A 56,216-nucleotide genomic window follows, 5' to 3' on the forward strand; every position below is an offset into this window, starting at 1 on the left:
GGCGGCTTGATCGCCTTCAAGACGGGAACGTCGTTCGGCTATCGCGATGCCTGGTCGGTAGGGTTCGACGGGCTGAGGACGGTGGGGGTGTGGATCGGCCGGCCGGACGGTCAGCCGGTGCCGGGCATGATCGGTCGGGAAAAGGCAGCGCCGCTGCTATTCGATGCGTTCGCACGCATCGCGGCCCGTCCCGCATCCCTGCCTGCGCCCCCGCGTGAGGCGCTGGTGGCCCGGAACGGCGAACTGCCGCCGCCGCTGCGGCGTTTTCAGGGAAATGAGGTCCACACTGGGCCTGCGGGAGCCCCGCAATTCGCCTTCCCGCCATCGGGAGCGACGCTCGACATCGAGCCGTCGGATCCGGTGCCGGTGAAGGTGCGCGGTGGCGAGGGGCTGACGGTGTTCGTCGACGGCGTGCCGACGGGCAGGACCGATGCTGCCGGGATCTATTTCTGGCAGCCAGCGGGCGAGGGGTTCGTCCGGCTGACGGTAATGGACGCTGCCGGTTTGTCCGACAGCGTATCCATTCGGCTGCGAAGCAGTCGCTAGCGGCTCAGCGGCCGGCGACGGCGGCGCGAGCGATGTCCTGGCGGACGAGGCCACGACGGGCGAGGGCGGCGTCGGACAGACGCGACAGGGCTTCATAGCGCTGCGCGATGCGGCGGCCTTCGCCGACGGCGTCGAAGAAGGCAACGACGGCCTCGACGGCGCGCGAGAAGAAGTCGGGAGAGGTATGGCGGGAAAGCGACACGGTGCTCATGGGAGCCTCCAATCAAAGGCATTCTGTATGCCAGCGAATATAAGCCATCTGGTGCGGTGCAAAAGGCGATATGCTGCATGGCAGCACTGAGCGAGTTGCATGCCGCAACGTGATGCGCGTTGGCCAAAGAGCGGCCGATAACGACGAAAATGACCTTTAAAATGAAGATGATGGTATTATACTGGTGATTTGTCGCTTTGCCATGCGTCTTTCGCGTAGGGCGCATGATCGATCGTCATGCGTCGGGCGCGCCCTTCTGCGACGGGCCGGATGCCCCTGAAGTTCCGCGGAGAGGGCGTTTCGATTCATTCAGCCGCCCATGTTGTCCCCAGGCCGGGCGGAGACTTTCTGCAAAGGGGGTAGACCGTTGCGAATGGAAGCGCTATATGCCCGTCCGTTCGCCGCAACGGCTTGCCAAAGCCGACTGCCGATCTTGAAGAGCCGGGCAAAAAGCTCGTGTTTTCAAAATCTTCGGTGGGGGATAGTTTAACGGTAGAACTGCGGACTCTGACTCCGTTAGTCCAGGTTCGAATCCTGGTCCCCCAGCCACCTATTTTTTCTCAATTTCAATGACTTGTGCGCTTAGCAGGCTAAGCCGCACCATTCATCAGCCGGCATGAAAGCGCATTGTAAGCGCTCAAGAGCGCTGCATGCCAATATCGGGCGCCTTGACTGCCGCCGTGGCGCATCCAGCGCGTGGCCTGCCCCCTGAAAAGTGGTCCTCCCGGAAGTAGGCTTTCGAGCCCTCGGAGGAGCCTGCCGGCACCGGGACGTTACGGACGGGTGGAGGAAGGTCCGTTCAGCGAGCGCCTGCGCGACAACAGCGCCGCCAAGCGCCTGATCGCCCGCCGCGCTATCGGCCTGTTCCGGCCGGGCGATTCTCCGTTCGTCGACACCGGCACCACGACGCTGTGCTTCGCAGAACAACTGAGCGTCGCGCGCGATCTCACCATCATGACCAATTCGGTGCGGATCGCCGCCCTCGCCGCGCGGGGCGAAGGCAGCAAGGTGTTCCTGGTGGGCGGCCGTCACCGCGAGGCCGGAGCGGAGAACGTCGGGCCGATCGCCGTCGAGCGGCTCAAGCGCTTCCACGCGCTCCATGCCGTACTCACGGTCGGTGCCATCGATGCGGATGGTATCGATGATTTCCACGAGGAGGAGGCCAAGGTCGCCCGGGCGATGATCCGGCAGGCGCGCGGCGTCACCATCCCGGCCGACCGCTTCAAGTTCGACGGGGCCGGCCTGTTCAGGATCGCCCCGCTCTCCGACATCGACCGGATCGTCGCCGACGCCCCACCCCCCCGAGGCGGCGGCCGAGCGGATCCTCGCCCATGGGGTGGAGGTGATCCTCGTCGGCGAGGCGGTGCCCTGAACGTGCCGTCGAGACGGCCTCGTAAAGTGGCCCCGTCATTTTCCCCGGAAGCGGTCCTTTTTAATGGAGCCATTCAGGGGAAATCTGCCCTCGACCCGCGGGATGCGGGCCCGCTCGGTGCGGGATTGTGAAGGAGGACAGTATGAGCCAGTCGAGCCCCGACTACTCGAAAGGCGCCGCTTACATGAACGGCATCTATGTGCCGATCTCCGAGGCCAAGATTCCGGTCGGCGACTGGGGCTTCACCCATTCGGACGTCACCTATGACGTGGTTCACGTGACCGATGGCGGTTTCTTCCGGCTGGAAGACCATCTCGACCGCTTCCACCGTTCGCTGGAAGGCTACCGCCTCGATCCGGGTGTGACCCGCGACGAGATGCGCACCATCCTCGGCAAGGTGGTGGCGCTGTCCGGCCTGAAGGACGCCTTCGTCGCGATGATCTCCACCCGCGGCATCCCGCGCGTCTACGGCTCGCGCGACCCGGCCGATTGCGACAACACCTTCATCGCCTATGCGGTGCCGTGGGTCGACGTGATCAAGCCGGACGTGCAGGAGCGTGGCGCCCACCTGCTGGTCGCGCAGGTGCCGCGCATCTCGCAGAACTCGCTCGACCCGACGCTGAAGAACTACATGTGGCGCGATTTCACCCGCGGCATGTTCGAGGCGAAGGACAAGGGCTTCGACACCGCCATCCTGCTCGACAGCGAGGGCTACCTGACCGAGGGCGCCGGCTTCAACGTCTTCATCGTCAAGGACAACAAGGTCATCACCCCGGATCGCGGCGCGCTGCGCGGCATCACCCGCCTCGCCGTGCTCGACCTCTGCCCCGAACTCGGCCTCGAGCCGGTCGTCGGGCCGATCACCTTCGAGGACCTGATGGACGCCGACGAGGTGTTCACCACCACCACCGCCGGCGGCGTCATGCCCTGCGCGCGGGTGAACGACCGCATCTATGGCAATGACCGGCCCGGCCCGATCAGCGCCAAGCTGAAGGACACCTACTGGCGCAAGCACAAGGAAGGCTGGCACATGACGCCGGTCAACTACGCCGACGCCGACAATCCCTTCAAGGTCGCGGCCTGACACCGCATCTCACACGACAGCTCAAGGGCGGCGCTCAGATCGCCCTGAGGGGGAAACGCACAAGGCAAGGGCCCCGCAAGGACCAATCGCACCACTTTCAAAAACCAGAGGGCGTGGCCATGACCAAATCGACGTTCAGTTCTTCCGACGCTGCGGCCCCGTCCGCTTCGCCGGTCAGTCGCCGTACCGTGCTGAAGACGCTGGCAGCGGGGACCGCCGGGGCGCTCGCCGCCCCCTATATCCGGCCCGCCTACGCGGCGCCGGCGCAGCTCCGCGCGCTGATGTGGGAAGTCTACGCGGTTCCCGACATCGTCGGGGCCTTCGAGGAGAAGCACAAGATCAAGTTCTCGCCGACCTTCTTCGACGGCAATTCCGAGGCCTACAACAAGCTGCGCATCGGCGGCACCCGGGACTTCGACCTCGTGCAGGCCGACGGCTTCTGGCCGGGCCTCTACTTCCGCGAGAAGCTGATCCGCGACATCGACTACGCCAAGATCCCCAACACCGCCAATGTCTATCCGGTGTTCAAGCCGGACCGCTTCAAGCTGCTGACCGACGAGGCGAGCGGCAAGCATTTCGGCGTCACCTGGTGCTGGGGCAGCTACGGCACGACCTACAATGCCGGAGAGGTGCCGAAGGAGAAGGTCCAGACCATCGAGGTGCTGTTCGATCCGGCTTTCAGCGGCCGGCTCGCCACCAGCGCCCGCTTCGAGGAGAACATCGCCCTTACCGGTATCCTCGCCGCCACCCGCCTCGGCACCAAGGACAAGCCGCGTCCCGACGGCAAGTCGTTCAATCCCTATGTCCTTACCGACGAGGAGCTGGCCGAGGTCGAGAAGCTGCTGATCCAGCAGAAGCCGCTGCTGCTCACCCGCTACCAGGACAACACCACGCTGCAGCAGTTGCTGGAGAGCGGGGCGATCGTCGCGGCGCCGGAATTCGCGCAGGTCTACCGCGTGCTGGTGCAGAAGAAGGACAAGGGCGAAATCTCGGCCGACTTCTCGCACCAGCTGGTGCCGAAGGAGGGCGGGCTCGGCTGGGTCGATACCTGGCTGGTCACCACCGGCGTCACCGATCCGGCGACGCTCGACATCTGCCACGACTTCATGAACACCTTCCTGGCGCCGGAGAACATCAAGAAGATCTCGCTGATCGCCGGCTCCTCCGCGACCGTCGACCTGCGTTCGATCTCCACGCCCGAGGAGCAGAAGCTCTACCTGATGGACCGCACCGAGGAGCTGTCGTCGATGTACATGTTCGACCAGCCGTCCTCGACCGAGAAGTGGGAGCGCGTCTGGTCGCGCGTACAGGCTGCCTGACGACACCCGAAGTCATCGCCCGGGCCGTGGCGGCCCGGGCCTTGCTTCCGTCCGTTCGCAGCGAGGAGTGCGGCGTGGCCTACATACATCTCGACGGCGTTTCCAAGCAGTATGGAAGCGTCTGGGCGGTCGATCGCGTCAACATGGCGATCGAGAAACATGAGTTCGTCTCCCTGCTCGGCCCGAGCGGCTCGGGCAAGACGACGCTGCTGCGCATCATCGCCGGGCTGGAGCGCCCGACGACGGGGCGCGTGCTGATCGACGGCGAGGACGTTACCGAGCTGCCGCCGCACAAGCGCGGCGTCGCCATGGTGTTCCAGGAGTTCCTGCTGTTCCCGCACCGCACGGTGTACGAGAACCTCGCCTTCCCGCTGCGCATGCTGAAGCTGCCCAAAGGCGAGATCGAGGCGCGCGTCGAATGGGTGGTGGGTATCCTCGCTCTGCGGGGGCTGGAGAAGCGCTATCCCAACCAGCTTTCCGGCGGCCAGCAGCAGCGCGTGGCGCTCGGGCGCGGCCTCGTCGGCCGGCCGAAGGTGCTGCTGCTCGACGAGCCGCTCGCCAATCTCGACCGCGAGCTGCGCCAGGAGATGGAAGTCGAGATCCGCAAGCACCAGACGGATCTCGGCATCCCCTTCATCTATGTGACGCACAACCAGGAAGAGGCGCTCTCGATGAGCGACCGCATCGCCGTGGTGCGCGGCGGGCGCATCGAGGATTTCGCCTCGCGCACCGACATCTACGACCGTCCGAAGACCGCCTTCATCGCCCAGTTCGTCGGGCGCTCCAACCGCTTCACCGGCACCGCCGCGACGGCCGGTGGCACGATATCGCTCAGCGGCGACGGGGTGCGGATCGAGACGGCGACCCGGCCGGGGATCGCCGATGGTGAGCGCGTCGCCGCCTATGTGAAAAACGAGAAGGTCCGGCTGCGGCCCGCGTCGGCGGGTGGGGCGGGCGCTGCCAACACACTGGCGGCGACGGTGCGCTACGTCATCCTGCGCGGCGCCTATGCGGAATATGTGCTGGGCTGGAGCGGCGGCGAACTGGTCGCCAGCCGGCCGCGCAGCGAGGCGGAGTTCACCGAGGGCGCGGAAGTGGTGGCCTGCTGGGACGCGGCCGATGTCGACCTGTTCCCGGCGCCGGAGGACGGCCGATGAAACCGCGCGTCGCCCCGGCCATCTTCCTCGGCATCCCCACCGTGTTCCTGGTGGGGCTGTTCGTGCTGCCGCTGCTCTCCATGCTGGTGTTGAGCGTCTGGCGGACCGAGAACTACCACATCATCCGCGACTTCAGTTTCCACAATTACGAGGTGCTGGCGACCGAAGGCGCCTATATAACCTTCCTGGTGCGCTCGCTGGTGATGGCGAGCGCGGTGTCGCTGATCTGCACGCTGCTCGCCTGGCCGATCGCCTATGGCATCACACTCTATGGCGGGCGCTACAAGCTCCTGTTCTCGCTGGCCTTCGCCGTGCCGTTTCTCACCGGCGAGGTGCTGCGCATCATCGCGCTGCAGGGCCTGCTCGGCCCGCTCGGGCTGCTCAACGGCGTGCTGCTGTCGCTCGGCGCCGCGCCGCTGCGCGTGATCATGTACACCAATGTCGCCAGCGCCATCGGCCTCGTCTATCTCTACCTGCCGATCGTGGTGACGGTGATCTACCTGTCGCTGCTCAATTTCGACCAGCGGCTGATCGATGCCGCGACGATCTTCGGGGCGAGCCCGGCGCGCGCCTTCTTCGAGGTCACCTGGCCGCTCAACCTGTTCGGCACGCTGATCGGCTTCGCGCTGTGCTTCATTCCCTGCCTGTCGGCGACGCTGGCGCCGCGCTTCCTCGGCGGCCCGAACGGCACGCTCTACGGCATGGCGATGGCGCAGCAATTCGGCGAGAGCGGCACCTGGGCGCTCGGCGCCGCCATGGGCGTCGTTCTGTTCGCGGTGTCGGTGCTGCTGGTGGTCGGGGTGGCCCGGCTGATCGACCTGCGCCGCACCGGCTTCACCGGCTTCGGGAGGGGATGAGCATGTCCATGAAGCTCGGCAAATGGAAACCGGGAAAGATCGCCCTTTTGGCGACGGTCGCCGTCTCCTACCTGTTCCTCTACCTGCCGGTCGTCCATATCGGCCTCGCCAGCTTCGCGCGGAATTCCAACTTTCCGTACCCGCCGAAATGGTCGCTCGACATCATGGCGCGGCTGTTCTCCAACTCGCTGTACCAGACCGCGCTCGGCAACAGCCTGATCATCGGCATCTTCGCCGCGCTGCTGTCCACCGCGCTGGCCGGGCTCGCCACCATCGGGCTGATGCGCCATGCCGGACGCCGCGCGCCGCTCTATCTCGCCTTGTTCATCGCCCCGCTTTTCGTCGCGGAGGTGCTGCTCGGCATCTCCTCGCTAATCTTCAACGGCCTGTTCCTTGGGCTGCAGGGCAACATGATCTCGGCGATCCTAGCGAACACGGTGCATTGCTTCAGCTATGCGCTGCTCATCATCGCCACCCAGCTCTACCGCTATGACTGGCGGCTCGACGACGCGGCGATGGTGTTCGGGGCGAGCCCGGCGCGCACCTTCTTCGAGGTGACGCTGCCCTTGATCTGGCCCGGTCTGCTCGGCGCCTTCATCGTCACCTTCATCATGGCATTCAACAATCTGGAGATCTCCTTCTACCTGCTCGGCGCGACGCCGACCTTGCCCTCGGCTGCCTGGGGCGCGCTCCGCTACGGGGTGAAGCCGGAGCTTTATGCGCTGGCGACCTGTGTGAACCTGATCGTCTTCGCGCTGCTCGCCATCATGTTCGTGCTGATGAGGACCGGTCTCCTCACCTTCGGCCACCGGCCGGAGCGCGAGCGCAGCGCCGTGTAGCGTGGGTGCAAGCCGGGTGGTGCGGAACTTGCGTTCTCCCGATCGGTCAGATCGCGGAGGCATTGTGAGGCTGCTGGATTCGCTCGCGCTCGATATCGACAGGGTTGCCGATGCCCCGTTGCACCGGCAACTCTATCGCCGGCTCGTCGAGGAGATCACCGCCGGCTCGCTACGGCCGGGCGAGAAGCTGCCGTCGACGCGCGACTTCGCCGGGCTGCTCGGCGTGTCGCGCAACACGGTGCTGCTCGCCTTCGACCATCTGATTTCCGAGGGCTATCTGCAGCCGATGACCGGCTCCGGCACTTATGTCGCCCGGGACCTGCCCGAACAGCTGCCCGCCAAGGCGCCGGCGCGCATCAACCCCGCCATCGAGGCGGCCGGGCATCTCAGCCGCTCCCTGGCCCCGGACACGGCGATCACCCATGCGCCGTCCACCTTGCGCCACATGCGCCGGCCGGTGCCGTTCCGCGCCAACTTCCCGGCGGTCGACATGTTCCCGGTCCGGCAATGGGCGAGCCTCGCGGCCAACCTTTATCGCGAGCTCGATCCCGGCGCCGCCGGCGAACTGCTCGGGGAGGGCGATCCGCAAGGCTACGAGCCGCTGCGCATCGCCATCGCCGAACATGTCGCGCTCAGCCGGGGCCTCACCTGCACGCCGCGCAACATCGTCATCTTCGCGGGTGCGCAGCATGCGGTGGATCTCGCCTGCCGCATCCTGCTCACCCCGGGCGAGCATGTCTGGTGCGAGGACCCGGGCTATGACGGCATCTATGCCTCAGCGACTGCGGCCGGGGCCATTCCGGTCGCCGTGCCGGTCGACGGGGAGGGGATCGAGGTGGAGCAGGGCATCGCACGCGCCCCCGATGCCCGGCTCGTCTATGTCTCGCCCTCCAAGCAGTTCCCGCTCGGCATGGAACTGAGCCTCGAACGGCGCCACGCTTTGCTGCAATGGGCGAGCGCCGCCGGCGCCTGGGTGCTGGAGGACGATTACGACACCGAGTTCCGCTATGCCGGCCGGCCGATGCCGGCGCTGCACGCGCTGGATCGCGAAGGGCGGGTGCTCTATTTCGGCACCTTCAGCAAGATGCTGTTCCCCGGCCTGCGTCTCGGCTTCGCCGTGCTGCCGGATGCGCTGGTGGAGGCGTTCGTCTCGGCGCGCGCCATCGTCGGGCGCTATTCGCCGATGCTCGAACAGGCGCTCGTCGCCCGCTTCATGGAGGACGGCCATCTCGCGACGCATGTGCGCCGCATGCGGCGGCTCTATGCACGGCGGCAGGACTATCTGCTGCAAGCGATCGAACGACGGCTGTCCGGCTGGATGACCGCCGCGCCGACCAATACCGGTATGGAGATCATCGCAAGCCTCGCCGAGGGGCTGAGCGGGCGCCTGGTGGCGGAGGCGGCAGCCCGCCGGGGGCTGGAGATACTGCCGATTGCGGCGCTCGCGCGCGAAGCGGAGGTCGATCACCTGATCACGCTCGGCTTCAGCGCCTTCGGCGAAGCGCAGATGGATGAGGGGATCGACATCCTGCACGACATCTTCGTCGCGATGGAGCGTGGCGATACCCCAATGCCCAACGCGGGCTGAGCTGGCTGGAGGACGACCGGTTCCCATCCTACGACCACCTCCGAGCCAGCTCCGTCTTCCCAGACGTTCGGCCCGGATACACGCTCCCAAGGGAGAGCCATGGTCGTGCTTTGCCGGGCGCCGGCGCGTTGGTCGTCTATCATCGTATCGTCCTCCTCCCGAAGACGACGGAATCAGGATTTCATCGCCGCAGCAACGACGATGCTTTTGTCGGAATCGCCACGCGACGGAACTGAGCCTGCGCTGGCGACGTCTCAGTTCCCACGTGGCAAGGTTCTGAGCCAGCTGACTAATGCCGACAAATCGCCATCCGTGAGTTGCGCATATGCCTTTGTTTGCATGGGAGCCGCGAGCGGACGGCCGTCCGGCGTGACACCGCGGACAAGAGAGCGACGAATATCGTCGTCACTCCAGTCGGCGAGGCCGCGCGGAGTGATGTCGGGTGCAACGACCGTTCCCCAGGGACCTTCGAAAACGGCGCCGCCATGCCCAAGTCCGGCCGCGAGGTCGGGCTCGCCATCGGCGCGCGGAGTGGAATGGCAGCTGAGACACCGCGCCACCGTTCCAAGATACCGGCCGTGCTCGACCTCGCCGGTACCGGCTGCCGGTCCGGCCATGGCGGCCGCGGAGGCCTTCGGCGCAATCGTATAGAAGGGAGCGGCCGTTGGATTTTGCGCCGGCTTAAGCGTACGCAGATAGGCGACGATAGCGTCGCGGTCCGCATCGGTCAGCGCGGCGTAGAAGTCATATGGCATGGCCGTCGACATCTGGGACCCATCCGGCCGCACCCCGTGAGTGATGGCATGGCCGATCTGCTCATCGGTCCATGTGCCGATGCCGGTGTCCGGATCCGGCGTGATGTTCGAGCCCTGCACCTTGTAGGCCGACGTCTCGATGGTTCGCCCGCCGGCAAAGGGTTGGTTGCCCGGTCCGGGCGTGGTGTGGCAGCGCCCGCAGATCGCCACGGCGTTGACGAGATAGGCGCCGCGGGCGGGCACAGAATCCTCCGCACGGATTGTTATCGGCGCTAGCGATACCGCAACGACCACAGCGATGCCCAAGGCCCTCATCACGCGCTCCCCCAATCTTGTTTGTTATCGCTCCAGCATATCCTCGCCCGCGCCGGTCTCCCAGTGTTCGGGCAGGACGACGAGGTTGCGCGGTCCGGCGCCGACGGGAACATGCGCAACGACATGAGCGCGGCTGACGTCGACGATCGTCACCTCGTCGTCGGCCCAGGCGACCGCGGCAGCACGCTGGCTTGAGAGCGCGACGATCCCTTCCGGATAGGAGCCGATCTTCGGCCGCGCCAGAATGGCATGCGTGGTGGCATCGATGACCGCCATCGTGCCGCTCTGCTGATTGGCGACCGCCACGCGCGCGCCATCGGGCGTGACCGCGACACCGTAGGGCATCAGCCCGACCTTGAAGCGCGCGGTTTCCTCCAACCGCGCCGTATCGATCATCGACAGGTCGCCGCTCTGGACATTGGCGACGTAGAGCTGTCCGCGATCGGGCGAGAGAGCCAGCGCGAAAGGTGCCCGGCCCGTCGGCACGGTCGCCGCACGGGTCATCGTGGCGAGATCGACAACGCTTACCTGGTTACTCTCGCGATCCGCGACATAGGCCCGTCGCCCGACCGCATCGACCACCAACCCGGCCGGTGCCTTTCCGACGGCTATCCGTCCGGTCTCGTGACCACTGGCGGCATCGACGCGGATAACGGCATCCGAGCTCCAGTCGCTGACAATCAGGGTACGGCCGGCCTCCGTGACGGCGATGCCGAACGGTTCGCGGCCAACGCGGAAGCTCGTCTCCAACCGGCGCGTGCCGATATCTATGCGTGAGATGAGGCCGAGATCGGGGTGGGTGACATAGAGCGTGCGTCCGTCCGGCGCGGCCGCGAGACCGGCGGGCACGCGTGGCACGGAAATTTCCGCCACAACAATGGCCTTGCCGACGTCGATCAGCGTCACCACGCCAGCCTGCTGCGAGACGACGGCGATCAGTGGGTCCGCCAACACCCCCCGTACCGGAAGCAGGCCAGCCGCGAGGCCAAGCGCGGCAAGAAAGCGCTTCCGTCCAACGGATATGGACCTCACGACCCGCCGGCCTTGCTCTTGAGCCCGTCGAGTCCCTGTCGGATGAAATCGCCCATCGCGGCGATGGCTGCGGCATCGTCGAGCCCCTCGGGCGGCTCGTTGGTGGTGTCGGCCCGATAGAAGCGGGCGTCCCACACCACCTCGCTGCCGCCGCCGGACGGTTTCACCTGGATGCTGGCGGTGTAGAAGCTCACCGGCAACGCCTCGGTGTTCTCCTTGCCGAGACGATAGGAGAGCCGCCGCTCGTTCGGGTCGACCTCGTCCAGCCCCTCGGTGATGTCGCCCTTTTCCAGCGTGAGGATGCGCTCGGCTCCTGCTGCATCGCCGCCGGTGAAGCTCACCCTCCTTACCAGCGGATGCCATTCGCCGATCGCACCGAAGGAGGCGAGCACTGCCCAGACCTTCTCCGGCGCTGCCTCGATCGTTATGCGCTCCTCGGCGCGCTGCGGCGTAGGACCATGGGCGGCCAATGGTGCGAGACAGGTAGGGAGGAGAGCGGCAGCGAGCAACAATCTGCGGAACATGTTGGTTTCCTTGTTCAGCTAGGAAGTCGGTCCGGCCGGCGACCGGCAAGGGCACCGAGGCCGAACAGCGTCGTCAGGGCAATGAGCGCGAGGGCGGCCGGGATGCCGGCCATGTCGACCCGGACCTCGACGAGGTGGGCACGCGTGTCGGCTTCCACCGCCTTCCACAGCGCGGCGGGATCGCGCAACGCCGCGAAGCCAAGGCCGGTCTGTGCGGCGAGGCGACGTAAACCGTCCTCCCGCATGGCGCTCAGATGCTCGGTGCCGGTCGCCGGTTCACCGCCCCACGGGGCATTGCGCGGGTTCCAGCCGGCCCGCGAGGGGGCATCGGCCGGCGGCGGGCCGCTGCGGTTCTCCTGCGGCACGTCCTGTTCGGCGTAGAAGCCGATCTCGCGGCCGTCCTCGTTGTATTTCGGGATCGGCGACGGCTCGGCCGCGCCGACACCCACCAGCAGCCCGGCAACGGCGCCCGGCTCGCCCTCATAGGCGGGCAGTTCCCCGCCGGCCAACGGTGGTGCCTCCTGGCCGTCGGTGAGGAAGACGAGATCGGCCTTCAGGCTACCGGCGATGGCGAGCGCCGCATGCACGCCGCGCGCGATGTAACTGTCGCCTTCCCACGCCATCCGCCAGTCGAGCGCGTCGATGGCGCCGTCGATGGCGGCGAAGTTCTCGCAGACCTCGGCGGGCTCGAACAGAAGGAAGCTGCGCCGTTCGGTGAAGATGCCGAGTCCGAGGCGCGACTGACACGGCAGATCCGCCAGTAGGTTGCGTGCGGCGCGCTTCGCGATGGCGAGCCGCGAGACCGGTTCACCGCCTTGCAGATAGTCACGGACATTCATGCTGCCGGTGATGTCGATCACCACCAGCAGATCGCGGGCCTGCCGGGTTAGCGTCAATCGCGGCAAAGCGAGCGCCGCCGCCAGCGCCAGCAGTGCCACGACGAGCAGCCAGAACCGCCAGTCGCGGATGAGGCGCGCGCGCATCACGGCAATCCTCGCGGCACGCCCGGCAGGTCGGTCCACAGGCGCTTGGCGGCTTCCGGTGGGATTTCCTCGCCCGAGGTCTCGATCTGCGGGAAATCGCGCACCAGCCGCATGGCGACGTCGAGATTGTATTTCGCGTCCCAGAAGCCGGGATCCAGCATCAGGGCGCGCCGGTAGCCCTCCTTCGCCAGCCGCACCAGCAGTACCGCCGGGTCGATGTCGTTGCTCTCCAGATGGCCGATGGCGACCCGCAGCCGCCCATTGGAGAGATCGTAGAAGGCCGCAGCGGCCAAGCGCGGCGCGCCGGTGGCAGCGATGCGGTTCATTAGCGGCTGGGCTTCGTCGAAGCGGTCGCGGGTGGTGAGGAACGCAAGCCGGGCGAACAGCAATTCGGGACGGGCATCGGTGGCGACGGGGACATCCCGTCCGGCGGCAAGCGCGGCGATGGCGGCATCGACACCCCTATCGAGGATGAGCCGGACCGAAAAAGCGACGCCTGCACAGAGGCTTATGGCCAGCAGGATGGCGCCGGTGCAGAGGGCTGATCGGCCGCGTCGGATGCCCAACCTCATGCCGCCCTCCGCACGGCGGGTTGCGGTCGAGCCGCAGCCGCTGTGGGGACCGAGCGCACGAGGTTGCGCTCGGCGAGCTTGGCGAGCAGGAGCAGGGTTGTAGCGCCTGCCGCCACCGCGAAGGCCGGCCGGGCGAGATCGCGGCGCGGCACCCGCTCAAAGTAGGTGATCGGCCGGGTTTCCTGCCGGTCGATCTCGGCGATGGCCTGCTCGACCGCCCGCGGGCTGGTCGCCTCGAAGGCACGGTAAGGCACACCAAGGCTTTGAAAGAACAGATGAAGATGCCGTTCGGGATTGGCCTGCGGCGTGTTCTCGCCGGGCGGCGGTTCCTCGAAGATGCCCTTGGCGCCGCGCGAACGCAGGAACAGCCAGTAGAGATGCACCGGCGTGCGCGCTACCGCGTCGCGCAATGTCTCCTGCACTTTGCGGTCGATCAGCGCCGCGCCGTCGGACACCAGGAGGATCGCCCGCGATGCCTCGTCCTCGTCGTCTGCGAAGGAAGAAAGCGCCAGCGCCAATCCGCGCCCGACATCGGTGAAGGCGAGGCCGGGCCGGTCGATGGCGGCGATGGCGGCGCGCACCACCTCGTGGTGGTCGGTCAGCGGCAGCACCGGCATCGGCGAGGTGGAGAACGCCGCCACCCCGATGCGATCGCGTGCGCGGCGGGCAACGAAATCGTCCAGAAGTCGTTTGGCCACAACGGATTTTGCCTCCTGGTCACCGCTCGGCGCGCGGTCGGCGAAGCTGTTGTCCATGCTGGAGGAACGGTCGAGCAGCAGCACGAGATGCGCGCCGGTGCCCTGCCGCGCGATCATCTGCTCGCGCCGGTGCAGGCCGGCTAGTCCCAGCACGATGGCGAGGATCGCAACGCTGCCGGCGAGGCGCAGGCTCAAGCTCACCGCGCGCGAGAGGCCATCCGCCGGTGCGAGGAAAACGGAAGGAATACCTTGTCGAATCAACGGGCTAGCGGCGAGGGGGAGGGCGGCGAGAACGAGGAGGCCGAGCAGCAGGGGATGGTCCACGCCCCAGCTGCCCGTCAGGCTCTGCCACGCTCCCGCCACCCAGCTCATGCGCCGCCCCGTTCGCCAGCCCGGAGCCGGCGCGCCAGGGCGACGAGCTCGGCGGGAGGAAATTCTCGGGCGGATTCAATGGGATCGTCGCCGAAGAACAGGCGGCGCGAGGCGGCGAACAGGCGCCGCACCTCGGCCTCCGTGGTGGCGAAGGCGGGATGGGCGCGGAAGAAATCCGGCAGGTCCTCGGCGAACACGCCCTGTCCGGCGGTCGCGTCGAAGGCGCGGTGCAGGGCGAGCAGGGCCGCGCGATGGCCCGGAGCCGAGGCCGGTGAGGTGGACGATGCGGCCGGTTTGGCCGATGAGGCCAGCGCGGCGCGGACTTCGCGCGCTGCGTGGGCGAAGGGGCGGTCGCGGCGTCGGCTGAACGGCCACCAGCCCATCTGCCAGGCGAGCAGCCCGAGGCCGGCTACGACGCCGGCGAGCGCGGCGAGGAGGCCGTACCGCGTGCCGGTGGTCGCGACCGGGCGCGGGGCGATGTCGGGCCGCAGCGCCATGGTGGTGCCTTCCCCGATCGCGACGATCTCCCGCAAGGGCGACATCAGGAACGACCAGGGCGGGACGGTGATCGCCACCTGCCGCGCGCCGTCGGTGGCGGTGAGCGGCACGGCGGGGATGGCGAGCCGCTTTGGCTCCAGCGGTGCGTAGAAGGTCTGGTAGGTGAGCTCGAGCGTGTAGCGCTGCGCGCCGTCGCGTGTGCCGCCATCGGTCAGTCGGACGTCGGTGAGCTCCAGCCAGTAATCGAGCGAGCGCGGGCGCGGCAGCGAGGCCGGATCGAGCCGGAACGGCGCCTCGAGAACGATGTCGGCCGAGAGCGCCAGCGTGTCGCCGATGACATGGCCGAAGGGCCGGGGCGCGTAGAGCTCCACCGAACGCAGCTGCGCGCCGGCCGGTGGGGCGGCGAGCAGTACGACGGCCATCGGCAGCAGGCCGGCGAGGCAAAGGACGAGGTGTCGGACGGTCCTCCTCATCTCAGCCCTCCATCAGCCGGCGGGCCAGCGCCTCGGTGTCGAGCGGGTCGGTGAGCGCGAAAGGACGCAGACCGCGCTCGGCGAACAGCTTCTCGCGGGCCTCCCGGCGGGCGCGGGTCTCGCGGCGCCATCGCTCGCGCAAAGCGGGGCGCATGAAGACGAGGCGGACGGCGCCGGTTTCGAGATCGGCGACCTCGACCAGCCCCCAGCGCGGCAGCGCGACATCCAGCAGGCCATCCTCGACAACGACCGGCACCACATCGTGCCGCCACAGCGCATCGATGAGACGGGCGACCTCCGATGCCGGCATGAGGAAGTCGGAGATCAGGAACACCAGCGCGCGGCGCGCCGGCAGGCGTTCCGCCGCCTCGATCAACCCCTCGACCGCCTGCCCACCCGTCGGGCGCACGCCCGCGAGCCGGCGCCGCACATCCTCCTCCTGCCCCCGGCGCCGCGCGAAGGGCAGGCACTTCTCCTCGCGCAGATGCGCATCGGCGCCGAACAGCGCGAAAGGATCGCCGGCCCGCTGCGCCGAGACGGCGATCAGCGCGCAGAGGTCGGCGACGCGGCCGGCGACCGCCTCGCCGAAGCGCATCGAGCCGGAAAGATCGACCAGCGCCGCCACCGGCACGGCACGGCGCGGGGCGTATTGCCGGACATGCAGCTCGCCGAACGGATCGCGCAGCGAGGCGCGCAGATCGAGCCGCCGCGGATCGGGATGGCGCAGCAGCGAGACGTGGCGGCGGAACTCGCCCTCCGTCCCCTCGCCATGGCCGGGATGCGCACCGGGGACGATGCCGTGCGGGCGCCAGCGCAGCCGGTAGGCGAGCGGCTGGAGCGGCGGTCCGTCACCGGCCGGGTCGGCGCTCATGGCGCCGGCACCCGCGCGAAGATGCCGGCGATGAGTTCGCCGACCAGCTTCTCGCGGCGCAGCTCATAGACCGGATCGACGAAGATCCGGTGCGTCATCACCTCCGGGAACACCGCGCGGAGATCCTCCGGCACGATCATGTCGCGGCCTTCCAGCCAGGCGCGCACCCGCGCGGCCCGCACGAGATAGCTGAGGCCGCGCGGGCTGGCGCCGCCCTGGACGAAGCGCGCCATGTCGACGCTCTCCACGCTCACACCGTGGCTGTGCGGCGCACGCACCGCCTCCCACAAAGCGAGGACATAGGCCTCCAGCGCCGGGCTCGCGTGGACGCCGAGCTGGATCACGCGCGCCACCGTCTCCAGCGCCTGCGGGTCCAGCACGCCCGGCTCGACCTCCGTCAGCAGCGCATCGACATTGTGGAAGCGCGGATCGAACACCAGCCGGCGGCGCGCCTCCTCGCCGGCCGGCATCGCCACCTGCACCTCCATGAGGAAGCGGTCGCGGGCGGCGGCGGGCAGCTCGAAGGTTTCCTCGCGCTCGACCCGGTTGCGGTCGGCGAAGACCTGCACATGCGGGAAGCGGTATTCGCGGTTGAAGGCGGACACCGAGCGCTCCGCCATCAGGCGCAGCAGCAGCGAATGCACCTGCGGGCGGGCGCGGTTGATCTCGTTGAAGAAGAACACGGACAGAGCCTCGCCCTGCCTGAGCAGCGGGCCGGGATCGATGCGCGGCTTGCCGTCCTCGCCGAGATGGGCGTGGTAGACGAGGTCTGCCGGCATGAGGTCGATGGTGCCCTCGATACGCTCGAAGGCACCGCCGATGGCGCGGGCCATGGCGCGCAGCAAGGTGGTCTTGCCGACGCCGACATCGCCTTCCAGGAGGACGTGCCCGCGCGCGAAGGTGGCGATGGTCAGCAGGCGGATGACCCGCTGCTGGCCGAGCACCACCTTGCCGATCTCCGCCTCGAAACGGAGCGCGCGGTCGCGCCAGTCCGACAGGATGGAGTCGGTTTCGCGTGCGAGGCGCATATCGCAAACCCTTATTCGCGGTGGGACGCGGTCCGACGGCCGATCATCCGCCCGCCCCGCGCGGCGGAACGGCGAAGAGGACACGACCGGCGTCCGCGAGGTTCGCGCGCCGCCGGTCGTGCAAGGTGCCCACAACCGACAAATGCCGGAGGAACGCGGACGGGAAGGAGATTAGGCTTCCGCCCACATGTGGGTTCGTGAAGGGCCGTCGCCCGGGAAGGGGCCAGAGCAATTCCGGGGGAACCGAAGTTCACCGGAATTGCTCCAAGTATCTGTCGATACGCATTTTCTTCACGCGAACCGGTACCCGCTTCGCGCGAAAATGCTCTAGTTCGCGCTCGGGATCTTGCTGACGTCGTAGACGAACTTGCCGGTCTTCTTGAAATAGTCGACGCGCTGGGCGTTGCGGGCTTCCATTCCCTTGATGGATTCGGCCTGCTTGTTGACTTCCTTCGGGTCGTGCTTGGGATCGTATTTCGACCCCGCCACTTTGTCGGGATAGCCGGGCTTCGGCTCCCAGCAATTGCCCGGCGCCTTGCAATTGGTGCCGTCATAGGCGGCCGCCCCGACCACCATGGCGAGGCCGAGCGCGCCGGCGCCGGCCAGGATGACACTGTATTTCACGCTGCGGTCGATGAAGCTCATGGTCGGTCTCCTTTTCGTTTCCACCCTTTAGTCGCCGGCGGGTTCAGCCCGCCGGTCCGCCGCACTTCGGAGGCATCACCTCGGACGGCTCGATGTGCTTGGCGTTGGCGTCGAAGGGTTTGAAGCTGGCGCGCTGCTCGGCGGTGAGCCAGGTCGCTCCCTGCGGATCGTCCTTGTAGACATGGCGGACCCAGGCCATGACGAGCAGCATCTCGTTCATGTTGAGCGCACCGTACATCGGGCCCATCTGGCCCTGCGCGCCGCCGAAGATGGTCTCGAACAGGCCCTGGTCGGTCTCGTTCTTCGGATAGGTCCAGTAGCTGTCGTTCAGCCCCGGCCCGATCTTGCCCTCGGCATAATGGCCGTGGCAGCCCGAGCACATCGACAGGAACAGCTCGTGGCCCTTGGGCAGGCAGACCGGGTCCTCGTTGTAGATGTTGGTGCCGGTCTCGAGGAATTTCAGCACGGCCTGGGTGTCGCGGCCTTCCTCCGGTGCCTCGGAGAGCTCCAGCGGCTGGCCGGTCACGGTGTTGGTGAGCATGATCGCCGCGCGCGTGCCGAGCGCGAGGGCGCCAAGCGTGAGCAGCACGGTGGCCGTCCGGATGAGAAGTTTCTTTTTCATCGAACCTTTTCGCAGAAGCGCGTCGCATGGCGACCGCCGGCCGGGGAGGCGGCCGCCGGAGCGGGGGAGCGAGGTCAGGTATTGGGGTCGAGCAGCGGAATGCCCTCGTCGGTGAGGATCTGCTCGATCTGCGGCTTGGCCTTGTCGAGCGCCGCGTTGATCTCACCGAGCAGCGCGGCGTCGGTCTTCCGCACCCCGATCGACTGGTCGTAGTGCATGGGGATCGGCTTGTCGTTCGGCCGGTCGATGTCGGTGGAGATCACCGTCATGCGCAGCGGCGTCGCCGAGCCCTTCACATAGCGCGCGACTTCCGGCGCGAAGGCGATGGCGACATCGGCCTCGCCGCCGGCGACCTCGGTGACGAGGCGGTCGCCGGGCACCTGGGTCCACTGGTTGCGGCGCGAGACGAAGTTGACCAGCGAATACATGTAGGCGGCGTTGTCCTCGAAGCGTCCGATGCGCTTCAGCATGGTCTCGGCCGGCGAGTAGAACCGGACCGCGAAACGGGTCTGGTCCTTGATCTGCTGGTCCTGCCAGTCGCTGGCGGTGATGTTGCGGTCCGCCCTCGTCACCAGCACGTAGCTGGTGCGGTAATAGGGCTTCGAGGTGAGCACCCGCTCGTCGCCGGCATCGACGCCCATGACGACGTCGCAGCTGTTCTTGTCGAGCTGGTCGCGCACCAGATAGATGCCCGGCTTGTCGTTGCGCACGAACACCGGCTTGCGGCCCATGGCCTGCGCCAGCGCCTCGGCGATCTTGTCCTCGAAGCCGGTCGATTCCTTGTTGGAGAACGGCGCCTCGACATTGGAGGCGCAGATGCGCAGCTCGTCCTTGGCCGGGGTGGCCGGGGCGTCGGACTGCACGGTGGCGGCGCCGGCGGCGGTCGCGATGAGGGCGGCGAGGCCGGCCGACGCGGCGAGGCGGCTGAAAAGCGAGGCGGTCGATGTGGCGTATGTCGACATGGCGGTTCCTCCGTGCGGATGGACGGTGGGGGACGCGGACTGGGGTCAAGCTGGTGAAGGACGGCCGCCCGGGCGCGGGGAGCGCGGCGGGCGGCCGCGAAGACACGTCACCTCGGCGTCAGTTGGCGGCGCGGATGATTTCGGTCGAGTATTCGCCGACCTTCGGGTCGTCATAGGGACCCTTGCCGTCGAGCGAGAACACCATCACGCCGCCGCCCATCTGGGTGTAGTGCTGCAGCTGCTTGAAGGCGCCCACCGAGCCGAGGCCGGCGGTCGGGTCGTTGAGGTCGAACACCAGGCCGACGCCCGGCCAGCCGCCGACGCCGTAGTAGATGGCGACGTATTGGGTGCCGTTATGGGTGTAGGTCATCGGGTGGCCGATCACGCCGGACGGCAGCTTGAACTTCCAGAGCAGTTCGCCGGTGTCGCTGTCGCGGGCCTTGATGAAGCCGTCCAGCGTTCCGTAGAACACCACGCCGCCGGCGGTGGCCAGCGTACCGCCCCAGGCGGCGAAGCGCTCCATCACTTCCCACTTGTACTTGTTGTTGATCGAGTCGTAGGCCTTCACCTGGCCGAGACCCTCATAGGTCTGCCGGTCGCCCTTGGGGCCGGGATACATGTTTAGCGTCGCGCCGACGAAGAACTGGCCGGCCCGGTAGGGCAGCATGAAGGGCTCCCAATCCATGCAGATGTGGTTGATGCCCATGAAGAACGACTTGCGCTCGGGGTCGTAGCTGTCGTGGCCCTGATTGTGGTAGCCCATGGCCGAGGGACAGATGTCGCGGCCCTTGTGGTCCATGCGGGTGGCGTATTCCGGGTCGCGCTGCGGCAGGCCGGTCTTGAGGTCGACCTGCTTCACCCAGTTGACGGTGTCGTCGATCTTGTCGGCCGAGATCAGGTCGCCGTTCTCGCGGTCGAGCGTGTAGACGATGCCGTTGCGGTCGGGATGGGTGAGCAGCTTGCGCGGCTTGCCGGTCTTGTCGGTCTGCTCGGAGAGCATCATGACGTTGACGCCGGCATAGTCCCACTCGTCATGTGGGGTCTTCTGGTAGCCGAACTTGGCCATGCCGGTATCGGCGTCGCGGCCCCAGATGGTCATGGTCCACTTGTTGTCGCCCGGACGCATGGTCTCGTTCCACGGTGCCGGGTTGCCCGAGCCGTAATAGAACAGGTTGGTGCCGGGGTCGTAGGCGTACCAGCCCCAATTGGTGCCGCCGCCGATCTTCCAGGCTTCGCCCTCCCACGTCGCCTGTCCCAGGCCCTTCTGGCCGTAATGCGGGTTGGCGCTGTTGAAGTCGTCGCCGAGGCGCACATCGGCGTCCGGCCCGGTGGCATAGGCGCGCCATTTCTGCTCGCCGGAGGCGATGTCGTAGGCGGTGACATAGCCGCGCACGCCGAGCTCGGCGCCCGAGGAGCCGATCAGCACGGTGTCCTTCACCACATAGGGCGCGATGGTGAGAGTCGAGCCGACCTTGATGTCGGAGTTCTCCAGCTTCCAGTATTCCTCACCGGTCTTGGCGTTGAGGGCGACGACATGGCCGTCGAGCTGGGTCTTGATGATCAGCGGCCCGACCTTGTCATTGCCGGGCCAATAGGCGAGGCCGCGATTCACCACGTCGCAGCACGCCACCGCGCGGGCGGTGGGGTTCTGCTTCGGCTTGTGCTGCCACAGGATCTTGCCGGGCTCGTCGAGCGAGACGGCGAAGGTGGTGTTGGGGAACGGCGCGTGGATGTACATCACGCCGTCGACCACCAGCGGCGTGCCTTCGTGGCCGGAGAGCACGCCGGTGGAGAACGACCAGGCGGCCTTGAGGTTCTTCACGTTCTCCTTGGTGACCTGGTTCGCCTCGCTGTAGTTGTTGGCGCTGTAGTTCTTGCCGGTCATCGGCCAGTTGTCGGTGCTCTTCGACAGCTCGTCGAGCTTGTCGTTGGCCACCGCCGGCGCCAGGGCGGCGAGGCTGACCGTGGCCACCAGCGCGGCGGCAACGGTGAGCGCTGACACGGAAGAGTGCAGTCGGCTCATTGATCGTCCCTCACGTTTCCATTCCCAGATCGTTCTGCATCCGCCCCGGTTCGCTCCGGTGCGCCGCGAACTCTTGCTTTGTTTGCCGCACGCCTTCTGGCGACGGCATTTCAATTCCAGATTGCGGAAGACTGGTCGATATTCTTAAGAACTTCTGATTATTTGTGTCGACATGTGATAACTCTTCTCGCTACAGGTCGGCCGTGTCTTTAGGGCATTTGGAAAAATCGACCGGGAACTAGTTCCCGATCGCCCGGAGAATGCACCGGGTCGAGCCGGAAACCTTGCCGTCTCCCGAAGAAAGTGATTTCATTTCATAATGTTGACGAATGAGAGCGGAGTCGGCCCCGCGCCGGGAAGAGCCATCTTCAGACGCATAGTGAACGTCCCGAAGACAGAACATGCTGAGATGTCGCACGTCCCTGCGTGATCATAAGAAAGTAATAATAGAAATGGGAAACGCTCTCTTCTCGTTTACCCGCGCCATCGGGAGCGCCGGTCTCGCCCTTGCCCTCGCGGGCTGCCCGGGCGAGCCGCCCTCCGAGCCGCGCGAACGGGTGGCCGCTCCCTCCGGCACCACGCTGGCGGACAAGCAATGGCTGCAGCCGCTGGATGCCAGCGAGCCGGACGTCTGGCTGGCCAGCCGCTCGGCCGGGCGAGACCTCGCTGTCGGCGATCCGGCGGTGGCCGAGTGGCGCGCGATCCTCGCCGACGCCGATGCGCGATTCGGCGAGGACCAGCGGATGATCGCCAACCGGGCGGTGCAGCTCGAGACCATGCTGCGCGAGATCGACATCAAGGAAGGCGTACGTGAACTCCTCGCCGGCTTCGCTCCCTTTGCCGGCAAGGGATCGCGCAGCGGCTTCAGCGACCTCTGCCAGCACTATTACAATCTGCGCTCCCAAGGGCTGACGCGCGTGGCGGCGCTCGACCTTCTCAGGCAGCAGGCGCCGCCGGGCACGCCGCCTGCCGCCGCCGGCCCGGCGGGGGCGCAGCCATGAGCGCGTTCGTCGGCGACACTACCCTCCGCACGGCCGAATTCAGCTTCTGGCGGCGGCGCTCGCTGCGCTGGCAGGTGATGGCGGCGGTGATCGTCATCAATCTCTGTGCCGCGCTGGTCGCCTTCGTGGTGGTCATCCTCAACGCGCAGCGCGCGACGCGGCTGGAAATGCTCTCCTCGGTCGCCATCGCCGAGCGCCTGGTGCAGGAAACCGCCGAGCGGCTGGCGGAGACCGCCGGCGGCGCGGTCTCGCTGACCCAGCTGCCGCTGCACATCACCAGCCTGCGGCATGTGCGGATCCACATCGAGGATCCCGACGGCCGGGTCATCGCCGAGGCCCCCTCTCCGGTGGCCGCCCGCGACGGAGCGGACGACGAAGCCGAGGAGGTGCCGGGCTGGTTCACCGCCCTCGTCACCGTCGAGCCCACCGGGACGACGATACCCGTCGTCGAGAACGGCCAGACCATCGGCCGCGTGCGCATCAGCGGCGAAGCCTCCGACGAGATCGCCGAGGTCTGGCAGGACATGTCCGATCTCGCTCTGCTGGCGGCGGTGGTGAACATCGTCATTCTTGCCGCGCTGTTCGTCGTGCTCGGCCGGCTGCTCCAGCCGCTGCACGCACTGTCGGCCGGGCTGCACGAACTGGAGGAAGGTCGCTTCGAGCACCGCCTGCCCCTGCCGCGGGTGCGCGAGCTGGCGCGGATCGTCGAGCGGTTCAATGCGCTCGGCACGGCGCTGCGCATGGCGCGGCAGGACAATCTCCGCCTCAACGAGCGGCTGGTGCGGGTGCAAGACGACGAGCGGCGGCAGATCGCCGCCGACCTGCATGACGAGCTGGGGCCCTGCCTATTTGGCCTGAGGGCCAATCTGGAATCGATCGGCCGGCTGCTGGCGCGGCTCGACGCCGATCCCGCCGGCCGCATCGGCGAGCGCGTCGCCACCATGGGCGAGATCCTCGACCGGGTGCAGGAGGGCAATCGCGGCCTGCTGCGACGCATAAGGCCGATGGCGCTCGGCCATGTGCCGCTTTCGGCGGTGATCGCCGAACTTCTCGCCGATTTCGAGCGGCACGCGCCGGACCGGCGGTTCGACCTCTCGCTCGACGGGGTGGCCGAGCACTATGCCGACAGCATCGAGATCACCGTCTATCGCTGCGTGCAGGAGGCGGTGACCAATGCCCTGCGCCACGGGCAGGCCGGCCGGATCGCCGTCTCGCTGCGCGAGGAGGTGAACGGCGAGCGCCTGAGCCTCGCCGTCGAGGATGACGGCCTCGGCCTGCAACCCGGCAGCACGGCCGGCTTCGGGCTGATCGGCATCGAGGAGCGTATCGGCGCGCTTGGCGGCAGCTGGCAGCTGGTGCCGGTCGCGCCGCGCGGCATGCGCATCGAGATCGGACTGCCGGTCCGCGCGCCCGAAACCCTTCCGCCAAAACGAGAAAGAGCGAACGCCTCATGACCAGCGTCCTGGTGATCGACGACCATCCCATCGTGCTGCAGGGCTGCCGCTGCCTGCTTCAGGACTGGGGGGTCGAGCGGGTGCTGGAGGCCAGCACCATGCTGTCCGGCTACCGGCTGTTCCGCCGCGAGAAGCCGGACATGGTGATCGTCGACCTCGCGCTGAACGGCAACGGCCTCAGCGGGCTTTTGCTGGTGCGCCGGCTGCGGGCGCAGGACGGCCGCCTGCCCATTCTCGTGCTGTCGATGCATGGCGACCCGGTGATCGCCAGCCGGGCGCTGGAGGCCGGCGCTGACGGCTATGTGCAGAAGGACACCTCGTCGGGCGCGCTGTTCGAGGCGTTCGAGCGGGTGCGGCGCGGCCAGCCCTATATCAGCCACGAGCTCGCCATGCAGGTTGCGCTGCTCGGCGCGCGCCGGGATACCCCGCTCGGCGACGTCACCCCGCGCGAATTGCAGATGCTGGCGCTGCTGGCCGACGGGCGCGACTACACCCAGATCGCCGACGAGCTGGGGGTCAGCTACAAGACGGTGGCCAATACCTGCTCGCAGCTCAAGACCAAGCTCGGCGCGGCCTCGCTGCCGGAGCTGGTGCGGCGGGCGATCCAGTATGTGTCGACGTCGCCGGGCATGACGGGACGTTCGGGGCGCGGCAACTAACCCCGCACGATGGCGAGCGAGCGGATCTCGGATGCTTCCGACCATATGGCCGTGCGCGGTCCGCCGGCCTCCGGTCCGTCTCTGTCGGTCTCGACGCCTGTCGGCCCAAGTGCCTAGGGAACGGCATCGCGCGAGGTCATGGCGCCGACCACGAAGGCGAGGTTGGCCGCGCCGATCAGCGCGGCAGCATGGGCGTCGGCCTGCGCCTGCCGCGCATCGAGCAGCCCGGAATCGGCAGCGGTCGCCACCGTCACCGTGCCGACGCCGTTGCGATAGGCCTCCAGCGCGGCGTCATAGGTGATGGACGCGGCCGAGGCGAGCGCGGTGGCCGCCCGATAGGATTCGAGCGCGGTGCGCAGCGCGTTGTTGGCCGCGACGATCTCGGTCACGGTCAGCGTCTGGGTGCGCTGGAAGGTACTCTCTGCCGCCGCCGCCCGCGATTGCGCCTGCTTGAGCTGGGCGGCGCGCAGGCCGGCGTCGTAGAGCGGCACCGTGGCGCCGATCAGCACGCCCGATCCGGTCGCCTGCTGGCCGATGGTCGGCAGGCCGGTGGCGTTGAAGTTTCCCTGCCCGGTGGCAACCGCGCCGGAGATGAACACCTTGGGCAGGTATTCGGCCTCCGCCGCCTTGATGCCGGCCCGGCTCGCCTGCATCGCCGAATAGCTGGCGACGACATCCGGTCGCTGCGACAAGGCGAGCTTGATCATCTGGTCGAGCGGCACGTTGCCGGCATCCGGCAGGCGGCGCTTTCCATCGTCGCCGACATGGATGCGCAGCGTGGCGTTGACGCCCATCGCGGCGATCAGCACCTGATAGGCGTCGCGCTCCTGCCCCTCCGCCTGCACGCGCCGCAGCTCCGACTGGGCGACCTGCTGGCGCGCCTGCGCTACCTCCACCGTGGTGGCGAGGCCGTGGCCGAGCCGCTCCTCGGCGGCGCTGCGAATGGCGAGGCTGTTGCGCAGCGTGTCGCGGGCGATGCGCGCGTTCGTCACCGCCGCGCCATAGCTGTAATAGCTGCGCGTGACGTCGAAGATCAGCTTCTGGTGCTCGCCATTGAACAGCACATTGGCGGCGACCGCCCCCTGCTTGGCGGCATCGGCGACGGCGGCACGCTGGCCAAAGTCGAACACCAGCCATTGCAACGCGACGGCGGAGGACACGCCCTCCGCCGTGGTCTCGAAATAGCGCTGGGTGCCGACCGGGATCGGCAGGGGCTGCTCGACGCTTTGCCGACCGCCGATGACGCTGGCGGTGATCAGCGGCAGGTAGGTTGCCTCGACCATGCCGACCGCCAGTGCCGTCTCGCGCGCCCGCTCCCAAGCCGCGCGGGTCGACGGGTTGTTGCGCTGGGCGATGTCGATGAGCTCCGGCAGCCGGTAGGTGCGCTTGGGATCGAGCTCGGTCGAGGACGGCAGCACGGCAAGCGCGGGATTGGCCGGCACGCGGAAGTCCGGCGCGCCGGTCGACGTCGCCGGAGGCGGGGGCGCAGGCTCGCCTTGCGCGCTCCACACGCCATCTTCGTTGCCGTTCGGCGCCCATGGTGTGTCGGCGCTGCGCGACGCCATGTGGGCGGCGTTCGGCGCGCAGGCGGCGACGCCGAGCAAGGCGCCGATCAGTAGCAGGCGCCTCATGTCGTCACCGTCGCATCGAGACGGGCGAGCGACGTCTCCACGGCGGTGGCCGGGACTCGGGCGAGATAGACGTCGCGGACGAGCTGGCCGATCTCCGCCGTCGTCTCGCGCAGCATGGCCTCGACCTGAGGTGCGGCGCGTATCGCCGGCGGTTCGAAGGGGACGAGCGCCACCAGCTCGGCCGCCTTGCCGATCTCGCTGCCGACCAGGGCGGCATCCTGCACGGCGTGCGGGCGCAGCTCCGGGGCGAGAGCGGCGATGCGCTTCACGCCGGCAAGCGCGGCCTTGAGATGCGCGCGCACGGCGCTCTCGATCGACATCGGCCAGAGATGGGTGAAGATGAGGTAGATGACGACATTGCCGAGCAGGATGCCGACCACCCGGTCCCAGGCGGTATCGAGCGACGTGGTCGGTCCGAAGCCCTGGATCACGGTGAGAAGGAAGGCGAGCGCAACCTGCACCCCGCCATAGGCGATGCGCTCCGGCCCGGTCGAGACCCAGGCGCCGACCAGCACGCCGGCGAACACCAGCACCATCAGCCCGCCGACCGTCTCCAGCTGCGGCATGACGAACAGGATCGCCGCCATCCCCATCGCGGCGCCGATGAGGCAGCCGAGGATGCGCAGGCCGAGCTTGTGCACGGTCTCGCCGGTGGTGCCGAGCGCGGCGACGTAGCAGGTGATCATCGCCGTGTGGATGCCCGACCAGTCGAGCCCGGTATAGATCAGATAGCAGATCACCGCCGCGGCGGTGGTCTTCAGCGCGAAGCGCTGATAGGCGGGATTGGAGAAGGCGTCCGGGAAGAAGAACGGCGCCTTCGGTGCCGCGACGACCTCGCCCTCCGGCGCGCCGGCAATGATCGCCAGCGCGGCGAAAGCCTCGCGCTCGGCGGCGCCGGCCGCCATGTCCGGGGCCGGCGGCATCGGTGGCTGCTCGCCGGCGTCGAGCGCGGCAATGGTGGCGTGCAGCGCGGTCCGCATGTCCGTCCGCCGCGCCGGATCGAGATCGTCGGGCAGGCCGGAGGTCGCCAGCATCAGCCGGTAGGACGCCCGTACGTCGCGGGCGATCTGCGCGGCGTTCTCGCGCCGCACGAGGTTCAGCAGCCCGACGAAACCGGCCTGCTTCTCCAGGGCCGCGTTGTCGGCGTGCAGGAGTTCGGCCAGCGCCTCGTGGCGCGCCGGGGCGCCGCCGTCGATGGCATCGGCGCAGGTCTCCAGCCGCTCGCGCAGGGTGGCGCGCAGCAGGCGCACCGGCGACAGGCCGAGCACGAGGTTGAACGCGATCATCCACGCCATCGGCATCATCGCCATATAGGCGGCGTAGCGCAGGCCGAAAGTCACGGCATCGGCGACCGGCGCCATGTTCACCAGCGTCAGCAGGAAGGCGAACACCAGCCCGATCACCCCGCCGATCTCGCCGAGCTGGCTCGCCGCACCGATGAACAGGAAGACGAACGACACCAGCGCGATGGCCAGCAAGCGCAGCAGCGGCGTCTCCACCGTCGCATTGATGATGGGGATCAGGGCGAGGACGACGAGCGCCACAAGCACGATGAGGCCGATGGCGGTGCCGATGTTCTGCACCGCATCCGGTTTCATCAGGAAGATGATGAGATAACAGCTGATCGCCGCTTCCGGTGTCTGGAACAGCATCGCCGTGGCGGAGACCAGCGCGCACAGAAGCGCGATGCGCCATGTCAGCGCCGCGCGGCCGGGAAACGGCGCCAGATCGCCAATGGCCTGCGAGAGCAGCGAGCGCGGCGCCGGCAATGGCCGATCTGGCGCCTCCGAGGCGCCTGCCATCGCCATCAGCAGCGCTCGCCATGGTGCACGATGGCGACCGCCGAGGCGCCGATGCGCATGAGGTCTTCGGGCGGATCGATCAGCCGGATGCGCACCGGGAAGCGCTGCTGGATGCGCACCCAGTTCAGCGATTTCGGCACGTAGGGGAGGGCGCGCGGCAGGTTGAGGACGTCCTCGGAGATGACGCCCCAGCTGATGCCCTGCACCGTGCCGGCGATGGAGACGGAACGGTCCGCCAATGCAAAGACGCGGGCGCAATCGCCCACGGCGATGGCGGGCAGCTCGGTCTCGCGGAAGGAGGCGGAGGCGTACCAGTTGCTGGTGTCGATCAGCGTGAACACCGACTGGCCGGGGGCGACGATCTGCCCGGTGGTCGTGGTGAGCCCGACCACGCGGCCGTCATGCGGCGCCCGCACCTCGGTATTGGCGAGGCTGCGTTCGGCGATGGCCAGCGCGGCGCGCCGCGCCTCCACCAGTGCCTCGGAGGCATCGAGCGTGCTGACGAGGCTGTCCGCCGCCTCCGCCTGCTTCACCGCCTGCGCGAGGCTGGTGCGGGCGTCGTCGCGGGCGGTGCGGGCGTCGTCGACCTGCTGCGCGGTGACGTAGCCCTTGGGCAGCAGCGGCGTCAGCCGGGCCAATGTCTGCTCGGCCAGCGCCAGATTGGTGCGGGCGCGGTTGATCTGCTCGCCGGCGATGGCGGCATTGGACTGCTCGGCCGCGATGGTGCGGCGCTGCCCGTCGCGGGTCGCCTCGGCGATCTTCAGATCGGCGCGCGCCTGATCGGCGGCGAGGCGATAGGGCTCGGGATCGACGGTGAAAAGCAGGTCGCCTTTCGCCACCTTCTGGTTTTCGGCGACCGCCAGCGTGACGATGCGCCCGGGCACGGTCGAGGCGATGTTCACGATGTTGGCGGTAAGGACGGCGTCCTCCGACAGCGGCCGGTCTTCCGCCATGTCCAGATAGCGCCAGCCGGCGAAGACGGCGCCGACGATGATCAGCGCGGCGACGCTCGACCCGAAAAGGCTGCGGCGATGGGAATAGGCGGAGGCTGCCATCGCTCAGCGCCCGTACACGGTAAGGGCGAGCAGGAAGCCGATGGCGGCGGCGAGGCTCGCATAGACGGCGAGCCGCCAGGGCAGCACGTCGTCGAGGCCGATGCGGATGAACAGCCCGCGCAACACCACCGCCCCGATCACGCCGGCGGCGGTGCAGACCAGCCAGGACGGGAAATAGGCGCCGAACAGCGGCACCGACGGCGCCAGCCGGGCATCGCACCCGCCAAGCATCAGGGCGCCAAGCACCAGGCACGCCGGCGCGATTACGCCGGCAAGACGATCCCATTCAACGCGTCGCAGCGGCATTCGTCGCGTCGGCCCCCGCCTGTACCTTTCAGTGTGTTAACAGTCGCGACCGGGCAAACCAAGCCGGCGGCCGCGCCTTCCCACAAGCCACCCGGCGGCGGCGCGGAAGGTGTCACGCGGCGGCAACGGCCTTGAGCGTTTCGCTGGCGTCGGTCGCGCCGCCATTGAGCGCCTTCAGCGGCAGCACCTTCGGTACGGCGAGGGAGGCCAGCGCCCCGATATCGAAGCTGGTGAAGTTCAGGCTCTGGTAGTCGCGGATGAAGAACAGCTTACGGTCGAGGTCCGACAGGCTGGTCCAGGAGGTGAACTCGGTCGCGTAGGTGACGCCCTTTTCCGGCTCCAGACCGGCGACTTCCATATGGCCGCCCCCGGCGTTCGGGTAGTCGATGCTGACGCCACGGGCGCGGTCGAAATTGTTCATCACATGCGCCAGCGTGCGCACGGCAATATCGGGCGTGGCCGCCTTCTCAGTGAAGTGCGCGAAAAACGCGGCGCGGACGAAGCGGCCCACCGACGTGTTGGAGGCCGGCAGCGCGGCGGTGGCGATGCCCGAATCCGGCTGCATCGCCCGGTAGCCGCCGAAGCTCGCCACCGGCGCGTCGACATTGGTGAGGTGGGTGTAGTTGTTCAGGTTCGTCAGGTGCCAGGGGAACTCCGGCCCGTTGGTCATCACCCCGACCGGATTGTCGTAGACCGACATCTCGCCGCGGTTGAACTCGATGACCACGGCCGCGCCGGTGGCGTCGTGCACCACATAGTGGAACGGCGATTCCACGCCGCCGAGAATGGCGAGCGGCTGCAGGAGAATCGGCTGCCCGGCCAGCGCCGTCTTGACCTCGGCGACGGTGGCGAACTGCCCGAGGATCCAGGCGCCGAGATCGGAGGCGGACAGCACGGCCTGCGTGGCGGCGAGCGCCCGCTGCGTCCCGGCGGCGGCCGGATAGGACAGCAGGCTGAAGGTCAGGCCCTTGTCGTTGAGGCCTTCCAGCACCTTGAAGTCGTCGATGCCGAGCGGCGCCTCGGCGGTGGGCACGCGGCACGGCATGGTGACGGTGAGCATGCCGTAGCGGGCACGGAATTCGAGCGGCGCATGTCCCGCGATTTCGGATCGGGCCGGGAAACCGGCCGGGAACCAGACGATCTGGTAGGGCAGGTCGATGGTCAATTCGAGCGTCCGCCCGAAATAGACCTTACCCGCGCCGTCGCGGTAGCTCAGGGATGTGCACATGTCGTCGCTGTCGCCTGCGGTGAGCCTGGAACGGAAAGTCGTCGTCAGCCTTTACGCGATCGTCGAGGCTGCTGCCAAGCGCTACCGCCGCATGGAAGTGGGGCCTGCCAACGAGCCGCACTCCAGCGCCATCCGGCGTGACGGACGAGCGCTGCGACACGCAGATCGCCGGTGAGGTCGGGCTGAGCGGCCAGATGGCGGCGATACCGGCTCGCAGCTCAGGACCAGGCTCGGCGCGGCCCTGCTGCCGGAGCTGGCGCGGCGGGCGATCCATCCGACCTCACGCGCGATCCTCGGTCGGAGCGGTTCCCGATCCTTCAGCCCCGCTGCCGGCGACCGGCGCGATCGGCGCACGGTATCGGCTTCCGCCCTGCTCGTGCATGCGCTAAGCCTGTCGGACAGGCTGGATCGAGAGCCATGACGAATGCTGCAGGCGGCCGGGCGGCAAGCTTCGGCGAAGGGCCGGAGCCGACGGCTGCGGAGGCCGGGTTCATGCTCGCCCTCGAGGGTCTGTGCCGCCTTGCGCGCAAGATTTTCGACGTGCCGGCCGCCTCGTTGTGCCTGTCGGATGGCAGCGCCCAGTGGATCGACCTCGACGTCACGGCTGATCCGGCGGCCTGGGCGTTCGCCATGTCGCTCGATGGACGGCCCGACGCCACCGGCGGGCCCATGATCATCGAGGATGCCGCGCGGCATCCGGTCCTTGCCGGTCTTCCCTTTGCGAGTAGAGCGCCGTCGGTGCGGTTCCTTGCCAGCGTCCCCGTCGACGGCGCCGGCAGCGGGCGGCTGGCGGTGTTCGATACGCGGGCGCGCGAGCCGGGCGCCGAGGCGATCGCCCGGCTCGGCGAGATTGCCGCGCTGGCCGGCCAGTGCCTCGCCTTGCAGCGGCGGGCGCGGGAGGCGGAGCAGCGCGAGGCGGAGTTCCGCCTGCTCGCCGAGACCTCGACCGACACCATCGTGCGCGGCAATCTCGACGGCATCCGCCTGTACATCTCGCCCTCGGTGCGTTCGCTGCTCGGCTACGAACCGGAGGAACTGATCGGGCGCCGGGCGATGGAGATCGTCCATCCCGACGATCTCCCCGGCTTCGGCGCACTCATGCAGCGCATCCGCGCCGGCCACCTGGATGTCGGCACCATCGAGGTGCGCCAGCTCCATCGCGACGGCGGCTGGATCTGGATGGAGGCCTCGATCCGTCTCACCTACGACCGGGCGACCGGAGCACCCACCGGCTATGTCGCCTCGGTGCGCGGCATCGACCGCCGCAAGCGCGAGGAGGCGCGGCTCGAACATCTCGCGACCCACGATGCGCTTACCGGGCTCGCCAATCGCGCATTGTTCGGCGAACATCTCGTGCAGGCGACGGAGCGGTTGCGGCAGGGGGGACGGCGCTTCGCGGTGCTCTACATCGACGTCGACCACTTCAAGCGGATCAATGACGGCTTCGGCCACCGGGCGGGGGATGTGGTGCTGCGCGAGGTCGCGGCGCGCTTCCGCGCGGCGCTCAATCCGGAGGACATCGTTGCCCGCCTCGGCGGCGACGAGTTCGCGATGATCCGCATGCTGGAGGCCGACCTCGCCGAGGCCGGCGCGCTGGCGCGGCGCCTCATCGCAGCGATGGCCGAGCCGATGAGCTTCGCGGGCACGACGATCCCGCTCGGGCTCAGCATCGGCATCGCCAGCGCGCCGGAGGGCGGTGGCGATGCCGATGCGCTGATCGCCCGCGCCGACGGCGCGCTCTACGAAGCGAAGCTGGCCGGGCGCAACACCTTCCGCTTCGCTTCCGGCACCGTCTAGCCCCGGTACCATCTGGCCCGGCGCGGGCGAGGCGGCTAGGCGGTCGCTTCCCATGCCGGGAACGGATCCGGCAGATGTTTCAGCTGTTCAGGGTCGAACAGCGTGGGCTTGAGCGGGCCGACGAGGCAGTCGTCGAGCGCGGCACGGATCGCGGCCTCGTCCATGTTCACGCCGATGAAGACCAGTTCCTGCCGACGGTCGCCATAGCCGGGCGTCCAGTGGGAGCGGAGCCACGAACGCCAGTCTTCCTGGGTGGGCCAGTGCGCGTGCGGGATCGCCGCCCACCACTGGCCGATCGAGCCGGTGCGGCAGATGGCGCCGGCGAGCGACATCTCGCCCACGCGGCGCGGGCGGGTAGCCAGCCAGAAGAGACCCTTCGCCCGTATGAGGCCCGGCCAGGTGCGGGCGAGGAAGGCGTTGAACCTTTCCGGATGGAACGGCCGCCGCGCCCGGTAGACGAAGCTCGTCACGCCGTATTCATCGCTCTCCGGCACATGGTCGCGGAAACCGTTGAGCTCCTTGAACCAGGTCGGGTGCTCATGCGCCGCCTCGAAGTCGAAGCGGCCGGTACCGAGAATGTCCTTCAGCGGCACATGGGCCTGGTCGGTCTCGACGATCAGCGCATCGGGATTGAGGGCCTTCACCACCGCGCGCACCTCCGCCCGCCGGGCGGGAGCGACATCGGACACCTTGTTGAGCACGATGACGTCGGCGAATTCGATCTGGTCGGTGAGCAGGTCGACCAGCGTGCGCCCGTCCTCCTCGCCGGCGGTCTCGCCGCGGTCGCGCAGGAAGTCGCGGCTGCCGAAATCCTTCAGGAGATTGGCGGCGTCGACCACCGTCACCATGGTGTCGAGCCGGGCGACGTCGGAGAGCGAGAAGCCGCCCTCGTCACGGAATTCGAAGGTGGCGGCGACCGGCAGCGGCTCGGCGATGCCGGTTGATTCAATCAGCAGGTAGTCGAAGCGCCCCTCGCCGGCGAGGCGCCGGACCTCGGCGAGCAGGTCGTCGCGCAGGGTGCAGCAGATGCAGCCATTGGTCATCTCGACCAGCTTCTCCTCGGTCTGCGAGAGATCGGCGCCGCCCGAGCGCACCAGCTCGGCGTCGATGTTCACCTCCGACATGTCGTTGACGATCACCGCGACCCTCAGGCCCTCGCGATTGGCGAGGACATGGTTGAGCAGGGTGGTCTTTCCGGCGCCGAGGAAGCCGGAAAGCACGGTAACCGGAAGGCGAGGATCAGGCATGAAACGCGCTCCGCGTGTTAAGTGATACAATGTATCATTTACACGAAGAGGGCGCGCGATCAACCCTGGCCCGGCCGGTGGCGGCTCAGCCGGCCGGATCGGTCGTCCCGGCCCGCGCGACGGTGCGGGACGAGCGCAGGAAGGCGGCGAGGAAGAGGGCGCTCATCACCAGCACGATGGTCGGCGCCGGCGCGCTGTCGAGGAAGAACGACAGGTAGACGCCGAGCAGCGAGGCGCCGACGCCGATCACCACCGACACCAGCAGCATGGCGCGGAAGGTACGGGCGAGCAGGAAGGCGATGGCGCCCGGCGCGATCAGCAGGGCGATGGCGAGGATCAGCCCGACCGCCTTCAGCGCGCCGACAATGGCCAGCGAGATCAGGCAGAGCAGCCCGTAATGCAGCACGCCGACGCGCAGCCCGATCGCCCGCGCCTGGGCGGGATCGAAGGCGTGCAGCAGCAGGTCCTTCCATTTCACCGCGATGATGCCGCCGACGACGAGGGCGACGAGGGCGCTCTCGCCGATGTCCCGCCACGCGACGCCGAGCATGTCGCCGAACAGGATGTGGTCGAGATGCACTTCGGACTGGATCTTGACGTAGAGCACCAGCCCGGCGCCGAACATGCCGGAGAACACGATGCCCATCACCGTGTCCTGCTTGATGCGGCTATTGTCCTTGAGATAGCCGGTGGCCACCGCGCAGGCCATGCCGGCGGCGAAGGCGCCGAGCGCGTAGGGCAGGCCGACGATGTAGGACAGCACCACGCCGGGGAACACCGCGTGGGAGATGGCGTCGCCCATCAGCGACCAGCCCTTCAGCACCAGGAAGCAGGACAGCAATGCCATCGGCATCGCCACCAGCGCCGAGATGACGAGGGCGTTGATCATGAAGTCGAACTGGAACGGGGCGAGCAGGGTGGCGGCCATGGTCACGGCTCCATCGTCACGGCCCGCGCCGCCCGGCGCCGCGCCGCCAGCATGCCGTGCTTGGGGGCGAAGACGAAGGCGGCGAGGAAGACGAGCGTCTGCAGCACCACGATGATGCCGCCGGTGGCGCCGTCGAGGAAATAGCTGGCATAGGCGCCCGCCGCGCTGGTGAGCGCGCCGATGGCGACGGCGATCGCGAGCAGGCGCGGGAAGCGGTCGGTGAGCAGGTAGGCGGTGGCGCCGGGCGTCACCACCAGGCAGATGACCAGGAAGGCGCCGACCGTCTGCAGCGCGGCGACGGTGGAGGCGGAGAGCAGGGTGAAGAACATGATCTTCAGCGCGGTCGGCCGCAGTCCGATCGAGCGGGCATGCGCCTCGTCGAAGAACACCGCCATCAGGTCCTTCCATTTCAGCATCAGCAGCGCCAGCGACACCACGCCGATGATCGCGAGCTGCAGCGTGTCCTCCGGGGTGATGGCGAGGATGTTGCCGAGCACGATAGTCTGGATGTTCACCGAGGTCGGCGACAGCGACACCATGAACAGGCCGAGCCCGAAGAAGGAGGAGAAGATCAGCCCGATGATGGCGTCCTCTTTCAGCCGGGTGCGCTGGTTGAGGAACAGCATGGCGGCGGCGGCCAGCCCGCCGGAGAAGAAGGCGCCCACCGCGAAGGGCAGGCCGAGCATGTAGGCTCCGGCGACGCCGGGGACGATGGCGTGGGAGAGCGCGTCGCCGATCAGCGACCAGCCCTTCAGCATGAGGTAGCAGGACAGGAAGGCGCAGACCGCCCCCACCAGCGCCGAGACCCAGATCGCGTTGCGCATATATTCGTAGCCGAACGGCTCGGTGAAGAGCGCGATCACGGCGTGCCCTCCCGCTCCGGGCGCCCGTTCTCCGATCGCTCGCTTGCCGGCCCTTCGCCTTCCTGCATTTCCCTGGCCGACTCCGTCTCGTCGGCGGTCTGGGGATGCATCGCGCCCTTCTCGCCATAGAGCACCAGCGGGCGTTCGTCATCGCTGAGCAAAGCGAGCTGGCGGCGGTCGTCGTCGGCGTGCAGCCCGGCGCCGCCGAGCACGAAATGCCTGAGCACGCCGCCGAAGGTCTTCTCCAGATTGGCCTCGGTGAAGATCTCGGTGGTGGGGCCGTGGGCGAGCACGGTGCCCTTGACCAACACGGTGCGGTCGCAGAATTCCGGCACGCTGCCGAGATTATGGGTCGAGACCAGCATCACCCGCCCTTCGTCGCGCAGCGCCCTGAGCAGCGCGATGATGGCCTCCTCGGTCTTCACGTCGACGCCGGTGAACGGCTCGTCGAGCAGGATGACGCGGGCGTCCTGCGCCAGTGCCCGGGCCAGGAACACCCGCTTCTTCTGCCCGCCGGACAATTCGCCGATCTGCCGGTGGCGGAAGGCCTCCATGCCGACGCGGCCCAGCGCGTCGCTCACCGCCTGCCGGTCGGCGGCGCGGGGAATGCGCATCATGCCCATATGGCCGTAGCGGCCCATCATCACCACGTCCTCGACCAGCACCGGGAAGCTCCAGTCGACCTCCTCGGCCTGCGGCACATAGGCGACGAGATTGCGCCGCAGCGCCTGCTCGACGCCTTCGCCGAGAATGGCGATGCTGCCGCTCGCCAGCCGCACGAAGCCCATGATCGCCTTGAACAGCGTCGACTTGCCGGAGCCGTTGACGCCGACCAGCGCGGTGATGGTGCCGGTGGGGATGGCGAAGCTGGCGTCGCGCAGTGCGGTGTGGCCGTTGCGATAGGTGACGGTGACGCTGCTGACGGCGAGGCCGGCGCCCGCTCCCACTCCCGCACCCGCTATAGGCGTCCGCGCGTTCATTGCGACAGCCCGTCGGCCAAGCCCTTGACCAGGGTGTCGGTGGTGACGCTGAGCAGGTCGACATAGGTCGGCACCGGGCCGTCGGCCTCGCTGAGCGAGTCGACATAGAGCACGCCGCCATAATGCGCGCCGGTCTCGCGCGCCACCTGCCGGGCCGGCTTGTCGGAGACGGTGCTCTCGCTGAACACGGCGGGAATGGCGTTCTTGCGCACCGCGTCGATCACCTTGCGCACCTGCTGCGGCGTGCCCTGCTGATCGGCGTTGATCGGCCAGAGATAGAGCTCCTTCAGGCCGAAATCGCGGGCGAGGTAGGAGAAGGCGCCCTCGCTCGACACCAGCCAGCGCTTGTCGGCGGGAATGGTGTCGAGCCTTGAGCGGATCGGCGCGATGGCAGCCTGGATCTTCGCCTTGTAGGTCTCGGCATTGGCCCGATAGGTGGCGGCGTTGGCCGGGTCGTGCGCGGCGAGGGCGTCGCGGATGTTGTCGACATAGATCAGCGCGTTCTGCGGCGACATCCACGCATGCGGGTTCGGCTTGCCGCTATACGGCCCCTCGGCGATGCCCATCGGGTCGACGCCCTGCGACACCACCGCGCTCGGCACGTTCTTGAGGTTCTGGAAGAATTTCTCGAACCACAATTCGAGATTCAGCCCGTTCCACAGGATGAGCTGCGCGCCCTGCGCGCGCTGGATGTCGCCGGGGGTCGGCGCGTAATTGTGGATCTCGGCGCCCGGCTTGGTGATCGATTCCACGATCGCGGCGTCGCCGGCGACGTTGCGGGCCATGTCGGCGATGACGGTGAAGGTGGTCACCGCCTTGAATTTCGGCGTCGCCCCGTCCTGTGCCGAGACGCTGGCTATGCCCGCGCCGCCCATGAGGCCGACCGCGAAAGCCGCCGTCGCGAACCCTGCCGCCATGAAACCGGCCAGAACCATGCGCCTCGACCCATCGAGCATCCCTGCCTCCTTTTGCGAATGACTTGCAAAATCATATTACGCAAAGTCAGCTTCATTGTGCAACTGCGAATGATTTGCATATCAAAGAGCGTCGCTGATTATCTATTGATTGACACGTTCGGGCATTGCGCCCCAACATCTAGTCGTCACGGTCCCCCGCGTTGCGAGATTCGGGGGCTAAGAGGGAAGCCGGTGCGCCTTTCGGGGCAAGGCCGGCGCTGCCCCCGCAACTGTAAGCGGCGAGCCTTTGTCCATTCCGCGTCACTGGGGCGATGAGCCTCGGGAAGGCCCGGCAAAGGCGACGACCCGCGAGCCAGGAGACCTGCCGCGACATCATGATCGTCCTCGGGCGGGGTGCCCCGGTGGAACGCTGCGACGCGTCGCCGGGCTGTCCTGCCTATTGGTGCGTCCACGTCCCGCTCGGCGCCTCCCCATCGCAACGGGGTTTGCAGCCGATGTCTCTCAATATCGAAGCCGAACGCATTGGCGTAAGCACGCCACCGCCGCGCTCCGTCATGTCCTCGCCCGCCGCGACGCCCGGCTACCAGGTGATCCGTCGCAACGGCGCGGTGACGCCGTTTGACGGCTCGAAGATCGCGGTGGCGCTGACCAAGGCGTTCCTCGCGGTGGAGGGCTCAAGCGCCGCCGCCTCGCGCCGTGTGCACGACATTGTTGCCGGCCTGACCGAGCAGATCGTCGCCGGGCTGACGCGCCGCGCCGATGCCGGCCGCACCTTCCACATCGAGGATGTGCAGGATCAGGTCGAACTCGCGCTGATGCGCGGCGAGCACCACAAGGTCGCCCGCGCCTATGTGCTCTATCGCGAGGAGCGGGCGCGGGAGCGCGCCGCGGGCAAGGCGGCGCCGGCCGCCGCCTCCGCCCTGCGCATGAAGGCCGCAGACGGCACGCTGGTGCCGCTCGACGAGACGCGTCTTTCCACGCTGATCGCCGAGGCTGTCGCTGGCCTCGCCGACGTCTCCGCCGAGGCCGTCCTCACCGAGACCCGGCGCAACCTCTATGACGGCATCAGCGCGGGCGAACTGGCGCTGGCGCCCATTCTCGCCGCCCGGACGCTGATCGAGACCGAGCCGAACTACACCCGCGTCTCCGCCCGGCTGCTGCTCGACAAGCTGCGCCGCGAGGCGCTGAGCTTTCTCGCCGGCGTTGCTGAACAGGCGACACAGCAAGAAATGTCCGTGCATTACGCCGACTATTTCACAAGCTACATCAAGCGGGGCATCGAGGAAGAGCTGATCGATCCCGAGCTGGGCCGCTTCGATCTCGACCGGCTGGCGGCCGCCCTGCTGCCCGAGCGCGACCTCGCCTTCGACTATCTCGGCTTGCAGACGCTGTATGACCGCTATTTCCTGCATGCGCGCGGCACGCGCTTCGAGCTGCCGCAGGCCTTCTTCATGCGCGTCGCCATGGGGCTGGCGCTGCGCGAGGTCGACCGCGAGGCGCGGACCATCGAGTTTTACCGGCTCTTGTCCTCCTTCGACTTCATGGCCTCGACGCCGACCCTGTTCAATTCCGGCACGCCGCGCGCGCAGCTCGCCTCCTGCTTCCTCACCACGGTTCCGGACGATCTCGACGGCATCTTCAAGTCGATCAAGGACAATGCGCTGCTGTCGAAATATGCCGGTGGCCTCGGCAATGACTGGACGCGCGTGCGCGGCCTCGGCGCCCACATCAAGGGCACCAATGGCGAGAGCCAGGGCGTGGTGCCGTTCCTGAAGGTGGCGAACGACACCGCCATCGCGGTCAACCAGGGCGGCAAGCGCAAGGGCGCGGTCTGCGCCTATCTCGAAACCTGGCACGTCGACATCGAGGAGTTCCTCGACCTGCGCAAGAACACCGGCGACGACCGGCGGCGCACCCACGACATGAACACCTGTAACTGGGTGCCGGACCTGTTCATGGAGCGCGTCGAGGCGGATGGCCCATGGACGCTGTTCTCGCCGGACGAGGTTCCCGACCTGCACGATCTTTATGGGGCGGCTTTCAAGACCGCCTATCTAAGCTATGAGGCGAAGGCCGCGCGCGGCGAGATGAAGGTGTCGAAGCCGCTGCGCGCCGTCGATCTGTGGCGTCGCATGCTGACCATGCTGTTCGAGACCGGCCACCCGTGGATCACCTTCAAGGACCCCTGCAACCTCCGCTCGCCGCAACGCCATGCCGGCGTGGTGCACTCCTCGAACCTGTGCACCGAGATCACGCTGAACACCTCGAATGACGAGGTGGCGGTGTGCAATCTCGGCTCGGTGAACCTGCTCGCCCACGTCACGCCGGACGGGCTCGACCAGGCGCATCTCGCCCGCACGGTGGCGACCGCCATGCGCATGCTCGACAACGTGGTCGACATCAATTTTTACACCATCCCGGAATCCCGCCGCTCGAACCTGCGCCACCGGCCCATCGGCCTCGGCATCATGGGCTTCCAGGACGCGCTGCACGCGCTGCGCATCCCCTATGGCTCGGATGCCGCCGTGCGCTTCGCCGATGAGAGCATGGAGGTGGTGAGCTTCCACGCTATCGAAGCCTCCACCGATCTCGCCGCCGAACGTGGGCGCTATTCCAGCTATGACGGCTCGCTGTGGTCGCAGGGCGTCCTGCCGATCGACAGCATCGAATTGCTGGCGGAAACCCGCGGCGGACTGGACCTTGACCGCTCCACGACGCTCGACTGGGACGGGCTGCGCGAGCGGGTGAAGCGTGTCGGCATGCGCCATTCCAACACCATGGCCATCGCGCCGACCGCGACGATCTCCAACATCTGCGGCGTGTCGCAGTCGATCGAGCCCGCCTATCAGAACCTCTTCGTCAAATCGAACATGTCCGGCGACTTTACGGTGGTGAACGGGTTCCTCGTCCGCGACCTTAAAAGCCGCGGCCTGTGGGACGAGGTGATGGTCTCCGACCTCAAATATTACGACGGCAGCGTCGGCCGGATCGACCGCATCCCCGACGAGCTCAAGGCGCTCTACGCCACCGCCTTCGAGATCGACGCCCAATGGCTGATCGAGGCGGCGGCACGCCGGCAGAAATGGATTGATCAGTCGCAGTCGCTCAATCTCTACGTCGGCAATCCCTCGGGACGGAAGCTCGACGAGACCTACCGGCTGGCATGGAAGCGCGGGCTGAAGACCACCTATTATTTGCGGTCGCGCTCGGCCACCCATGTCGAGAAATCGACGCTGAAGGGCACCGACGGCAAGCTCAACGCCGTGTCCGCCACCGTCATGGCCGCGCCGATCAGCGTGCCGGAAACCGTGTTCGGCAAGGCCTGCGCCATCGACGATCCCGACTGCGAAGCCTGCCAGTGAGCGGCGAAGAAGGAAATACGAGCATGCTCGACTGGTCCGACACCAAGACCGTACCCGCTCCGATCCATCCCGCCTTCGTCCCGCCGTCCGGCGATGCGACGGGTCTCGGCGCCATCGAACGCGGTGCCGCCCGCGTCACCGTCGACGAGAAGCGGATGATCAACGCGCGCGCCGACGTGAACCAGCTGCTGCCGCTCAAATACGGATGGGCGTGGGAGAAGTACCTCTCCGGCTGCAACAATCACTGGATGCCGACCGAGGTGTCGATGCAGGCCGACATCGCGCTGTGGAAGTCGCGCGACGGCCTCACCGAGGACGAGCGGCGCATGCTGAAGCGCAATCTCGGCTTCTTCGCCGCCTCGGAATCGCTGGTGGCCAACAACATCGTGCTGGCGATCTACCGCCATCTCACCAACCCGGAATGCCGGCAGTATTTGTTGCGGCAGGCCTTCGAGGAGGCGGTGCACACCCACACCTTCCAGTACATCGTCGAAAGCCTCGGCCTGGACGAGGGCGAACTGTTCAACATGTATCGCGAGGTGCCCTCGATCACCGACAAGGCGGCGTGGGCGCTGAAGCATACCCAGAGCCTCGACGACCCGGCGTTCCAGACCGGCACGCCGGAAGCGGACCAAAGCTTCCTGCGCGACCTCGTGGCGTTCTACGTCGTGTTCGAGGGGATGTGGTTCTACACCGGCTTCGCGCAGATCCTGTCGCTCGGCCGGCGCAACAAGATGGTCGGCATCGCCGAGCAGTATCAGTACATCCTGCGCGACGAGAGCATCCACCTGAACTTCGGCATCGACGTGATCAACCAGATCAAGATCGAGAACCCGCATCTGTGGACGCCCGCCTTCCAAGACGAGGTGCGGTCCATGCTGAAGGACGCCGCCGAGCTGGAGGCCGCCTATGGGCGGGACACCATGCCGAGGGGTTTCCTCGGGCTGAACGCGGCGCTGTGCGAGGAGTACATGCACTTCATCGCCAACCGCCGCTGCGCCCAGCTTGGCCTCGCCCCGGTGTTCGCGGAAGCCGACAACCCGTTCCCGTGGATGAGCGAGGCGATGGACCTGAAGAAGGAGAAGAACTTCTTCGAGACCCGCGTCATCGAGTACCAGAATGGCGGCGCGCTCGCCTGGGATTGAGCGCGCCGCGCATTCAGCGGGCGCGGGTCAGGCGCCGGAAGCGGCGAGGGCGACCGGCCGCTGCCGCTCATCGACCGCGACCATGACGAACTCGCCCGACCCGCACGGATGACGGGCGCCGGAGGCCAGGTCTTCCGACCAGAGCCTGACGGCTACCGTCATCGAGCTGCGGCCGGTGCTCTCGACCCAGGCCTCCACCTCCGCCATGTCGCCAGGGCGGATCTGGTGCACGAAGTCCACCCGGCGCGTCGAGGCCATCACCACGGCGCGGCGCGACTGCCGGGTGGCGACGACGAAGGCTGCCTTGCCCAGCATGGCGAGCGCGCTGCCGCCATAGAGGCTGCCATAGTGGCTGGTCTGCTCCGGCAGGACGAGATCGGCCATGCGGAACGGGCCGTCGTCCGCCGCCGGCTCCGGCACCGGCGGTAGGACGGCGGGCGTGCCCACCGCCACCATGTTGAACACGCCGCGCGTGCAGTGCCGGCGCTCGCCGGTCAACGGCGCCTCGGCGATAAGCTCGACCTCGACGCCGAGCGAGCGCCGCCCGACCCGCACCACCCGGCCGGTCGCCTCGATGATCTCGCCGAGCCGCGCCGGGGCGAGGAAGTCGATCCGCTCGCAGGAGGCCGTGACGAAATCCGCCTGCGCATGCCGGGCCGCCGCGAGGAAGGCGACCCGGTCCATATGCGCGAGGCCGGCACCCCCGAACAGGGTGCCGTGATGGTTGGTCGCGCCCGGAAAGACGATGTCGACGAGACGCGTCGTCTTCCGGCTCGTCGCTGCCGGACCCGGCCGCTCCATCACTCGGCCGCCCGCGCGAGATCGCCGCGCAGGCGATGGGCCGCCGCCACCATGTTGACCAGCGCCGGGCGGACCTCCTCCCATTTGCGGGTCTTCAGGCCGCAATCGGGATTGACCCAGATCTGCTCGGGCACCAGACGCTGCGTCGCCTTCGCCAGCAGCTCCGCCATCTCCTCCACCGTCGGCACGCGCGGCGAATGGATGTCGTAGACTCCCGGCCCGATCTCGTTCGGGTAGCGATAGGAGACGAAGGCGTCGAGCAGCTCCATCTTCGAGCGCGAGGTCTCGATGGAGATCACGTCGGCATCCATCGCCCCGATCGCGGCGATGATGTCGTTGAATTCCGAGTAGCACATATGGGTGTGGATCTGCGTGGCATTGGAAACGCCCGAGGCGCACAGCCGGAAGCTCTCCACCGCCCAGTCGAGATAGGCGTCCCAGTCGGCACGGCGCAGCGGCAGGCCCTCGCGGATCGCCGCCTCGTCGATCTGGATCATCGCCGCGCCAGCGGCTTCGAGATCGGCCACCTCGTCGCGGATGGCGAGCGCGATCTGCCGGCAGGCGAGGCTGCGCGGCACGTCATCGCGCACGAAGGACCAGTTGAGGATGGTCACCGGCCCGGTCAGCATGCCCTTGATCGGCCTGTCGGTGCAGTCCTGCGCGTAGCGCCACCATTCCACTGTCATCGGCGCCGGGCGCGCGACGTCGCCGAACAGGATCGGTGGGCGGACATAGCGCGAGCCGTAGCTCTGCACCCAGCCATGCCGGGTGAAGGCGAAGCCCGCGAGCTGCTCGCCGAAATACTGCACCATGTCGTTGCGCTCGAACTCGCCGTGAACGAGCACATCCAGGCCGATTTCCTCCTGCCAGCGGATGGTCGCCGCCGTCTCCTCGCGCAGGAAGTCCTCATAGGCCCTGTCGCTCAGCTCGCCCCTGCCATGGGCGGCGCGGGCCTTGCGCACCTCGCTCGTCTGCGGGAACGAGCCGATGGTGGTGGTCGGGAAGGCCGGCAGGCCGAACCGCTGGCGCTGCACCGCTGCGCGTTGGGCGAAGGGGCTGCCGCGGCGTGTCATCTCCGGCGTCACCGCGGCCATTCGCGCGGCAACGACCGGATTGTGCACCTTCGCCGAGGTGCGGCGGGCTTGGGCCGCTGCGCCGGAGGCCGCCAGCCTGTCGGCCACCGCCTCGCTGTTGCCCGCCAGTGCCGTGGCCAGCGTCGTCAGCTCCTCCATCTTCTGCACCGCGAAGGCCAGCCAGCTCTTCACGTCGGCATCGAGCGCGGTTTCCTGTGCCAGATCGATCGGCACGTGCAGCAGCGAGCAGGACGGTGCGATCTGGACGTGATCAATGCCGCGCCGGCGCACCACCGGCGCCAGTGCGTCGACGAGCTTCGGCAGGTCGGCGCGCCAGACATTGCGGCCGTCGATCACGCCGAGCGACAGCACCAGCCCCGCCCGCGCCTTCGCCGACACCTCCGCCAGCTGTTCCGGTGCCCGCACCAGGTCGAGATGCAGCCCGGCGACCGGCAGCGCGAGCGCGGTGTCGAGATTGGCGCTCAGCCCGCCGAAATAGCTCGTGAGCATGATCTTCAGCTTCGGCAGCGCATGGGCGAAGAAGCCGTAGGTCTCGCGCAGCGCCGCCCGCGTCGGCTCGTCGAGGTCGAGCACCAGGCAGGGCTCGTCCATCTGCACCCATTCGGCGCCGCTGGCCGAGAGCCGGCGCAGCACTTCGACATAGACCGGCAGCAGGTCGCCGAGCAGCGATAGCGGGTCGAGGCCGGGCTGCTTGGCCTTGCCGAGCTTGAGAAACGTCACCGGCCCGAGCAGCACCGGACGCGTGTCGTAGCCAAGCGCCTTCGCCTCGCGGTACTCATCGACCGCCTTGCTGGAGGCGAGCGTGAAGCGCTGCCCGGTAACGAATTCCGGCACCATGTAGTGGTAGTTGGTGTCGAACCATTTGGTCATCTCCAGCGCCGGCACGCCGGTGTGGCGACCATGGTCGTGACCGTGTGCGCAAATGGCGGGCGCGCAGCTGGCGGGCTCGTCGCCCTCGCTGCCCCGTGCCATGGCGAAATAGGTGTCGAGCGGCACCGGCCCGCCGGTCCAGCCATAGGCCTCCGGGATGGCGCCGACCATCACCGCCGTGTCGAGCACATGGTCGTAGAGCGAGAAGTCGTTGGACGGGATGTTGGTCACCCCGAGCGCCTTCTGCCGCGCCCAGTTGGCGGCGCGCAGCCGGGCGGCGATATCGAGCAGCGCGGACTGATCGGTCCTGCCGGACCAGTAGCTTTCGAGCGCGGCCTTGAGCTCGCGGCGCGGTCCGATCCGCGGCGTGCCGAGGGTGGAAACCGGCACCATGCCGGCGGAAGAGGAGACATTCATCGGCTAACCCCAAATGATTGGGGGCAAAGGCCGAGCGGACGCATAGGCGCGTAACGGCGGCCAGCGCCGGCGGACGCGCGAACGCACCACCGGGACACCCCGCCCAGGGACGATTAGGCTGTCGAGGCAGGTCTCCTGGCTCGCGGGTCGTCACCTTGGTCCGGCCTTCCCGGGGCTCGTCGCCCCAGTGACGCGGAATGGACAAAGGCTCGCCGCTTACAGTTGCGGGGGCAGCTCCGGCATGGCCCGAAAGCGCACCGGATTCCCTCTTAGCTCCGGCCAGCGCCGGAGAACCACGACGAGGGGAGAATGGGCAGCTGCCCGCCGAATGTCAATCGCGATATAAGGACATCTTTATATCGGCATATGATTGGGGCGAGGCTGTCGCCGACACGATGACGCGGGCTTCTTCAGCGCTCGATGCGGCGGCACGCCGGTGGGTTACTCCTCGGCGGCGGCGGTGCGGATCAGCGAGCCGAGCATGCCCTTGCGCTTGGCCTCGTAGTAATAGCCGCTGGCATAGAGCGTCACCGCCCGCCTCTCGTCGCGGCCGGCGACCCGGTAGGCGTTGGCGAGATAAGCGACCGCGTAGGCCATGTTGGTCTCGGCGTCGAGCAGATCGCGCGGCGCGCCGCGGAAGCCGAGCGCCCGCGCGGTATCGACGCGGATCTGCATCAATCCCCAATAGGGGCCGTGGCGCCTGCTCGGGTCGAATTTGCTCTCCCGCCAGGCAACGCGGCGCACCAGCGCCACGGGTACATTGAAGCGCCCGGCGTAGCGCTCGATCAGCACCTCGATCTGCCGGGGCGCCCGGTCCGACGTGGCCCGGCTGGCGACCGACTCGGGATCGTCGTCGATGGGCCGCGCGGCATCCTCGGTGGGGGCAGGGACCTCCTCGCCGGCCGTGTCGTCGCGTGGCGGCGTCGCGTCATCCGGTGCGGCCTCCTCGAGCGCGGCCTTCTCGGGCATGGCCAGCGTCTGCGGAGCGTAGGACATCGGCGCGACGGGGCGCCGGGGCGGCAGCGGCGCCAGCGATGCCAGTACGATGCCGGGCAAGGCGGCGAGGCGCTTGGGCGGCAGCGGAACGGGGGCAGGGGCGGGCGCCGAGGCAATCGCCGCGGACGGGATCGACGTGGACGGGATCGGCTCGCCGGATGGGGGCGTCTGCGGCGGAACCGCGATCTCCCGCTGGAAGACCGCGACCTCGAAGGCGGCCTGCCTGCGGGCAACAAACCTCCCGCCGGGCAGTGTCCCGTGCGGCGGGTCGGTCAGCCATCCGGCGTAGGACGGAGCGACCAGACCTGCGGGATCGTAGGCGACCGATGCGGGAAGCATGACCGACACGGCCACGTCGAAGGACACCCAGACGAGCTGAGGCGCCGACGTGGACGGCGTCGCCGAGGCGGTGTTGGCCGGTGGTGGAGACGGTTGGGGATCCGTCGCGGCCCAGACCCGCGATGCGCCGGAAAATGGGCTACAGGCGACCGATCCTGCCAGCGCGAACATCGCGACCGCAAGAGGCCTTCTGCCCATCCATCGCTGTGTTGCTTGCCATTCCACGCCGCTGCCTAGCACAATTCGGCAAAGGTTGAAACGCGGTGCTCGCCATCCCGCCCCGGCCGGCCGGCGCGCAGGGGATCCGGTCTTTCCGACGCCATCGAGCCTCGGCGGCGCCAGCTATTCGCTCCCCGGTCCGATCCCGGCCGTCGACCTCCGCACGTACGTCCGAGGAGATCGGTTGTCGGGAATGGTGCCGGTGGTCCCGCAGCCGAAAACTTAATCAGGGGGATCAATGTCTTATGGGGAAGATGGCGGAGACAGAGTCCGTAATACCTATCTACTCGCTTCTCCCAAGCCATCTCATGAATCCATTGTTATGATTGATTTTTCGTGACCATTTGTCTGCCCCTCTCCCACAATATCCAATAAAATCTCACGCATTAAGTGGGGCCGATAGTGGGGCCGTTCGCTCCGTGATTGCGGTCAATCGGGTAGGTCGATCTGGGCGGAGACGGCATGGCACGTACACGCAACCGGCTGACCGCGAAGGGCGCGGCGGCACTTCTGGAGCCAGGCCGGCACGCCGATGGCGGTGGCCTGTATCTCGTCATCGATGGCGATGGACGCAGTGCCGATCGGCGTCGGTGGCTGTACCTGTTTCAGTGGCGCGGGAAACGGCGGGAGATGGGACTGGGTGGTTATCCGACCATCTCCCTCGCCGAAGCCCGTAAGGCGCGCGACGAGGCCGAGCTGGTCCTGCGGGATGGGCGCGATCCGATCCTCGCCCGCGAAGAGATGCGCCGTGGGCGCGAACGCACGCCCACCTTCGGGGAGGCGGCGGAATCGCTAATCGAGACGATGCAAAGCGGCTGGCGGAATGCCAAGCACCGGGCGCAATGGGGCACCACCCTGCGCACCTATTGCAAGTCGTTCTGGTCCTCTCCTGTCGATGAGGTCGGGACCGACGCCATCCTCGGCGCCCTGAAGCCGATCTGGATTGCGAAGGCCGAGACCGCATCACGCCTGCGCGGCCGGATCGAAGCGGTGATCGACGCGGCCCGCGCGGCAGGCCATATCCCGCCGAACGAGGCCAATCCCGCCGGCCGGCGCGGCCACCTCGACAAGCTGCTGCCGAGGAAGCAGAAGCTGCAGCGCGGGCACCATCGCGCCATGCACCATGACGCGCTGTCCACCTTCATCAGCGATCTGCGTGATCGTCAGGCCACGGCGGCGCTCGCCCTAGAATTCCTGATCCTCACCGCTGCCCGTTCCGGCGAGGTGCGGGACATGCGGTGGAGCGAAGTCCACCTTGGTGATCGCCTGTGGAGCGTGCCGGCCGCGCGGATGAAGGCCGGTCGGGTGCACCACGTGCCATTGTCCAATCGGGCGGTCGAGGTCCTCGAAGCTGTGAGGCCACTGTCTGACGGTGAGGCCGACGCGCTGGTGTTTCCCGGCCACAAGCCGGGCAAGCCTCTCTCCATCATGGCGATGACCATGCTGCTGCGACGGATGGGGACGGATGTCACGGTGCACGGCTTCCGCTCCGCGTTCCGCGATTTTGCCGGCGACGAGACCGGCTTTGCCCGAGAGGTCGCCGAGGCGGCGCTCTGTACGAAGCGCCTCTGAATCCTGAAGTAAAGTCTCTCGTCCGCGCCGATCTCGAACGAGCCATGGGAGGTCCTCTGCAGTGGCATAAGGTGCCAGATGACACTTGGGCCGAGCTGGCACGGGCAGAAATCGCTTTGGACGACACCATCGAGGCGGCAGAAACAGAAGAGTTTCGCGAAGCCCTTATGGCCGAGCGGGATGCATTGGCCAAGGACCTCGACGAGGCCGCGGTTAACACGGTCCGGCTTGGCGAAGTGATGGATGGGGTACGCCGGATCGCGTTTTATGCGGGCGACGTGGTGAAGAACCTTGAGGACGAGCCCACCTTCGTCGACGGCTCGGCTCGGGACAGGTGGATCATCGATCTCACCGGGTTCTGCAAGCGGTCAGGATTGCCGATCGGTGCAGGTCGGGAGTTGCGTGCGAATGGAGAACCTGCCGAGTTTATCGCGTTGGTGGCAGCCTTGACCGACACGCTGCCCCCCGATTGTTCCCGGCACGCGACCACGCCGGCCGCGCTCGCCAAGGCGATCGGCGAGGCACGACGGAAGGCCGCCGCCCTCAGGAAGGCCAGCCAAGCCGCCGAGGCGTAGTCATCGCCGATCCCCGGCTGAGCAAGGCAGGGACGCGAATAGCGGACCATGCCCTTCCTTCGCGTCCCGAACCTTCGGGACAAGCTGGTCTAACTGGGAAGCCTCTCGAAGAACCGGGGAGGCTCCCATGCCTGTCGATCCGGCTGCCGCGAACGCCAAAGCCGAGGAACTCCGCAAGGAAGTCTTCACGCTCAGGCAATTGCACCATGTCTTCGCCATCCCACCCTCAAGTGCCTATCGCTACATCGCCGAGGGCCAACTCCAGTCGATCAAGATCGGCGGTCGGCGTCTGATCCGCCGTGTGGATGTCGAGGCTTTCCTGGCCGCGAAGGCCCGGGAAGACCGGCGATGAGTGTCGAGCTTGATGCGCGCACCGCCGCGCCGAACGAACCGGATCAAGCGTCAAGCGCACGCCCCGACCCTGGCAATAAAGCTTCGCGCGAACCCACATCGCAGCCCGCCGCAGAAGAACTGCTCCGCGATCCTGAGGGGCGGCCGTTTACTCCCGCTCTTCGTGAGCTTCGCGCACTCGGCCGCCGCTGGGTGGCGTGGCGGCTGGAATATCGGAACGGGCCAGACAAGAAGCCGACCAAGCCTCCGGTGAACCCGCACACGGGTGGGATGGCGAGCCACTCCAACCCGGCGACGTGGGGCACCTATGAGGAGGCGGTCACCTGTCAGCGGCAGCGCAACCTGGCTGGAATCGGTTTCGTACTGACCGATGATGACGATATTGCCGGCTTCGACCTCGACGATTGCCGCGACAAGGAAACGGGCGAGATCGCGCCGTGGGCGCAGGCGATCCTTGATCTCGCCGAGACCTACGCCGAGGTGAGCCCGTCCGGCACCGGCATCCGCATGTTCTCGCGCGGCAAGCCGCCAAAGGCGACCAAGGTCGACGCGGCCGGCATCGAGATCTACGCCACCAAGCGCTATCTCACGATCACCGGCGACCATGTGCCCGGCACGCCGGACAGGATCGAAAAAGCGCCACGCACCTACGATGCTCTCCTGGCCCGAGCTGCGGAATTCAATGCGCGCAAGGCTGACGAGGCCCGCGCCGCCGAGCTGCCGCGCCACGCCGCGCAGGAGATCAGCCGGACGCGGACCACGGCCGCCGACGGTCGGCCCGGCGACTGCTTCCGCGCCGTGAACGATGCGGCTCTCGCCAACCTGTCGTCATGGGTGCCCTCGATATTCCCTAGCGCACGCACATCGGCCGGCACGAGCGGTTATCGCATCATGTCCCGGATGCTCGGGCGTGATCTGCAGGAGGATCTATCGATCACTCCGCAGGGCATCACCGACTACGGCGTCCACGACATGGGCGATCCGCGTGAGGGCTGCCGCACCGCGATTGATACCGCCATGGAGTTCGGCGGCGCCAGCTCGGCCATCGACGGCGCTTTCTGGCTTTGCGAGAAGCTGGGCCACTCGCCCGAAAGCTTCGGTTGGCAGGATGATCGTGACGATCCCGAACTGGCGGTGCTGGGCAACAAGATCGCCGACAACCTCGACTACTACGTGAAAGACGAGGACGGCGTCGGCTACGACGCCCAGACTAGTGAGGCGGTAACAGTTTCGGTATCTCCGCCCCCTGCCGACGTCGACAGCCTCACTGGTTTTAAGTTTGACGGCATGGTTCCCACCGCGCCGCCGTCTATGCTCGTCAAGTCTCTCATCCCCTTCGAAGGCATTGTGTTCATCGGTGGCCAGTCGGGTGCCGGCAAGACCTTTATCGCCGTCGACCTCGCGGCCAGCCTGGCCAGCGGCACGCCGTTCTTCGGCCTTAAGGTGCGGGAGCGGGTCGGTGTGGTGATCCTCGCAGTAGAGGGAAGCGGTACGCTCGCCTCGCGCGTCCATGTGGCCCGAGAGCATAGGATGACGGCTACAGCGCTTCCTATCTCGTGGCTCGCGGACGTCCCGGACCTTGCGAAGCCGAAAGAAGTCCGCGCTCTGATCGAGGGGTTCCGCGAGGTCGGTGCGCACTTCCATCGCGAACATGGTGTTCGGCTTGGGGCCGTCATCATCGATACCCTCTCCGCCGCCTTCTCGATCGAGGACGAGAACAGCAATGCCGAAGCCGCTAAGGCCATCCGGCTCATGAATCTTATGGCCAATAAGCTCGGTGTCGTGGTGATTCCGGTCCCTCATTACGGCAAGGGTCCCGAAACGGGTTTGCGCGGAGCCAGCGCGTGGCGGGCGGGAGCCGACGCGGTGCTCTCGGTTTCTGCGGACCGTGATCAGACGACGGGCAACTGCCGTGACCGTCATCTGGTGCTCACCAAGTCTCGCGTCGGGCTCGAGGGCTGGTCCATGGTGTTCGACTTTCTTTCGTGCCGATCAGTCTGGACGAGGACGGCGAGGCCTATGGTGCCTGCTACGTTCTGCCGTTGACCGGTTCGGAGATCAGGCTGGCCAGCATGCCAAGGGAACACAAGGAAAGGGTGCCTCAACACGCGAAGGTCTATCTGCATGCCATCGGGATCGTCCTTGGTGAGAAGGGCGTGAAGATCCGCCCCTTCGGCTCCGAGGGCCCGGAGCTCAGAGCGGTGGATTGCACGGACATCCGGAAGGAGTTCGATCTTTCCTATCCTGCCGATGGCGACATGGCAGAGAAGAAGAAGGATGCCCGTCGCAAGGCGTTCGCCCGCGGCGAGGCTTGGGCGCTTGACAAAGCACAGGTAGCGACTCGGGAGGTCAATGGCCGCCAGATGGTTTGGCTGGTCAGGGAGACGGTCGATGATCCTAACCTTGGGGAATATGCCGGACGGGCCGGACAGTAGGACAGGCTGGACAATCTCCGAAATGTCCGAGGCGTCCGGGTGGCTTGCCTGCCAATAATGACCAGAAGCCAATTATTCGTCGTCGATCCAACTGCTTGATGTCAGGTCTGGTGAAAGCCAGATTGGCAGGGTGTGACCATCAACGGCACCGCCTACACCTCCCGTCAGAATGTTTTCATGCGATTGCAACTGATCGACCGCCATCCATCCCGATCCACCGGCGAAGAAGTGCATTAGCCTCTTCCTCTGCCCCAAACGTAGACCTGTTCCGTTCTTGGCCAAGAAGACGGGTCGCCGCATCGAACTCGGTATCGACAAAGCACGAGATTGCCTCCGGCAAGATCATTGTGCCAAGTTCGTGCGTGCGCGCCTTTTCCGCGATGAGCGCAGCGACCAGCTCCCGGATTTCCGGCGGAGGCGACGTTTCGGCCATCAAGGTCGGGAAGTGCATCGGCGGCACATTGCCCTGCGGATGTAGGCGCAGCCACCGCAGCGCCGCTGCTGGCCGGAGGGCATAGAAAAGCCTCTTAAGCGGAACCGACGCTCTATCGCTGAAACAGGCACGCCGCTGCCGCAGACCGAGGTACAGGTAGTGACGCGCGACCAGGTCGCGGCTCGTATGGCGTCGGGCGAATGCGAGGAGTTCGTCCCGGAAATGCTCCGACCCGGCGTAGTTGATGGGGCTCTGCAGCCATTCGAGGGCGGTGACGTTCCCTTTGAGCATCAGCTTCAGGGTTTTGGCCAGATCCCAGCCATTGATGTCAAAGACGCCATCTGTAGGCAGTTCGATGACATCGCGAGGTGGAGAAAGGCTGAGATAGCGCTCTATTCGTCGGACGAAGATGAAGCGGCAATCAAAATCACTGTCCGGTGACGCGAAACCCCACGCGCGGCTGCCGGACTCGACAGCGAGAAGCAGCGTGGCGTCCTCCTGGCACTCAAGATCAGTCAGCCTTCGATCGATCTCACGGAGCGATTCAGCGGAAAAGTCAGGCGGGATGTGTCTCAGGCTGGTGTTGGCAAGCGCCTCCCTTGGTAGAAATCTCTGCGCGAGCCCTGTAGCACGGCGTTCAAGACAGGGAGGAAGAATTCCTGTTCACCGCGCCACGGGCCTTGCTACTCCGGCGTCGTCGGAGGTCGGGGGAATGAATTCGTATTATGTCGACGCAATATAGACCTTTGATGTCCAGGATCGTGATCGTCGGATACGCTCTTGCCATCGGAGGTAGCTATGGGCCGGGTCGGAGACAATCGCACCGAACTCGCCCGCGTCGATCGGGAGCGGCTCGATCCGTTCGAGCGGGCGCTCGACAGGCTCACCCAACGCGAGCAGAGCTTCGTTCATCATTACCTGCTGGATCTCAGCGCGTCTGAAGCTGCCCGGCGGGCCGGCTATGCCGAGCATACCGCCCGCTTCTTGGCATCGCGGATCCTGCGCAATCCCGATGTCGCCGCCGCCATCCGCATCGCCATGGCAGAGCGCGCCCGACGTACCCAGATCGATGCCGATGCCGTGCTCTGCCGCTGGTGGGCGACGGCGACCGCCAACCCCAACGACATCATCCAACACATCCTTGGTGCCTGCCGCTATTGCCACGGCACGGACCATACCTATCAGTGGCGGGATCGCCGGGAGTTCCGCGCCGCCCTCGCCCGTGCAAAAGCCAACAACGAACCCGATGATCTCCTGCCCAGCGAGGAAGGAGGCTTCAGCTACAATGCGCTGTCGGAGCCCGATCCCGACTGCCCGCGCTGCGATGGCATCGGCGAAAGCATGGTCGTCGTCCACGACACCAGCTCACCTCTCGCTGCACCGCTCTACGATGGTTTGAAGAAGACCAGGGACGGCGTCGAGTTCCACCTCGCCGACCGGGCGAAGGCTCTGGAGATGGTCGCGCGCCACCTCGGTATGTTCAACGACAAGCTGAAGCTCCAGGGCGATGCGGAGAACCCGCTAACCGTTCTGATCCGCGAGCTGCAAGGCACTTCGCTTCAACCCGTCGCCAATCCCACTGATGATGACTGAGATGCTTGGATGACTGGGCGTGCCGATCTGTTGGCCGCGGCCTCGATCGTCGGCTTCTGACCCATAGGCGACATCGAGAACGTCTACTCTCAGTGTCGACGGGCCGGCGGGATTGCTTCGCCACTCCGTTTAGGTTTTTCGTGCCTTTACCCGTGCCTTGGACGCCGCTTTCGTGGCCTCGACAGCTGCTTGAAGCATCGCATCATCGAACCAAGGGGTCAAATGCCTACGTCGATATTGACGATATGATATGTATATTTTTCTGAGAACATTTAAATTTCTCGTGATTTTTCACATTTTATTATGGTTTTACTTTATCATCTTCGAACATCCGATAGCTGGTATCCTTGTGTGTGCCTTTTGGGCGGGAGCGATCCCAGCCCATCCTTTGACGGAAGCTCCCGAGGAGGCCTCGGGCAGCAAGCTCTTCTTCCGAAACGATTTCGTCGCGATCGCGCAGAGGTGATACATAGAGGGCGTCAACAGGGCAGTAGAGTTCGCACAGGAAGCAGGTCTGGCAGTCTTCCTTGCGCGCAATCACGGGAATGTCGTTCTCGACCGCCTCGAACACATGGTCAGGACAGGCCTTGACGCAAAGATTGCAGGCGATGCAGCGGGTCGGGGAGAGAAGCTCGATCATTCGGCGGCCAGGCTTTCGGGGGTTGAATGGTCGGCGGCATGAGACCACCGCGACCAGACGCGTCCGACGCCTCCGGAATGTATTCGCCGGGGCGCCTCTCCGGTCGATGCGGCGTCCTCACGACGATGGATGCCTCGGCTCTCCGGACGGGCCTGCGCACTCGCGACGATCCAGCGCGCGGTGGCGGTCATGGCGGCGGCTTCATACGATTTCTCCTGTCCCGGCAGGCGCACGTCGAACCGGCGAACCGCCTGCCACAGAGTGTCGAGCCGCTGCGCCGAGACGGCGAGGCGGTCTCCAGAACGGTAGAAGCTGCGGTCGAGCGGCAGTACTTCGCCCTGCACGGCTCGGATTATGTCGGCGAGTTCCGCCCGCGCATCGGCATGCGCGACGGTCGTCCCGGTTATCCCGGTAGCGGCGCGTGCCGGTCGGCGAACGGCGAGGGGGCCGAGCGAACCGGCGAAGCGGGCCGCGGCGCCGCCGGCCCACACGCCGGTTGCCAGCGCCCAGGAGGCATTCGGCCCGCCGCCGCCCGAGGTGGCCCCGCTCATCGGTTCGCGTGCCGCGGCATCACCGGCGGCATAAAGACCGGGCAGGTCGGTTGCTCCATCCTGGCCGATCAGGATGCCACCCACCCCACGCACTGTACCTTCATAGAGCAGCGTCACCTCGAAGGGCTGGGTGAAGGGATCGATGCCCTGCCGGTCGAAGGGCAGAAAGATATTGGGCTGACCGTGTCGCATGCCCTCGCGGAGCCGCTCGGGGGCCTTGTCGAGCACCGCGCGCACCGAGCCACGGAGGAGATGGCGGGCGACGATCTCCTGCCGGTCGCCGGTCTCCTCGATACGATTGCCGTCGACGTCGAAGAGAGTTGCCCAGAAATAGACGATGCCCTTGGTCACCGAGGACCCCTTGGGGGCGATGCCGTACTGCCCGGTGAAGTCCATGCCTGAGAGGCGGGCGCCCAGCTCGGCGGCCATCAGATAGCCGTCGCCGGTGAGGTTATTGGTACCGAGGGCGCCGCTGAGGAATGCACAGCCACCCGACGCGATCACGACGGCGCCAGCGTGCACCGTCCAGCGTTCGCCCGAGGCGCGCCACCGACCGGAAACGCCGGCCGCCACGCCCTCGTGAGCAAGCAAGGTGTCGGCCGGAGCGTGGTCCAGGATGGTCACGCCTGCCTTCAGCAGCTTCCGGCGCATGAAATAGAGATAGTCGACACCGCGCATCGAGCCGCGGAACAGCAGGCCGGTATCTGAGGTGGGAAAGCCGTAGCCCCAGTCCGCCAGGCGGCCGAGCTGGCGGTAGGTCTCATCCAGCACACGCGTGACCACGTCTTCCTCGACGAGACCGGCGCCACGCGCGCGTCGCCGCTTCACCGCCTCGGATTGCGCCACAGAACCAGGTGCCGCGTCGATGATGGTGGTGTTGCCGGCGGCAGTGGCACCGGAGGTGCCGACATAGCCCTTCTCGACCACGATCACCCGCGCGCCTTGCTCGGCGGCGGCGAGCGCCGCCCAGCAGCCGGCTGGCCCGCCGCCCATCACGACGACGTCCGCTTCCAGTTTCGTACCCGTCTGCGCTGTCATGGTGCGTCTCAGCCTGCCGTCTTCCAGGAATCGAGCCGGCGGCTCAGTGCGTAGAGGCCGCGATCCATCGCGATGCCGAACAGCGCGATGAGGAACACCCCGACGAACACCACGTCGATGCGGAAGGTCGCGCCTGCATATTCGATGAGATAGCCGATGCCTTCCGAGCCGCCGAACACCTCGGCCGCCACGACACCGAGCAAGCCGCGGCCCATCGCCAGCCGGAGGCCCGTAAGCAGGAACGGCACTGAGGCCGGCAGGGCGATGGTACGGAAGAGTTGCCATTGGCTGGCGCCATAGGCGTCGCCCACGCGCTTCAGGTCGCGGTCGATGTTCTGCATCGCCACCTGCATGTTGACGATCAGCGGAAACACCGCGCTGAGAAACACCAGCGCCACCTTCGAGCCGAGCCCGAGTCCGAACCAGATGATGAACAGCGGCATCATCGCGATGCGCGGGGTGGTGTAGAAGGCGGAAACCAGCGGGCTGAAGGCGCGGTTCGCCCAGCCATACCAGCCAATGAACACGCCGATCGGCACGCCCGCCACGATGGCGAGGCCGAAGCCGACGA

Annotated in this window: 52 protein-coding genes, 1 tRNA gene and 2 riboswitches (2 of these 55 running past the window's edge); of the genes, 22 read left to right on the top strand and 31 right to left on the bottom strand. The window is 67.2% G+C overall.

What is annotated here, in order from left to right; all coding sequences use genetic code 11:
* Positions 1 to 546, top strand: partial view of a penicillin-binding protein 1C gene (gene pbpC / locus KHC28_RS15935; protein WP_312893222.1) — the 3' end only. Its footprint begins 1,536 nt before the window's first position; 546 of the gene's 2,082 nt are visible here — the last part of the coding sequence; the start codon falls outside the window, past its left edge; its stop codon occupies positions 544 to 546.
* 4 nt (positions 547 to 550) lie between these two features.
* Here pbpC and KHC28_RS15940 read toward each other — a convergent pair whose 3' ends face one another.
* Positions 551 to 757: a DUF1127 domain-containing protein gene (locus tag KHC28_RS15940; RefSeq protein WP_214009349.1), complete on the bottom strand. Its 207-nt coding sequence runs from the start codon at positions 755 to 757 to the stop codon at positions 551 to 553.
* 475 nt (positions 758 to 1,232) lie between these two features.
* Between KHC28_RS15940 and KHC28_RS15945 the strand changes: the two genes are divergently transcribed.
* From KHC28_RS15945 to pdxR, 8 genes are all read left to right on the top strand, one after another.
* A tRNA-Gln gene (locus KHC28_RS15945) sits at positions 1,233 to 1,306 on the top strand.
* A 234-nt stretch (positions 1,307 to 1,540) separates the two neighbouring features.
* Positions 1,541 to 2,260, top strand: coding sequence for a DeoR/GlpR family DNA-binding transcription regulator (locus KHC28_RS15950; RefSeq protein ID WP_312893223.1), 720 nt, complete (start codon positions 1,541 to 1,543; stop codon positions 2,258 to 2,260).
* A gap of 11 nt (positions 2,261 to 2,271) precedes the next feature.
* Positions 2,272 to 3,213 carry an aminotransferase class IV gene (locus KHC28_RS15955; protein WP_214009350.1) on the top strand — a complete coding sequence of 314 codons (942 nt, stop codon included), beginning with the start codon at positions 2,272 to 2,274 and terminating at the stop codon, positions 3,211 to 3,213.
* 119 nt (positions 3,214 to 3,332) lie between these two features.
* Positions 3,333 to 4,532 (top strand): ABC transporter substrate-binding protein, encoded by a 1,200-nt coding sequence (locus tag KHC28_RS15960; protein ID WP_214009351.1) that lies wholly within the window; start codon positions 3,333 to 3,335, stop codon positions 4,530 to 4,532.
* Positions 4,533 to 4,606: 74 nt separating this feature from the next.
* Positions 4,607 to 5,689 carry an ABC transporter ATP-binding protein gene (locus tag KHC28_RS15965; RefSeq protein ID WP_312893224.1) on the top strand — a complete coding sequence of 361 codons (1,083 nt, stop codon included), beginning with the start codon at positions 4,607 to 4,609 and terminating at the stop codon, positions 5,687 to 5,689.
* Entirely contained in the window at positions 5,686 to 6,546 is an 861-nt protein-coding gene (locus tag KHC28_RS15970; RefSeq protein ID WP_214009352.1) for an ABC transporter permease, read from the top strand. The genes KHC28_RS15965 and KHC28_RS15970 overlap by 4 nt, the downstream gene beginning before the upstream one ends.
* Positions 6,547 to 6,548: 2 nt before the next feature.
* Positions 6,549 to 7,385, top strand: coding sequence for an ABC transporter permease (locus KHC28_RS15975; RefSeq protein ID WP_246564904.1), 837 nt, complete (start codon positions 6,549 to 6,551; stop codon positions 7,383 to 7,385).
* A 64-nt stretch (positions 7,386 to 7,449) separates the two neighbouring features.
* Positions 7,450 to 8,973 (top strand): MocR-like pyridoxine biosynthesis transcription factor PdxR, encoded by a 1,524-nt coding sequence (gene pdxR / locus KHC28_RS15980; RefSeq protein ID WP_214009353.1) that lies wholly within the window; start codon positions 7,450 to 7,452, stop codon positions 8,971 to 8,973.
* A gap of 254 nt (positions 8,974 to 9,227) precedes the next feature.
* Here pdxR and KHC28_RS15985 read toward each other — a convergent pair whose 3' ends face one another.
* From KHC28_RS15985 to KHC28_RS16040, 13 genes are all read right to left on the bottom strand, one after another.
* The gene (locus tag KHC28_RS15985; protein ID WP_214009354.1) at positions 9,228 to 9,971 is read right to left on the bottom strand and encodes a c-type cytochrome; all 744 of its coding nucleotides are present in this window, start codon (positions 9,969 to 9,971) and stop codon (positions 9,228 to 9,230) included.
* A gap of 96 nt (positions 9,972 to 10,067) precedes the next feature.
* On the bottom strand, positions 10,068 to 10,997 hold the full coding sequence (locus KHC28_RS15990; RefSeq protein ID WP_312893264.1) for a YncE family protein: 930 nt from the start codon (positions 10,995 to 10,997) through the stop codon (positions 10,068 to 10,070).
* A 74-nt stretch (positions 10,998 to 11,071) separates the two neighbouring features.
* The gene (locus tag KHC28_RS27450) at positions 11,072 to 11,599 is read right to left on the bottom strand and encodes an SRPBCC family protein (protein WP_246564907.1); all 528 of its coding nucleotides are present in this window, start codon (positions 11,597 to 11,599) and stop codon (positions 11,072 to 11,074) included.
* A 14-nt stretch (positions 11,600 to 11,613) separates the two neighbouring features.
* Entirely contained in the window at positions 11,614 to 12,582 is a 969-nt protein-coding gene (locus tag KHC28_RS15995) for a vWA domain-containing protein (RefSeq protein WP_214009356.1), read from the bottom strand.
* Entirely contained in the window at positions 12,582 to 13,154 is a 573-nt protein-coding gene (locus KHC28_RS16000) for a hypothetical protein (RefSeq protein WP_246564908.1), read from the bottom strand. Before KHC28_RS16000 ends, KHC28_RS15995 begins: the two co-directional genes overlap by 1 nt.
* On the bottom strand, positions 13,151 to 14,224 hold the full coding sequence (locus KHC28_RS16005) for a vWA domain-containing protein (protein WP_214009357.1): 1,074 nt from the start codon (positions 14,222 to 14,224) through the stop codon (positions 13,151 to 13,153). The genes KHC28_RS16000 and KHC28_RS16005 overlap by 4 nt, the downstream gene beginning before the upstream one ends.
* Complete coding sequence (locus tag KHC28_RS16010; RefSeq protein ID WP_214009358.1) at positions 14,221 to 15,195, bottom strand: nonribosomal peptide synthetase MxaA; 975 nt, start codon at positions 15,193 to 15,195, stop codon at positions 14,221 to 14,223. The genes KHC28_RS16005 and KHC28_RS16010 overlap by 4 nt, the downstream gene beginning before the upstream one ends.
* A gap of 1 nt (position 15,196) precedes the next feature.
* A complete protein-coding gene (locus KHC28_RS16015) occupies positions 15,197 to 16,066 on the bottom strand; it encodes a DUF58 domain-containing protein (RefSeq protein ID WP_214009359.1) in 870 nt (289 codons plus the stop codon).
* Positions 16,063 to 17,094 (bottom strand): AAA family ATPase, encoded by a 1,032-nt coding sequence (locus KHC28_RS16020; RefSeq protein WP_214009360.1) that lies wholly within the window; start codon positions 17,092 to 17,094, stop codon positions 16,063 to 16,065. The genes KHC28_RS16015 and KHC28_RS16020 overlap by 4 nt, the downstream gene beginning before the upstream one ends.
* 327 nt (positions 17,095 to 17,421) lie before the next feature.
* The gene (locus tag KHC28_RS16025; protein ID WP_214009361.1) at positions 17,422 to 17,739 is read right to left on the bottom strand and encodes a methanol dehydrogenase [cytochrome c] subunit; all 318 of its coding nucleotides are present in this window, start codon (positions 17,737 to 17,739) and stop codon (positions 17,422 to 17,424) included.
* Positions 17,740 to 17,782: 43 nt separating this feature from the next.
* On the bottom strand, positions 17,783 to 18,361 hold the full coding sequence (gene moxG / locus KHC28_RS16030; protein WP_214009362.1) for a cytochrome c(L), periplasmic: 579 nt from the start codon (positions 18,359 to 18,361) through the stop codon (positions 17,783 to 17,785).
* A 74-nt stretch (positions 18,362 to 18,435) separates the two neighbouring features.
* Positions 18,436 to 19,323, bottom strand: coding sequence for a methanol oxidation system protein MoxJ (gene moxJ, locus KHC28_RS16035; protein WP_214009363.1), 888 nt, complete (start codon positions 19,321 to 19,323; stop codon positions 18,436 to 18,438).
* A gap of 118 nt (positions 19,324 to 19,441) precedes the next feature.
* Positions 19,442 to 21,346, bottom strand: coding sequence for a methanol/ethanol family PQQ-dependent dehydrogenase (locus KHC28_RS16040; protein ID WP_214009364.1), 1,905 nt, complete (start codon positions 21,344 to 21,346; stop codon positions 19,442 to 19,444).
* 452 nt (positions 21,347 to 21,798) lie between these two features.
* Here KHC28_RS16040 and KHC28_RS16045 point away from each other — a divergent pair, with 452 nt between their 5' ends.
* The 3 genes from KHC28_RS16045 to KHC28_RS16055 are packed head-to-tail and all read left to right on the top strand — an operon-like array spanning position 21,799 to position 24,460.
* Positions 21,799 to 22,347 carry a hypothetical protein gene (locus KHC28_RS16045; protein WP_214009365.1) on the top strand — a complete coding sequence of 183 codons (549 nt, stop codon included), beginning with the start codon at positions 21,799 to 21,801 and terminating at the stop codon, positions 22,345 to 22,347.
* A complete protein-coding gene (locus KHC28_RS16050) occupies positions 22,344 to 23,801 on the top strand; it encodes an ATP-binding protein (protein WP_214009366.1) in 1,458 nt (485 codons plus the stop codon). The genes KHC28_RS16045 and KHC28_RS16050 overlap by 4 nt, the downstream gene beginning before the upstream one ends.
* Entirely contained in the window at positions 23,798 to 24,460 is a 663-nt protein-coding gene (locus KHC28_RS16055; protein WP_214009367.1) for a response regulator transcription factor, read from the top strand. Before KHC28_RS16050 ends, KHC28_RS16055 begins: the two co-directional genes overlap by 4 nt.
* A gap of 113 nt (positions 24,461 to 24,573) precedes the next feature.
* Here KHC28_RS16055 and KHC28_RS16060 read toward each other — a convergent pair whose 3' ends face one another.
* From KHC28_RS16060 to KHC28_RS16080, 5 genes are all read right to left on the bottom strand, one after another.
* Positions 24,574 to 26,091, bottom strand: a complete 1,518-nt coding sequence (locus tag KHC28_RS16060) for a TolC family protein (RefSeq protein ID WP_214009368.1) — start codon at positions 26,089 to 26,091, stop codon at positions 24,574 to 24,576.
* A complete protein-coding gene (locus tag KHC28_RS16065; protein WP_214009369.1) occupies positions 26,088 to 27,899 on the bottom strand; it encodes an FUSC family protein in 1,812 nt (603 codons plus the stop codon). The genes KHC28_RS16060 and KHC28_RS16065 overlap by 4 nt, the downstream gene beginning before the upstream one ends.
* Positions 27,899 to 28,948, bottom strand: a complete 1,050-nt coding sequence (gene mdtN / locus KHC28_RS16070) for a multidrug transporter subunit MdtN (protein ID WP_214009370.1) — start codon at positions 28,946 to 28,948, stop codon at positions 27,899 to 27,901. The genes KHC28_RS16065 and mdtN overlap by 1 nt, the downstream gene beginning before the upstream one ends.
* Before the next feature lie 3 nt (positions 28,949 to 28,951).
* A complete protein-coding gene (locus KHC28_RS16075; protein ID WP_312893225.1) occupies positions 28,952 to 29,194 on the bottom strand; it encodes a YtcA family lipoprotein in 243 nt (80 codons plus the stop codon).
* Between the two features lie 172 nt (positions 29,195 to 29,366).
* Positions 29,367 to 30,482, bottom strand: coding sequence for a linear amide C-N hydrolase (locus KHC28_RS16080; protein WP_214009371.1), 1,116 nt, complete (start codon positions 30,480 to 30,482; stop codon positions 29,367 to 29,369).
* On the opposite strand from KHC28_RS16080, the gene KHC28_RS16085 reads away from it, so the two are divergent.
* Positions 30,481 to 30,657 (top strand): hypothetical protein, encoded by a 177-nt coding sequence (locus tag KHC28_RS16085; protein ID WP_214009372.1) that lies wholly within the window; start codon positions 30,481 to 30,483, stop codon positions 30,655 to 30,657. The two genes, KHC28_RS16080 and KHC28_RS16085, sit on opposite strands and share 2 nt — an antisense overlap.
* A gap of 242 nt (positions 30,658 to 30,899) precedes the next feature.
* Entirely contained in the window at positions 30,900 to 32,279 is a 1,380-nt protein-coding gene (locus KHC28_RS16090) for a sensor domain-containing diguanylate cyclase (RefSeq protein WP_214009373.1), read from the top strand.
* 35 nt (positions 32,280 to 32,314) lie between these two features.
* On the opposite strand, the gene zigA is transcribed toward KHC28_RS16090, so the two are convergent.
* The 5 genes from zigA to KHC28_RS16115 all read right to left on the bottom strand — a co-directional run bounded on the left by zigA (position 32,315) and on the right by KHC28_RS16115 (position 37,253).
* Entirely contained in the window at positions 32,315 to 33,526 is a 1,212-nt protein-coding gene (gene zigA, locus KHC28_RS16095; protein WP_214009374.1) for a zinc metallochaperone GTPase ZigA, read from the bottom strand.
* A gap of 85 nt (positions 33,527 to 33,611) precedes the next feature.
* Positions 33,612 to 34,454, bottom strand: a complete 843-nt coding sequence (locus tag KHC28_RS16100) for a metal ABC transporter permease (RefSeq protein ID WP_214009375.1) — start codon at positions 34,452 to 34,454, stop codon at positions 33,612 to 33,614.
* A gap of 2 nt (positions 34,455 to 34,456) precedes the next feature.
* The gene (locus KHC28_RS16105) at positions 34,457 to 35,278 is read right to left on the bottom strand and encodes a metal ABC transporter permease (protein ID WP_214009935.1); all 822 of its coding nucleotides are present in this window, start codon (positions 35,276 to 35,278) and stop codon (positions 34,457 to 34,459) included.
* Between the two features lie 35 nt (positions 35,279 to 35,313).
* Complete coding sequence (locus KHC28_RS16110) at positions 35,314 to 36,297, bottom strand: manganese/iron ABC transporter ATP-binding protein (protein ID WP_376772720.1); 984 nt, start codon at positions 36,295 to 36,297, stop codon at positions 35,314 to 35,316.
* On the bottom strand, positions 36,294 to 37,253 hold the full coding sequence (locus KHC28_RS16115) for a metal ABC transporter substrate-binding protein (protein ID WP_214009376.1): 960 nt from the start codon (positions 37,251 to 37,253) through the stop codon (positions 36,294 to 36,296). Before KHC28_RS16115 ends, KHC28_RS16110 begins: the two co-directional genes overlap by 4 nt.
* 132 nt (positions 37,254 to 37,385) lie before the next feature.
* Positions 37,386 to 37,597, top strand: a riboswitch (cobalamin riboswitch).
* A 171-nt stretch (positions 37,598 to 37,768) separates the two neighbouring features.
* On the opposite strand from KHC28_RS16115, the gene KHC28_RS16120 reads away from it, so the two are divergent.
* A complete protein-coding gene (locus tag KHC28_RS16120; RefSeq protein ID WP_376772722.1) occupies positions 37,769 to 40,576 on the top strand; it encodes a ribonucleoside-diphosphate reductase subunit alpha in 2,808 nt (935 codons plus the stop codon).
* A gap of 23 nt (positions 40,577 to 40,599) precedes the next feature.
* On the top strand, positions 40,600 to 41,721 hold the full coding sequence (locus KHC28_RS16125) for a ribonucleotide-diphosphate reductase subunit beta (RefSeq protein WP_214009378.1): 1,122 nt from the start codon (positions 40,600 to 40,602) through the stop codon (positions 41,719 to 41,721).
* A 27-nt stretch (positions 41,722 to 41,748) separates the two neighbouring features.
* Here the strand turns inward: KHC28_RS16125 and KHC28_RS16130 are convergent, their stop codons facing one another.
* From KHC28_RS16130 to KHC28_RS27455, 3 genes are all read right to left on the bottom strand, one after another.
* The gene (locus KHC28_RS16130; protein WP_214009379.1) at positions 41,749 to 42,522 is read right to left on the bottom strand and encodes an acyl-CoA thioesterase; all 774 of its coding nucleotides are present in this window, start codon (positions 42,520 to 42,522) and stop codon (positions 41,749 to 41,751) included.
* Positions 42,522 to 44,903 (bottom strand): 5-methyltetrahydropteroyltriglutamate--homocysteine S-methyltransferase, encoded by a 2,382-nt coding sequence (gene metE / locus KHC28_RS16135; RefSeq protein WP_214009380.1) that lies wholly within the window; start codon positions 44,901 to 44,903, stop codon positions 42,522 to 42,524. Before metE ends, KHC28_RS16130 begins: the two co-directional genes overlap by 1 nt.
* Before the next feature lie 108 nt (positions 44,904 to 45,011).
* Positions 45,012 to 45,216: riboswitch (cobalamin riboswitch) on the bottom strand.
* A gap of 128 nt (positions 45,217 to 45,344) precedes the next feature.
* Positions 45,345 to 46,409 (bottom strand): transglycosylase SLT domain-containing protein, encoded by a 1,065-nt coding sequence (locus tag KHC28_RS27455; protein ID WP_246564909.1) that lies wholly within the window; start codon positions 46,407 to 46,409, stop codon positions 45,345 to 45,347.
* A gap of 510 nt (positions 46,410 to 46,919) precedes the next feature.
* On the opposite strand from KHC28_RS27455, the gene KHC28_RS16145 reads away from it, so the two are divergent.
* From KHC28_RS16145 to KHC28_RS16165, 5 genes are all read left to right on the top strand, one after another.
* Positions 46,920 to 48,029: a tyrosine-type recombinase/integrase gene (locus KHC28_RS16145; RefSeq protein WP_214009381.1), complete on the top strand. Its 1,110-nt coding sequence runs from the start codon at positions 46,920 to 46,922 to the stop codon at positions 48,027 to 48,029.
* Positions 48,030 to 48,145: 116 nt separating this feature from the next.
* Positions 48,146 to 48,604 (top strand): hypothetical protein, encoded by a 459-nt coding sequence (locus tag KHC28_RS16150; protein ID WP_214009382.1) that lies wholly within the window; start codon positions 48,146 to 48,148, stop codon positions 48,602 to 48,604.
* A gap of 127 nt (positions 48,605 to 48,731) precedes the next feature.
* Positions 48,732 to 48,956: a helix-turn-helix domain-containing protein gene (locus KHC28_RS16155; RefSeq protein WP_214009383.1), complete on the top strand. Its 225-nt coding sequence runs from the start codon at positions 48,732 to 48,734 to the stop codon at positions 48,954 to 48,956.
* A complete protein-coding gene (locus KHC28_RS16160) occupies positions 48,953 to 51,001 on the top strand; it encodes an AAA family ATPase (RefSeq protein ID WP_214009384.1) in 2,049 nt (682 codons plus the stop codon). The genes KHC28_RS16155 and KHC28_RS16160 overlap by 4 nt, the downstream gene beginning before the upstream one ends.
* On the top strand, positions 50,941 to 51,390 hold the full coding sequence (locus KHC28_RS16165) for a hypothetical protein (protein ID WP_214009385.1): 450 nt from the start codon (positions 50,941 to 50,943) through the stop codon (positions 51,388 to 51,390). The genes KHC28_RS16160 and KHC28_RS16165 overlap by 61 nt, the downstream gene beginning before the upstream one ends.
* A 175-nt stretch (positions 51,391 to 51,565) precedes the next feature.
* On the opposite strand, the gene KHC28_RS16170 is transcribed toward KHC28_RS16165, so the two are convergent.
* The gene (locus tag KHC28_RS16170; protein WP_312893266.1) at positions 51,566 to 52,480 is read right to left on the bottom strand and encodes a nucleotidyltransferase domain-containing protein; all 915 of its coding nucleotides are present in this window, start codon (positions 52,478 to 52,480) and stop codon (positions 51,566 to 51,568) included.
* A gap of 141 nt (positions 52,481 to 52,621) precedes the next feature.
* Here KHC28_RS16170 and KHC28_RS16175 point away from each other — a divergent pair, with 141 nt between their 5' ends.
* On the top strand, positions 52,622 to 53,416 hold the full coding sequence (locus tag KHC28_RS16175) for a terminase small subunit (RefSeq protein WP_214009386.1): 795 nt from the start codon (positions 52,622 to 52,624) through the stop codon (positions 53,414 to 53,416).
* Positions 53,417 to 53,717: 301 nt separating this feature from the next.
* On the opposite strand, the gene KHC28_RS16180 is transcribed toward KHC28_RS16175, so the two are convergent.
* The 3 genes in view from KHC28_RS16180 to KHC28_RS16190 are tightly spaced (at most 8 nt apart) and all read right to left on the bottom strand, a layout consistent with a single transcriptional unit that may run on beyond the window.
* Positions 53,718 to 54,056 carry a 4Fe-4S dicluster domain-containing protein gene (locus KHC28_RS16180; protein WP_214009387.1) on the bottom strand — a complete coding sequence of 113 codons (339 nt, stop codon included), beginning with the start codon at positions 54,054 to 54,056 and terminating at the stop codon, positions 53,718 to 53,720.
* Positions 54,053 to 55,645, bottom strand: a complete 1,593-nt coding sequence (locus KHC28_RS16185) for an FAD-dependent oxidoreductase (protein ID WP_214009388.1) — start codon at positions 55,643 to 55,645, stop codon at positions 54,053 to 54,055. The genes KHC28_RS16180 and KHC28_RS16185 overlap by 4 nt, the downstream gene beginning before the upstream one ends.
* 8 nt (positions 55,646 to 55,653) lie before the next feature.
* On the bottom strand, positions 55,654 to 56,216 hold the 3' portion of the coding sequence (locus KHC28_RS16190) for an ABC transporter permease (protein ID WP_214009389.1). The gene runs 241 nt beyond the window's last position; only the last 563 of its 804 coding nucleotides appear in the window; its start codon lies off the right edge, out of view; its stop codon occupies positions 55,654 to 55,656.

It is taken from the genome of Ancylobacter sonchi (assembly GCF_018390695.1).
Taxonomy (GTDB): Bacteria; Pseudomonadota; Alphaproteobacteria; order Rhizobiales; family Xanthobacteraceae; genus Ancylobacter; species Ancylobacter sonchi.

What these genes read in the sequence shown, in the direction of transcription:
- KHC28_RS16020 (WP_214009360.1), bottom strand. Translation starts at nt 17,094, where the DNA reads ATGCGCCTCGCACGCGAAACCGACTCCATCCTGTCGGACTGGCGCGAC.
- KHC28_RS15995 (WP_214009356.1), bottom strand. Translation starts at nt 12,582, where the DNA reads ATGCGCGCGCGCCTCATCCGCGACTGGCGGTTCTGGCTGCTCGTCGTG.
- KHC28_RS16160 (WP_214009384.1), top strand. Translation starts at nt 48,953, where the DNA reads ATGAGTGTCGAGCTTGATGCGCGCACCGCCGCGCCGAACGAACCGGAT.
- KHC28_RS15940 (WP_214009349.1), bottom strand. Translation starts at nt 757, where the DNA reads ATGAGCACCGTGTCGCTTTCCCGCCATACCTCTCCCGACTTCTTCTCG.
- KHC28_RS16080 (WP_214009371.1), bottom strand. Translation starts at nt 30,482, where the DNA reads ATGTGCACATCCCTGAGCTACCGCGACGGCGCGGGTAAGGTCTATTTC.
- zigA (WP_214009374.1), bottom strand. Translation starts at nt 33,526, where the DNA reads ATGCCTGATCCTCGCCTTCCGGTTACCGTGCTTTCCGGCTTCCTCGGC.
- KHC28_RS16025 (WP_214009361.1), bottom strand. Translation starts at nt 17,739, where the DNA reads ATGAGCTTCATCGACCGCAGCGTGAAATACAGTGTCATCCTGGCCGGC.
- KHC28_RS27455 (WP_246564909.1), bottom strand. Translation starts at nt 46,409, where the DNA reads ATGTTCGCGCTGGCAGGATCGGTCGCCTGTAGCCCATTTTCCGGCGCA.
- KHC28_RS15955 (WP_214009350.1), top strand. Translation starts at nt 2,272, where the DNA reads ATGAGCCAGTCGAGCCCCGACTACTCGAAAGGCGCCGCTTACATGAAC.
- KHC28_RS16125 (WP_214009378.1), top strand. Translation starts at nt 40,600, where the DNA reads ATGCTCGACTGGTCCGACACCAAGACCGTACCCGCTCCGATCCATCCC.
- KHC28_RS16090 (WP_214009373.1), top strand. Translation starts at nt 30,900, where the DNA reads ATGACGAATGCTGCAGGCGGCCGGGCGGCAAGCTTCGGCGAAGGGCCG.
- KHC28_RS16045 (WP_214009365.1), top strand. Translation starts at nt 21,799, where the DNA reads ATGGGAAACGCTCTCTTCTCGTTTACCCGCGCCATCGGGAGCGCCGGT.
- KHC28_RS16085 (WP_214009372.1), top strand. Translation starts at nt 30,481, where the DNA reads ATGTCGTCGCTGTCGCCTGCGGTGAGCCTGGAACGGAAAGTCGTCGTC.
- KHC28_RS16180 (WP_214009387.1), bottom strand. Translation starts at nt 54,056, where the DNA reads ATGATCGAGCTTCTCTCCCCGACCCGCTGCATCGCCTGCAATCTTTGC.
- KHC28_RS16000 (WP_246564908.1), bottom strand. Translation starts at nt 13,154, where the DNA reads ATGAGGTTGGGCATCCGACGCGGCCGATCAGCCCTCTGCACCGGCGCC.
- KHC28_RS16040 (WP_214009364.1), bottom strand. Translation starts at nt 21,346, where the DNA reads ATGAGCCGACTGCACTCTTCCGTGTCAGCGCTCACCGTTGCCGCCGCG.
- KHC28_RS16130 (WP_214009379.1), bottom strand. Translation starts at nt 42,522, where the DNA reads ATGGAGCGGCCGGGTCCGGCAGCGACGAGCCGGAAGACGACGCGTCTC.
- KHC28_RS16015 (WP_214009359.1), bottom strand. Translation starts at nt 16,066, where the DNA reads ATGAGCGCCGACCCGGCCGGTGACGGACCGCCGCTCCAGCCGCTCGCC.
- KHC28_RS15960 (WP_214009351.1), top strand. Translation starts at nt 3,333, where the DNA reads ATGACCAAATCGACGTTCAGTTCTTCCGACGCTGCGGCCCCGTCCGCT.
- KHC28_RS16110 (WP_376772720.1), bottom strand. Translation starts at nt 36,297, where the DNA reads ATGAACGCGCGGACGCCTATAGCGGGTGCGGGAGTGGGAGCGGGCGCC.
- KHC28_RS16155 (WP_214009383.1), top strand. Translation starts at nt 48,732, where the DNA reads ATGCCTGTCGATCCGGCTGCCGCGAACGCCAAAGCCGAGGAACTCCGC.
- KHC28_RS16115 (WP_214009376.1), bottom strand. Translation starts at nt 37,253, where the DNA reads ATGCTCGATGGGTCGAGGCGCATGGTTCTGGCCGGTTTCATGGCGGCA.
- KHC28_RS16175 (WP_214009386.1), top strand. Translation starts at nt 52,622, where the DNA reads ATGGGCCGGGTCGGAGACAATCGCACCGAACTCGCCCGCGTCGATCGG.
- KHC28_RS16145 (WP_214009381.1), top strand. Translation starts at nt 46,920, where the DNA reads ATGGCACGTACACGCAACCGGCTGACCGCGAAGGGCGCGGCGGCACTT.
- KHC28_RS16010 (WP_214009358.1), bottom strand. Translation starts at nt 15,195, where the DNA reads ATGAGGAGGACCGTCCGACACCTCGTCCTTTGCCTCGCCGGCCTGCTG.
- moxG (WP_214009362.1), bottom strand. Translation starts at nt 18,361, where the DNA reads ATGAAAAAGAAACTTCTCATCCGGACGGCCACCGTGCTGCTCACGCTT.
- KHC28_RS15970 (WP_214009352.1), top strand. Translation starts at nt 5,686, where the DNA reads ATGAAACCGCGCGTCGCCCCGGCCATCTTCCTCGGCATCCCCACCGTG.
- KHC28_RS16185 (WP_214009388.1), bottom strand. Translation starts at nt 55,645, where the DNA reads ATGACAGCGCAGACGGGTACGAAACTGGAAGCGGACGTCGTCGTGATG.
- KHC28_RS16065 (WP_214009369.1), bottom strand. Translation starts at nt 27,899, where the DNA reads ATGGCGATGGCAGGCGCCTCGGAGGCGCCAGATCGGCCATTGCCGGCG.
- KHC28_RS16005 (WP_214009357.1), bottom strand. Translation starts at nt 14,224, where the DNA reads ATGAGCTGGGTGGCGGGAGCGTGGCAGAGCCTGACGGGCAGCTGGGGC.
- mdtN (WP_214009370.1), bottom strand. Translation starts at nt 28,948, where the DNA reads ATGGCAGCCTCCGCCTATTCCCATCGCCGCAGCCTTTTCGGGTCGAGC.
- KHC28_RS16050 (WP_214009366.1), top strand. Translation starts at nt 22,344, where the DNA reads ATGAGCGCGTTCGTCGGCGACACTACCCTCCGCACGGCCGAATTCAGC.
- moxJ (WP_214009363.1), bottom strand. Translation starts at nt 19,323, where the DNA reads ATGTCGACATACGCCACATCGACCGCCTCGCTTTTCAGCCGCCTCGCC.
- KHC28_RS16060 (WP_214009368.1), bottom strand. Translation starts at nt 26,091, where the DNA reads ATGAGGCGCCTGCTACTGATCGGCGCCTTGCTCGGCGTCGCCGCCTGC.
- KHC28_RS16105 (WP_214009935.1), bottom strand. Translation starts at nt 35,278, where the DNA reads ATGCGCAACGCGATCTGGGTCTCGGCGCTGGTGGGGGCGGTCTGCGCC.
- KHC28_RS16055 (WP_214009367.1), top strand. Translation starts at nt 23,798, where the DNA reads ATGACCAGCGTCCTGGTGATCGACGACCATCCCATCGTGCTGCAGGGC.
- KHC28_RS27450 (WP_246564907.1), bottom strand. Translation starts at nt 11,599, where the DNA reads ATGTTCCGCAGATTGTTGCTCGCTGCCGCTCTCCTCCCTACCTGTCTC.
- KHC28_RS16120 (WP_376772722.1), top strand. Translation starts at nt 37,769, where the DNA reads ATGTCCTCGCCCGCCGCGACGCCCGGCTACCAGGTGATCCGTCGCAAC.
- KHC28_RS16100 (WP_214009375.1), bottom strand. Translation starts at nt 34,454, where the DNA reads ATGGCCGCCACCCTGCTCGCCCCGTTCCAGTTCGACTTCATGATCAAC.
- KHC28_RS15975 (WP_246564904.1), top strand. Translation starts at nt 6,549, where the DNA reads ATGTCCATGAAGCTCGGCAAATGGAAACCGGGAAAGATCGCCCTTTTG.
- metE (WP_214009380.1), bottom strand. Translation starts at nt 44,903, where the DNA reads ATGAATGTCTCCTCTTCCGCCGGCATGGTGCCGGTTTCCACCCTCGGC.